Genomic DNA, 55,360 nt, shown 5'->3' on the forward strand with positions numbered 1-55,360 from the left:
CGGTCGCCTGGTTCCCGCCCTGCTCGAGGCCGATCATCAGGTCCGGGTGGTGGCCCGCACCCCGGCCAAGACGGCCGACGCTCCCTGGCACGACCGGGTGGAACTGGTCCGCGGTGACGTCACCGAGGAAGAGCAGGTCCGGGCCGCCGTGGCGGATCAGGAGGTCGTCTACTATCTGGTCCACTCGCTGACCCGCGGCGATTTCTCCGGCATCGACCGGGACGCGGCGCGGATCGTCGCGGCGGCGGCCGAGGCGGCCGGAGTCGCGCGGATCGTCTATCTCGGCGGGATCGTCCCGCCCGACGCCACGCTCTCGCGGCACCTCGCCTCGCGCGCCGAGGTCGGCGAGATCTTCCGGCGATCCGGTGTGCCCACCGTCGAACTGCGGGCGGCGGTGATCATCGGGTCGGGGTCGGCGAGCTTCGAGATGCTGCGCTATCTGTCCGAACGGCTGCCCGCGATGATCACTCCGCGCTGGGTGCACAACAGGATTCAGCCGATCGCCGTCCGCGATGTGCTGTACTACCTGGTGCGCGCGGCGCAACTGCCCGGCGAGGTGGACCGGGCGTTCGACATCGGCGGTCCCGACGTCCTGTCCTATCTGGCGATGATGCGCGAGTACGCCGTGGTCGCCGGGCTGAACCGGCGGGTCGTGCTCCCGGTCCCGGTCCTCACGCCGTGGTTGTCGGCGCAGTGGGTCAACCTGGTGACGCCGGTGCCGCGCGCGCTCGCGGTACCGCTGATCGAGTCGCTGGTCCACGAGGTGGTGTGCGGCGAACACGATATCGCCGCACACATTCCCGACCCCGACGGTGGCCTCACCGGGTACCGGCGGGCGGTGGAGCTGGCGCTGACCCGCGTCCGCAACGCGGAGGTGCCGACCCGCTGGTCCGATGCGAGCACCTACGGCGCGCCCTCGGACCCGCTGCCCACCGACCCCGACTGGTCCGGCGGTTCTCTCTACGAAGACGTCCGGGTGAGCCGGACCGAGGCCGACCCCGAAACCCTGTGGGCGGTCATCGAATCCATCGGCGGCGAGAACGGCTGGTACTCGTTTCCGCTGGCCTGGTCGCTGCGCGGCTGGATCGACCGGGTCAGCGGCGGAGTGGGTCTGCGGCGCGGTCGCAAGCACCCGCACCGCCTGCAGGCCGGCGAGGCCCTGGACTGGTGGCGGGTGGAATACCTCGAGCGTCCGCGCCTGCTCCGGCTGCGCGCCGAGATGCGGGTGCCGGGCCTGGCCTGGCTGGAGCTGGCCGTCGAGCCCGAGCCCGCCGGGGGCTCGCGCTACCGGCAGCGGGCGATCTTCCAGCCGCACGGACTCGCCGGGCATCTCTACTGGAAGTCGATCGCGCCGTTCCACAACGCGGTCTTCGGCGGGATGGTCCGCAATATCGTCCGGACGGCCGAACAGACCTGATACCGGGCCGCGTCAGCCGAGCGCGACGCATCCTTGCAGCGTCTGGAAGTCACCGGCGAAAGCGGGGCCGCCGGTGCAGGTCGGTGTGCTCACCCCGTCGATGGTGACGGCCGCGCCGGGACCGGCGATGCCGAGCGACAGACCGGGGCGCACGCCGGTGGCGTCGACCACCGATCCCGGGCCCAGTGCCAGCGCGGCGGGACCCGAAAGGCCCTGTGCCTGTGCGGAAGCCGTACCGCCGCCGACCGCGATCGCCAGCGCGAGGGCCTGCTGCCCGGCGGCGGAGGAGGCGGAACCCTCGACGCCGAACGCGGCGGCGGCGCTCCCGTCGACGCTCGTCGCGGAGCACTGCGCGGTACCCGACGAGTTCTCGGCCGCGGCGGCACCGGGTGCGCGGCACTCCACCGGCGCCGCCCCGGCGGCCGGAGCGAGCGCGATCATGCCCGCGATCGCCAGGGCCGCGCCGATTCCGGCACCTGCCGCTTGCCTGTAGTGACTGTTCATCATGCGCTCCTCGTGCGGGTTCGTCGGGTTCCAGGCGGCCTCATCTCACGGTCGCGGGATCGGAAAAGGTGTGTTCGATTTTAGGAGGGTGGCGAAGCAACGGCGACAAACGATGCATAATTGATGCAGTGTCGGGAGTCATCCCGACCCGCGGGCCGGGGTGAGCCGGTCGGCGTGGCCACCACGCCGCGCCCACCACGCACGAGCCAACGCCGACCCGGCGACCCGGGCGCGACGCGCGTTGCCCACGGTGGCGCGTGCCTCGAACACCGCGAAATCGCTGTCCTCGATGCGGTCGAGAATCTCCGAGTAGAGAACGGCGGCCGTGGCGACACACGGTCGCGACACCGGATCCAGCAGCGCTATGCCGGTCTCGGCGTAGCGGTACCAGTCGCGGGCGACGGCGTGCTGAGCGGCCAGCGCGGCGCGGACCTCCGTGTCGACGCGACGGTGCTCGCGGCACCACCGCAGCCGGTCGCGATCCACGCCGAAGGCGGCGAGTTCGTCGGCGGGCAGATACACCCGGCCGCGGTCGAGGTCTTCGGCGATATCGCGCAGGAAGTTGGTGAGCTGGAACGCCTTTCCCAGGGCCGCGGCATAGGGGGCGGCCTCGTCCAGGGGGCCGACCGTGCCGAGAACGGGCAGCACCTGCAGGCCGATGACATCGGCCGACCCGCGCACATAGCGATCCAGCGCGGCGCGGTCGGGATAGTCGGTCACCGTCAGATCCATGCGCATCGAGTCGAGGAACTCGTCGAACAGGACGGTGTCGATGCGGTACCGGGTGACGGTGTCGGCCAGCGCGGCCAGGATCGGGTCGGTTCCCGGGGGGTCGGACAGGCTGACGCGCAGGTCCCGTGTCACCGCAGCCAGCCGTGTCGCGGCGCTCTCGGCCACCTCGGCGGGCGGCGGTTCGTCGACGATGTCGTCGGCCCAGCGGGCGAAGCCGTAGAGGGCGTGGATCGCCGGTCGCTGGGCGGGGGCGAGCAGCCGGGTGGCGAGGAAGAACGTGCGTCCGTGTCGCGCGTTGAGATCCCGGCAGCGCTGGTAGGCCGCGCGCAGTTGCGCGTCGTGGATGCCCGCGGCGTCGAGTTCTCCGCGGATCATGGCCGGACCTCCTGGACGATGACCGATCGTCGCGCTCCGGCGGGGGCGCCGGTGACGCGGTCGGCGGCCAGGCGCCCCGAGAGCAGCGCGGTCGGCACCCCGACACCGGGGACGGTGCCGCAGCCGGCCAGCACCGCGTTGCTGGTGCCGCGCGGCAGGTTCGAGGGACGGAAGGGCCCGGTCTGGGCGAAGGTGTGCGCCAGCGAGAACGGGGTTCCGGCGAGCAGGCCCTGACGTGCCCAGTCGGCGGGGGTGTCCAGGTGCACGAGGTGAGAGTCCGCGACGAAGCTCGGCACCAGCCGGTCCTGCACTCGCGCGGTGAGCTCGGCGCTGTAGGCGGCGGCGTGACGGTCCCAGTCCGGGTCGCCGTGCTGGAGGTTGGGGACGGGCGCGAGGACGGTGAACAGGTCGCGGCCGGGTGGCGCCAGGGTGGGGTCGGTGGCGGTCGGGCGGGTGACCAGCAGCGAGGGGTCGGTCATCCTTTTCCCGGTATGGATGAGTTCGTCGAAGGTCTGTTTCCACGCGGCGCCGAAGACGAGATTGTGGTGCGCGGTCGGCGCGGTGGCGGGGAATCCGACGTGCATGACGACGGCGGACGGCGCGGGCCGCCATGTCATCGGACGGCGCGGGGCGCGATCGAGCAAGGCGTAGGCGGTCGGCAGCTCGGTCGCCACGACGACCGCGTCACAGGGGATTCGCCGTCCGCTCTCGGTGCGCACCGCGGTGATGGTGGAGCCGCGCCGTTCCAGTTCCTCGACTGTCTCGCCGTAGCAGAAGCTCACCCCGGCGTCGGCGGCCGAAGCGGCCAGAGCGTCGGGGAGCGCGCGCATTCCGCCGCGCGGGAAGTAGACCCCGCCGACCGTGTCCATGTAGGAGATCACCGCGTACAGTGCCAGCGCCCGCTGCGGTGCCACCCCCGCGTAGAGGGATTGGAAGGTGAACACCCTGCGGAGGCGTTCGTCGGTCAGGAACGATTCGACCGCCCGGTCCAGCCGCCGGAATCCACCCAGGGCGATCAGGCGGGCCAGCGCCGGGGTCAGCAGCGAGAGCGGGGAGTCGAAGTTCGCGGCGACGAATCGGTCGAACTCGACGCGGTACAGCTCGCTCAGCCAGGCCCGCAGGCGCCGATACCCCTCGACCTGCCCGGGACCGGCGAAGGCCGCGACCGATTCCTCCATCGCCGCGGCGTCGCTGTGGATGTCCAATCCGCTGCCGTCGGCGAAGTGCGCCCGATAGGCCGGGACGACCGGCAGCAGTTCCAGCCGCGCGTCGAGGCTGTCGCCGACCGCGCCGAGCGTCTCGGCGACGATGTCGGGCATGGTCAGGACCGAGGGCCCGGTGTCGAGCCGGTAGCCCGCGACATCGCGTCGTCCGGCACGGCCACCGGGGACGGTCTCCCGTTCGACGACGGTGACCGTGCGGCCACGTCCCGCCAGGTGCAGCGCGGCCGCCAGACCGGCCAGGCCCGCGCCGATCACGACCACGTCATCGGTCTTTCCCGCTATCGCTCGCATCTGTTCCTCACGCTCGGATCATCGGATGAGACGGCGGCTCAGTGCCGTCGGTGGGTGCACAACAGGGCCATCCGGCGCAGCGCGTCGGCGACCGAGGAGTCGAGATCGGCGCTGTCGAGCGACCGATGCGCTTGTTCGACGCGGGCCTGGATCATCTGCTCGGCGTGTTGCCGCGCGCCGCTGTCGGCGATGACCGTCTGCGCCAGCGCGACGCCGCGGTCGTCGATGGACTCGGCGGCCCACAGCGCGCGCAGCCGTGCGCGGTCCGTCGGCCCGGCGAGCTGATCGGCCAGGGCGATCACGGTGGTGGCCTTGCGTTCCCGGATGTCGTCGCCGAGGGGTTTGCCGGTGGTCGCCGGGTCGCCGAAGACGCCGAGCAGGTCGTCACGCAGCTGGAACGCTTCCCCGATGGCTTCGCCGTACTCACCGAGGAGGGTCATCACTGTGTCGTCGCAGCCCGCCATCGCGGCCCCCAGCTCGAGGGGGCGGCGCACCGTGTAGTTGCCCGATTTACGGCGCGCGATGTCGAGCACGGCGTCCACGGTGGGGACGAGGGCCGCGTCGTTGGTCAGATCGGCGAGCTGACCGACCGCCAGTTCGCTGCGCATCGCGTCGTAGCGGGGCCACGCGCGTTCCAGTGCGGCCGCGCCGACGCCGCTCTCGCGCAGCATGCGCTCGGCCCACACCAGAAACAGGTCGGCGAGCAGGATCGCCGCGGACTCGCCGAACCGATCCGAGGAACCCGACAACCCCCGGTCCCGGTGCCAGGCGGCGAGGCGCCGGTGCGTCGACGGCCGTCCCCGCCGCAGCGGTGACTCGTCCATCACGTCGTCCTGGAGCAGGGCGAAGGCGTGCAGGAGTTCGGCACTGGCGGCCGCGCGCAAGGCTGGCTCGGATTCGCCTGTGCCGCCACACAACCAGCCGAGGTAGACGAACACCGACCGCACACCCTTGCCGCCGGACGCGAACTCCAGCATCAGCTGCCCCGGCAACGAGAAGCCCCGCGGGTCGAGTTCGGCCCGGCAGCGGTCGCGGACGAATTCACCGACATGATCACGCACCGACATCTGCGTGCGCGTGAGCCATCGGGTGAATCGGGCGGACCGCTCGTCACCCAGGGGTGAGGTGTAGGGCTGCCGCGCTGTCGCGTGCTCTGCGTTCACGCATCGATTGTGACAGCTTTCGCGGCGATTTGCATCGTTTGTGCCTCGTTTGAGTTCAACGGCCGAGCAGATGACGCAGCGTCTGCTCCAGATCTGGAGTCCGGAAGACGTGATCGGCCGTGGACAGGCGGTGCGGGGACACCCGCTGATTCGCTTCGGCCAGCTCGCGCGCCCCCTGACGGCCCAGCAGCAGCGCGGGGCCGAAGGACGGGACCGGGAGCAGCGCGGGGCGGTGCAGCACGTGCGCGAGCGTCGCGGTGTACTCGGTATTGCGCACCGGATTCGGTGCGACCGCGTTGACCGGGCCCGCGAGCGAATCGTCCCAGAGCGCACGGTGATACACGTCGACGAGGTCGTCCAGGCCGATCCAGGACTGCCACTGGGTGCCGTCGCCGATCCGGCCGCCGAGCCCGGCCGCGAACAAGGGTCGCAGCAGGCGCAGGGTGCCGCCCGCGGGGGACTGGACGATGCCGGTGCGTACCTGCACGACGCGGGTGTCGGCGGCCGCCGCGGAGTCTTCCCAGGCGGTCACCAGCTCGGCCAGGAAACCGTCACCTGGGTCGGCGGTCTCGGTGAGGATCTCGTCGCCGCGGTCGTAGCCGTAGTAGCCGATGGCCGAGGCGGACACGAAGGTGGCGACACCGCTGGCCACCTCGGCGAGGGCGCGGGTGGGGCCGATGCGGCTGTCGGCGACGGCGCGGCGGTGGTCCTCGGTGAACCGGCCCGCGATCGACGCGCCCGCCAGGTGGACGACCGCGTCGACGCCGGTCAGCAGGTCGGGGGCGGGATCGTCGGGGTCCCAGCGACGTTCGTCCGGACCGGTCGGCGCATGCCGCACGAGCCGGACGACCCGGTGCCCGCCGGTGGACAGGAACGCGCACAGTGCCGTGCCCACCATCCCGGACGCGCCGCTGACCGCGATGGTGCGCGCGGTGAATCCGTGCTCGGCCGCGCGCCGATGGGCGGCCAGGTCGTCGGTGAGCTGGCGATGGCGGTAGTCGAACATCGGGCGCAGCATGCGGGTGGGGAGCGGGGTGTCGACGCGGTCGGCGACGCGGGTGTGCTCGGCGTCGACGGCGGTGAACTCGTGGGTGTGCCGCCAGGGGAGCAGGCGGCCGACCGGCGCCGAGGCGAGTCCGTCGGCGGCGACGGCGTCGGCGAAACGGTGCGGTGGGTCGTAGGCGGCCGGGTCGTGCCGCGCGACCCAGCGCAGACCGCCCGGCAGGCCGAGTACGGCGCTGCCCCGGGCCAGGTCGTCGGACTCGCTCAGCAGCCGGACGGGCTGCCACGGTGGCGCGAGCCGGGTGAAGGCCCCGGGGCGCGCGAACCAGGCGAACACCTCGTCGCGGGGTGCGGAGACAACGATCGAACAGTCGATGCCCATCCCTCGACTGTAGCTCTCCCGGTGATCGAATGAAACGATTGCGCATCGTTTACCTCGGCGATTCGATGCCCCCGAGGCGCCGTGAGCCGAAACATCCCACCATAGTGGACATTTCGGCGATCAGCCCAGGTCACGCGCCTGCTCCGGGGGTCCGGGTTGCAGTAGACGCCGTGGCTCGGTAGAAATTCGATCGTGTGGGCGTGCTGAACACTGCTGTCCGCTGTTCGGCGCGTTTCAGAGGGGGACACAGATGGTCGCAGTCGGCGACTCGTTTGCCGGTCACGTCATCGAACGAGTGCTCGGCCACGGCGGGATGGGCACGGTGTACCTGGCCAAGCATCCCCGGTTGCCGCGCTCGATCGCGCTCAAACTGCTGCACCGTGAACTCTCCGCCGACCCCGACGTGCGGCGCCGCTTCGAACGCGAAGCCGATATCGTTGCCGGACTGGAACATCCGAGCATCGTCGGGATTCTGGATCGCGGCACCGACGACGATCAGCTGTGGATCTCGATGCCGTTCATCCGCGGCACCGACGCGAGCAGGCTGCGCGCGGACGAGGTCTCCGCCCAGCGGGCCACCCGGATCATCACCGAGATCGGGGACGCGCTCGACTACGCGCACCGCAACGGCGTCCTGCACCGGGACGTGAAGCCCGCCAATATCCTGCTCACCGCGGCGGGCGACGGCCGCCCCGAACGCGCGGTGCTGACCGACTTCGGTATCGCCCGGGTCGTCGACTCCTCGCGGCTCACCCCGGCGGGCACCGTGTCGGCGACGCTGGCCTACGCGTCACCGGAGCAGCTGCTCGGCGACACCGTCGACGAACGCAGCGACCAGTACTCCCTGGCCTGCACGCTGTACTCGCTGCTGGCCGGTTCGCCGCCCTACCGCGCCACCCATCCCGGGCGGGTGATCACCGGGCACATCAGCCAGCCGATGCCGCGCATCACCGAGCAGCGCGCCGACCTGCCCAGGGAACTCGACGAGGTGCTCGCCCGGGCAGCCGCCAAGAACGCCGCCGACCGCTACCCGAACTGCAACGACTTCGCCACGGCGGCCCGCTTCTCGCTACGCCCGCTACCCCCGGTCACCCCGCAGGCCCCCGCCCCGCCCGGCCCCCGCACCTCACCTGCGCTCACGATGCCCGCCCGCGAGCGCGAAGCCGACACCGTGGTGACCACCACCACCCAGCCCCACGAACCGATCACCGCCCGCGAAATCGCCTACTGGGCACTGGCCGTGATCGCCACCGTCGGCATCCTGGGCGCGGCCTGGGCCCTGATCGGCGCGTATCTGTCGGCGTTCCTCTAGAACTGGCCACAGCTGCTTGCAACGCCTCGCGCGCACGGCCTGAAGACGGAGACCTCGTTCATTCTCCCCACGGGTCGAGAAACGACCGGTCGGTCTCGTCGGCGCCCTCGTCCGACCACTCCTGCCACTCGATGACGTCTGGTCGCTTCCCCCTGGTGTCGTAGAAGGACCCGACGGCCGCCTTCAGGACATCGAGCGGAACCATCGAATCCGACGGAAAATAACGGGGATTGCCGAAGTCGAGGTAGCAGACCGGCTGGCCACAGCATCGGTCGCCTTTGCTGTACCGGGCTTCAACCGGACCGGCGTAGTACAGGCTGCCTACGCCCTGCGTCCCGGAGACACCCACGAACAGCGCGGAGGTATTCGGTTCCCGCGGCAGCACATACATGTACTTCAGGCAGATATCTTCCGAGGTCGCCATCTCGTCGACGGCGTCGATCAGTTCGTCCGCGGAAGTGGGAAGAAGCGGCGTGTCGAGGTGCTCGGGTTTGAAGCAGACTTCGTACGGGACGCGCATCGATCGCGAACTCCCTGGGTCGAGTGCCTTCCCAGCCTGGATCCGCGTGAGGTGAGCTCAGACTGGTCGCTCGGCGCGAATCGTCGTAACGCAGAACGTTCGGTGGTTGCCGGGGGCGTCGACCGGGGCGGGGTGCGCCCCGGTCGCGGCGATCAGCCGTAGTGGCAGATGTAGTGCATGGTGTCGACGACCTCGATGTCGAAGGAGCTGTCACCGGGGATCGAGAACGACTCGCCCGCACGGTAGGTGACGGTCTCGGTCGACCCGGCCAGCGTCACCTTGGCCTCGCCCGCGACCAGTTCCATGACCTCGGGCGCGGCGGTGCCGAAGGTCAGGCTCGACGGCTGGATGACACCGACCGACTTCTTGGTCCCGTCGGCCAGCTCCAGGCTGTAGCTGACGCACTTCCCGTCGAAGTAGACATTGGCCTGCTTGGTGACGGAGACATTCTCGAACTTCGACATGGGTCCTTCCACGATGTTAGGGAAGGCTCAGTCTAGCCAGGCAGGTTTGTGCACGCGTACACGGTCGGCTTCGGCGGGGTCGCGCTGTGCCAGGGTCGCGAGAACGCGGTCGGCGAGCTCCGGCACGCTCTTCGTCGCGGCGTTGAAGACGATGGTCAAGTCCGCTTCGAAATACTGATGGACCAGCATGTTCCGCATACCCCGGATCAGCTTCCACGGAATCTCTGGCTGCGCGTCCCGGGTCTCGGGCGCCAGTGACGACGCCGCTTCGCCGATGATCGACAGTTGGCGGATCACCCCGTCTTGGCGCAGATCGTCTTCGCCGAAATCGGCGAGGGTCAGGTTCTGGAGGTAGGAGGCGATGCGGTAGTGAGCGAGCACGATATCGGCGAGGTACAGGTCTTCACGCCGCGACATGCAGGTCCTTCGCTTCCGCCAGAACAGCGTCGCGAATGAACCAATGCAGGTACTTCTTCGGAACGACATCGACTTTTCTGCCCAGCAGTTCCTCCAGCTCTTCCTGGAACCCGAAGAACTCCAGGCCGATGTCGGTGCCCGGCTTCAGCAGGTAGAGCAGGTCGACGTCGCTGTCCGGTCCATCCGAGCCGCGGGCGACCGATCCGAACACCGATAGCTCGATGACGTCGTACTTCTCGCACAGCGCCCGCAACCTCGGCATCAGGGTGTCGAAATCGATCGCCATCTCGCCTCCTCGAGGGTACGACTGCTTCCGAGTCTAGCGGGCGCCTCAGCTGCCGAAGCGGGCCAGGACGGAGCTGGCTTCCTGGGAGGCGGTGCCTTCCTGGGCCAGGTGGGTCATGGCTTCGGGGATTTCGCGGCCGTGGTGGGTCATGGCCTGGGCGTAGAGGCGGCCGGCGCGGTAGGAGGAGCGGACCAGGGGGCCTGCCATGACGCCGGCGAAGCCGAGGTTCTCGGCGAACTTGGAGTGTTCGACGAACTCCTCCGGCTTGACCCAGCGGTCGACGGGGTGGTGGCGGGGGGAGGGGCGCAGGTACTGGGTGATGGTGAGGATGTCGCAGCCCGCTTCGTGCAGGTCACGCATGGCCTCGGTGACTTCCTCGGGGGTCTCGCCCATGCCCAGGATGAGGTTGGACTTGGTGACCAGGCCGGCCTCGCGGGCGGCGGTGATGACGGCCAGCGAGCGCTCGTAGCGGAAGGCGGGGCGGATGCGCTTGAAGATGCGCGGCACCGTCTCCAGGTTGTGCGCCAGCACCTCGGGGCGCGCGGCGAAGACCTCGGCGAGCTGATCGGGGTCGGCGTTGAAGTCGGGGATGAGCAGTTCGACGCCGGTGCTCGGGTTGAGCCGCTTGATCGCGTTGACGGTCTCGGCGTAGAGCCAGGCGCCGCCGTCGTCGAGGTCGTCGCGGGCCACGCCGGTGATGGTGGAGTAGCGCAGGCCCATGGCCTGGACGCTCTCGGCCACGCGGCGGGGCTCGTCGCGGTCGAGGGCGGCGGGCTTGCCGGTGTCGATCTGGCAGAAGTCGCAGCGCCGCGTGCACTGTTCACCGCCGATGAGGAAGGTGGCCTCGCGGTCTTCCCAGCATTCGAAGATGTTGGGGCATCCGGCTTCCTCGCAGACCGTGTGCAGGCCTTCGCGTTTCACCAGGCCCTTGAGCTCGGTGTATTCGGGGCCCATGGTGGCGCGGGTGCGAATCCACTTGGGTTTGCGCTCGATCGGGGTCTCGGCGTTGCGCGCCTCGATGCGCAGCAGCTTGCGTCCGGCGGGGGCAGAGGCGTCTACGGGGCTCACTGGACCGACTCTACGCTCGGGGCCTGCGCGTTCGCCGGGCCGGTGGTGCGATCAATGTCATGTTCGCGGACGGGAATTTCCCCGTCCAGGGCGGCGATGATGGCGGCCGCGACGAGCGGCTCCACCTCGGCGACGGTGACCTCGCGGCCGAGTTCGCGGGTCAGGGTGGTGACACCGGCGTCGCGGATGCCGCACGGCACGATCGCGTCGAAGCCGTCGAGGGCGGAATTGCAGTTCAGCGAGATGCCGTGCAGGGCGACCCCGCGCTGCACGCGCACCCCGACCGCGGCGACCTTGCGTTCGGGGAGGAACCCGGTGGCCGGCAGCCACACGCCGGAGCGGCCCTCGACGCGTCCGCAGGTGACGCCGAGACCGGTGATCACCTGGATCAGCGCCTCTTCCAGCCTGCGCACGTACTGCACGACATCGACCGGCTCGGCCAGCCGCACGATCGGATAGCCCACCAGCTGCCCCGGCCCGTGCCAGGTGATCTTGCCGCCCCGGTCGACCTGCACCACCGGCGTGCCGTCGATCGGCAGGTCCGTCTCCTCGGTGCGGCGGCCGGCGGTGTAGACCGAGGGATGCTCGAGCAGCAGCAGCCGGTCGTTGCCGGTGCCCCCGGCCCGCTCCTCGGCGATCCGCCGTTGCAGTTCCCAGGCGGCGTGGTAGTCGATGAGCCCGAGGTTCTCGACCACGATCGGGGTCGAATCGAACCGTGCGGACGCGGTGCGGCGCGTGGTGTTCACGGTCCTGACGTTACGCCCAGACGGCGGCGCGAGCGCAGACGGCCGCAGCGAACGTGTCGGTAGGTGGTGGGATGCTGACCCGGACACGCAGAACTCGTGACGACCGACCGGAAGGTGCCCACCGTGACTCGATCCGCCGCCCATTTCGCGCTGCTCTGGCCGGGCGCGACCGTGCACGAGGTGGGCAAGCTGCCGGTTCCGCACGGGCGGGTCACCTTCCGGGACGGCGTGATCGTGCGCGGCGACACGGCGATCGTCGAGGTCGATGTGCCGCCGGGCGTGCACGATCTACTGCTGATAAACAACGACGAGCGGCAGTGCCACTTCGGTATCGCCCTGTCCGGTCGCGATCCGGACCGCGCGGAATACGTGACCCGTCCCGACGGCCGGTTGGCGCTGATCGGCATGGAGACGCTCACCGTCCTGATCGCCGACGCCCACTCCGCCGACGCGATGATCGCCGACCCCGCTTTCGACTCGCGCGCGCAGTGGGCCTGGCTCGGCGGGAGGTTCGATCGGCGGGAGAGGGCGAAGGTGCTCGAGGAGCCCGGCGGGGCGCTGACGGTCGGGATCGCCACCGGGGCCGATACCGAGCGCTACGCGGTGATCCTGGGCTACCGCGGCGACGACCTGGTCTGGGTCGGGGCCGAGCTGATCAATCCCTGGCATCCCGAGGACCTGGCCCGCGAGCCGGGACTGTCCGCCTGACGGGATCAGGGTTCCAGGGGGAAGACGCGCTGCATGAGGGTGAGGTCCATCCAGCGGCCGAACTTGTGGCCGACCTCGGGCAGTTCGCCGACGGTGTGGAAGCCGAAGCGTTCGTGCAGGGTGATCGAGCCGGTGTTGCCGGATTCGATGGCGGCGACCATGACGTGGACGCGGCCGGACTCGGCGGCGCGCTCGATCAGCGCGGTGAGCAGGGCGGTGGCGACGCCGCGGCGCTGGAAGCGGCTGTCGACGTAGACGGAGTTCTCGACGGTGAAGCGGTAGCCGGACTTGGGGCGCCAGCGGCCGTAGGAGGCGTAACCGGCGACCTCGCCGTCGATCTCGGCGATCAGGATCGGCATGTCCGCCGCGGCACGGTCGGCGAACCAGGTGAGGCGGTCGTCGAGGTCGACCTCGTCGGTGTCCCAGATCGCGGTCGACTCGGCGATATTGGTGTTGTGGATGACCAGCACGGCGGGCAGGTCGTCCTTGTCGGCCTCGCGAATCAGCATGCCGGACCTCACGATCGGCCGACGGCGGCGGCCAGGGCGGCACCGATGGTCGGGTGCTGGAAGGAATAGCCCGCCTGTTCCAGGGCGGCGGGGATCGCCCGGGGACCGCGCAGCAGCGCCTCGTCGGCGAGCTCGCCCACCAGGGCGCGCAGCGCGAAACCAGGGACGACGATCGGCGTCGGCCGGTGCAGGGCCCGGCCCAGGGCGCGGTTGAACTCCGCGTTGGTGACGGGCGCGGGGCCCGCGGCGTTGACCGGGCCGGAGATCTCGGGGTTGGTCAAGGCGAACACGATGGCGCCGACCTCGTCGTCGAGGGAGATCCACGGCGTGTACTGGCGGCCGCTGCCCAGGCGTCCGCCCAGGCCGAGCCAGTAGAGCGGATGCAACATACTCAGCATGCCGCCGTTGCGGGCCAGCACCACCGCGCTGCGGATCAGGACGGTCCGGGTGCCCGCGGCCCGGGCCGGTTCGGTGGCGGCTTCCCAGTCGCGGCACAGCGTGGCCAGGAAACCCGTTCCGGCGGGGGCGGTCTCGTCGACGATCGCGTCGCCGGTGCCGCCGCCGTAGTAGTGCGAGCCGCTGGCGTTGACCAGCGTCGGCACTCCGGCGGCGGCCACGGCGACCGCGAGGACATCGGTGGGGGTGATCCGGCTGTCACGCAGCAACTGCTTGTAGCCGCCGTTCCAGCGGCGCCCGCCCAGGCTCGCGCCGCACAGATTCACCACGGCGTCGGCCCCGCGCAACGCCCGCTCGTCGAGCTGGGCGCGCGCGGGATCCCAGGTGAACTCGTCCGGTGCCGCGGCCGCGCGGCGCACCAGCCGGGAGACCTGGTGCCCGTCGCGGCGCAAGGCCGCGACGAGCGCCGTCCCGATCAGTCCGGACGAACCGGCGATCACCACCTTCATCGAGTCGGATTCCCCGGTTACAGGCCGAGATCGGCCTCGAACGCCGAGTCTTCGAGCCGGTTCTTGATGGTGGTGAGGAAGCGGCCCGCGTCGGCACCGTCGATGAGCCGGTGATCGTAGGTCAGCGGCAGGTACACCATCGAGCGCACGCCGATGGACTCGCTACCGGCCTCGTCGGTCACCACCACCGGGCGCTTGACGATCGCGCCGGTGCCGAGCATGGCCGCCTGCGGCGGAACCAGGATCGGGGTGTCGAACAGCGCGCCCTCGGAGCCGATGTTGGTGATGGTGAAGGTGCCACCGGACAGCTCGTCCGGCTTCAGGCCACCGGTGCGGGCGCGGTTGGCGATGTCGGCGATCGCGCGGGCCAGCCCGGCCAGCGACAGGTCGCTGGCGTTGTGGATGACCGGCGAGAGCAGACCCTGCTCGGTGTCGACCGCGATACCCAGGTGCACCGACGCGTGGTAGGTGATCTCCTTGGTGTCCTCGTTGTAGGAGGCGTTCACGTTCGGGTGCACACCGAGGGCCTCGACCACGGCCTTGGCGAAGAACGGCAGGTACGTCAGGTTGACGCCCTCGCGCGACTTGAACGAGGCCTTGGCGAGCTGACGCAGATGCGCGATCTTGGTGACGTCGGCCTCGTGGACCTGGGTCAGCTGCGCGGTGCTCTGCAGCGATTCGCGCGTCTTGGTCGCGGTGATCTGCCGGATCCGGCTGGCCTTCTGCGTGGTGCCGACCAGGCCGGCCAGCTTCGGCGCCGCCGATTCCTTGGCCGCGGGCGCGGCCGGTGCGGCGGCCGGAGCCGACGCGGGGGCGGCGGGGGCCTTGTTCGCCTCGGCGGCGGCGAGCACGTCCTGCTTGCGGATGCGGCCGCCGACACCGGAGCCCGTGATGGTCGACAGGTCGACGTTGTTCTCGTCGGCCAGCTTGCGGACCAGCGGGGTCACGTACGGCGTGCTGCCGTTGGACGAGGCCGCGGGAGCCGGTGCGGGCTTGGCCGCGGGTTCCGGCTTCGGCGCGGGAGCCGCAGCGGGCTTGGGCGCCGCCGCGGCGGGCTCGGGCTTCGGGGCCGGGGCGGGTTCCGGTTCCGGCTCCGGCGCGGGGGCCGGTTCCGGGGCGGGTGCCGCGGCGGCGGGCGAACCGCTGCCGATCACACCCAGCTGACCGCCGACGGCGACGATGTCGTCTTCCTGCGCCGAGATCTCGAGCAGCGTGCCCGCGACGGGCGAGGGGATCTCGGTGTCGACCTTGTCGGTGGACACCTCGAGCAGCGGCTCGTCGACGGCGACGTCGTCACCGACGGCCTTGAGCCAGCGGGTCACGGTGCCCTCGGTGACGGATTCGCCCAGCTCGGGCATCTTCACCGGGGTGCCGGAGGCGGCGGCGGGCGCGGCGGCCGGGGCCTGCTCGGCCGCGGGGGCCGGTGCGGCCGGGGCAGCCTGCTCGGGCTCGGGCTCGGGTTCGGGGGCGGGCTCGGGAGCCTCGGCGGGGGTGGCAGCGGGAGCAGGAGCGGACGCGGCGGCCTCGCCGGCCTCGCTGATCACACCGAGCTCACCGCCGACCTCGACGATGTCGTCTTCCTGGGCGACGATCTTCGACAGCACACCGGCGGTGGGCGACGGGATCTCGGTATCGACTTTGTCGGTGGAGACTTCGAGCAGCGGTTCGTCGACCTCGACCGTGTCTCCTTCCTGCTTCAGCCACCTGGTCACCGTTCCCTCGGTGACGCTCTCACCAAGAGCCGGCATCTGGACGGAGAAGGCCATGTCCTCTGTCTCCTCTGACTGTTAGACGGGTAATACAACAGTGCTTCGACCCCGGCAGACACCCGTCGCGGGTCGCGGCGTTCGTCCACCCCGCCGTCACGGTGAGGCGTCCGGGAATCGTCGGTTTCTTGTTCCGGCAACCATCCTTGCACTCGCTCGCCGACGGCGAAGCGCTGGGCGGCGATACGGGCAGAGCTGGCACCATGGAATGTACGGCGGTGAGCAGAATTCCGCCGAGACGGCGGAGGTCGCTACCGATGGGTTTGCTGGATCGTTTCCGCGGCGGGCGCCGCACGAGCAGGAACGTCGCCCGTGGGTACGCCTCGGAACTCGACGCGCTCGAGCGGTGGGCGCGTGCTCGGCGCGGTGTCGAGGCGTTCGTCGAACCGAAAACCACTGTGACCGATGTCACAGCGGTGTTGGTCGCGGCGGACGGGGAATGGACCCGCCGCATCGTCGGCGAGCGCGGCGCGCGGCGGCTGGCCGGGGTGCTGCGGATCCCGGTCTACGACGTGAACCGCACCGGGTATCCGCAACGGATGCGCGACTACGACGCCCGCCGCCGCATCGAACAGCGGCGGGCCCGCGAAGAACGCGACGAGTGACTACTCCGCGCCGATCTGCTCGATCACGGTGATCAGCGTGCGCACCGGCACCCCGGTGCCGCCCTTGCCGATGTAGCCGAACGGGCCGCCGGTGTTGTAGGCCGGACCGGCCACATCCAGGTGTGCCCACTGCACACCCTCGGGCACGAACTCCTTGAGGAACAGCGCCGCCGAGAGCATGCCGCCCCAGCGGTGCGGCGCGACATTGGCCAGGTCGGCGACCTTGGAGTTGATGTCGGCGCGCAGTTCGGCGGGCATCGGCATGGCCCAGCCGTTCTCGCCGACGGCGCGCGAGGTCGCCGCGACGCGGTCGCGGAACTCCTCGGTGCCCAGCACGCCGGGGGTGCGGGTGCCCAGGGCGACCATCTGGGCGCCGGTGAGGGTGGCCACGTCGATCAGGTAGTCGGGCTCGTCCTCGGCGGCGCGCACGATCGCGTCGGCCAGGATGAGCCTGCCCTCGGCGTCGGTGTTGATGACCTCGACGGTGGTGCCGCCGTACTGGGTGAGCACATCGCCGGGGCGCTGCGCGGTGGCCGAGGGCATGTTCTCGGCCATCGGCACCGTCGCGGTGACGGTGACCGGCAGGCCCAGCCGCGCGGCCAGCAGCACGGTCGCGATGACCGCCGCGGCACCGGCCATGTCGGAGGTCATGTTCTCCATGTTGGCGGCGGGCTTGATCGAGATGCCGCCGGTGTCGAAGGTGATGCCCTTGCCCACCAGCGCGATCTTCTTCGGACCGCCCGCGTAGTGGATGCGCACCAGCCGCGGCGGGCGCGCGGAGCCCTGGCCGACGCCGATGATGCCGCCGTAACCGCCTGCGGCCAGCGCGGTCTCGTCGAGCACCTCGACCTCGAGCCCCGCGGCCTCGGCGAGCACGCGGGCCCGCTCGGCGAACTCGGCCGGATACAGCGCGCTCGGCGGCGTGTTGACGAAATCACGGGCGGTGGCGACGGCCTCGGCCACCAGCTGGGCGCGCAGCAGCTCCAGCACGCCGAATTCCGGTTCGGGCACGAGCAGTTCGACGCGCAGCACCGGCTGCTCGTCGGGCTTGGGCGCGCTCTTGGCCGACTTGAACGCGCTGAAGGTGTAGGCGCCCAGGTAGAAACCCTCGGCGGCGGCGCCGAGGTCGATCCCCGACAGCGTGCTGGCGACCAGTTCGGTGCCTGCCAGCGCACGGCCCGCCACGCCGGCGCTGCGGCGGACCTGCTCGGCGTCGATCTTCTCGGCCGCGCCGAGACCGACGGCGAGCACGCTGGTGACATTGCCCAGCGCCGCGGGCGCGGGCACCCGGGTGAGTTCCTCGGGCTTGCCCTTGGCCCCGACCGCGCCGAGCGCGTCGAGCAGCTCCGCGCGCACCTCGGCGGTGAGCACGTCGCCGAACAGGTCGGCCGGGACGACGGCGGGCCCGTTCTCCGAGGAGGTCAATCCGATCACCAGTACATCGGTATCCGGAGTGATGGTCTCGATACGTGCCAGTTCCGGTCCGAGTGAACGATCTGCAGCAGCGGTCATCGCCCCAGGTTATTCGGTGACCCGCCCCGGTCGCACACTTCGCCTCCGCGCGACGAAAAATACTGGGATTCACTGGACAATACTGGTAGCTGTGGATACGCTCCGTCGCGTGACGGACTCGGCCGAGGAGCTGGAGGCGCGCATCAGCGGATTGCGGGCCGAGGTGCGCCGGGCGGCCGCGTCCGGTGACCGGGTCGCGGCGCGACAGCTGCGGGCGCGGTTGCGTCAGGCCGAAACCGACTGGGACGCCGTGGTTCTCGGCTCGATGCCGGAGGAACCGGAGCAGGTCGAGGCGCCCGGGGTGCCGGTGCGCGAGCACGTGCACCGCGCGCTGACGCTGCTGTCGGTGCCGTCCGCGCCGAAACTGGTGCTGGCCACCCACGACGCGTTCTTCTCCGGGGAGCTGCTGCCCGCGCGGCTCACCAGCCTGCGCCGCGACGAGGAACGCTCCTTCCGCTCGGCGCCGTACGCGCGGCCGTACTATCTGTGCGCCGCGCTCACCACCGATCTGCTGGCGCCCGCGCGCGGGCTGATGGCGGTGAGCTCCTGGCCGCTGGAACGGCGGATGGTCGGACCACTGAGTCCCCGGGTGGCCCTGCTGGTCTCGGCGATCCGGCTGGCCGAACACCTCGCGGCGCAGCCTGCCGCGGAATCGGCGGGCAGGCGCGTACTGTGGCGGCTCGCCGTCTCGATCCCGGGCGTGCGTGGCGCGCCGGACGCGCTCGACCCGGCGACGGTGATCGCGGCGGCACGACGGGAGCTGGCGGTGCACGAGGACGAGGACGCGCGGCAGCGGCGAGCCGCCGCGCACCGGGCGGCCGATCAGCTCGCTGATCCGGCCGCGCAACTATTCGGTGTTCGGCTCGGGGTAGCCGATCGGCGACGGATCGAGGTGAAATGAGCACTCTCGCAGCACAGTTGGACCAGTTGCGCGGCGCGGCGCCCGCGACCAGGCACAATGCCCGCACCATCGCCGCCTTGACGGCCAATCCGGGATGCGCGCGCCGCGCCCTGCTCGACGCGGCCGCGGTGGACAAGACCGCGATCGCCCAGTCCCTGGGGTTCCCACCGCAATTCGGTCAGTCGCAGTTCGCGATCACCCGCGGCAACGCCTTCGAGTCGATGGTCAAGGCCAACGGCTGCGCCGAGCTGCTGGCCCTGCTGCGCGACAAGCTCGGCCTCACGGTGCCCGAGGTCGCCTACCACGACCTGAACTCGGTCGGCGAGAACACCGGCAACGCCGTGCGCTATCAGCGCACCAAGCAGTTGCTGAAGAGCACGATCGAGGCCGGTGACGGCACCCTGTTCGATCACCCGATGCTGCGTCTGGACATCGCCGGTGCCACCGCCTATCTCGAACCCGATGTGGTGGCCGTGCAGCTCGACGGCAAGTTCCACGTGGTCGAGATCAAGGCGTTCCCGGTGATCGACGGGCAGGCCGATCCGGCGCAGGTCGCCGCGGCCGCGCGGCAGTCGGCGGTGTACGTGATCGCGCTGCGCGAGCTGATGAGCGCGATCGGACAGTCACCGGAGCTGGTGTCGCACAATGTGATCCTGGTGTGCGCCAAGGACTTCAGCAACCGGCCGACGGCCGAGCTGGTCGACCTGCGCAAGCAGCTGGCCGTGGTGGGCCGCCAGCTCGCCCGGCTCACCGCGATTCCCGAGCTGCTCGAGCTGTTGCCGCCGGAGGCCACCTTCGCGCCCGGCGACGGCCTGGAGAAGACCGTCGCGGCGATTCCCGCGCGCTACGCGCCCGAGTGCATGTCCAGCTGCGAACTGGCCTTCGCCTGCCGCGACGAGGCGCGCGCCTGCGGTTCGCTGGACGCGCTCGGGCGCGGGGTGTGCGACGAGGTGGGCGGCATCGACAATCTGCACACCGTGCTCGGCCTGGCCGACGGCACCCTGGAACCGGGGCCCGAACACGCCGACATCACCGCCCTGCTGCGCACCGCGCACCGGTTGCGGCTGGAGATCGCCGGATGAGCGTGCTGTCGGCGCTGGCCAAGGCCGAGGCCGTGCGCTCGGGCCGCGCGCAACCGACCGCCGCGGTGCGCCACGTGCACCTGGCCGAGCGGCCGCTGGTCGCCGTTCCGCTGCGGCTGGCCGGGGAGGCCGCCGCGCCGCTGGCGATCATGATCGGCACCGCGCCCGGCGACCAGAACGTGCTCATCGTGCCGCAGCCCCGCGACCGGGTGCTGCGCCTGCGCTTCATCGAGCAGCTCGCCGACATGGTGCTGCCATACCTGGCCTCGTTCCTGAGCGATGTCGAGGAACTGACCAGCAAGGCGGGGGAGACCTACACCCGCGCCCTGGACGCCCCGCAGCTGTGGACACCCAATCCCGGCGGCCAGAACTTCCTGAAACTGCTGGGCCGGTCGGTGCGTTTCCACCGCACCGACGGCGACAACCCGGTCCCGCCCGCCGTGCCGCTGCTGGGCCGCTGGCTCACCTGGTTCGGTGACCGCGCCGAGCACCCCGGCTCGGCGGTACTGCCCGCGCTGACCTCGGTGCTCGCCGCGCACTGGGCCTCGGGCCAATCCGCGCTCGAGGACGGCAATCTCGCCGCGCTGCTGGGCTGGATCGACCCGCCGCGCGGGCTCACCGGCGCCGAAGCCGCCGCCCTGGCCGAGGACCCCCTGCGCTCGCCGCCCGCCGGTCCGGCCACCGATCCCGGCTTCGACAACGAGGAACTGGCCCCGCTGATCGCCGCCTACAACGCCGCGGCCGAAGACACGGCCCGCTCGGTGGCGGCCGAACGGCTGGAACGGTCGCTGCGCGGTCAGCTCGAACCCACCTGGCGGCTCATGTGGCGCGGGATCGAACTGTTGCGCGCCCTGCCCGAGGGCGCCAGCGTGGACACGCGCTGGACCGACGACCGCGGCGCCTTCTCCTATTTCGCCGCCGAACTGGCCGAGGGCACACCGCAGTCGCGGCGCGACCCGGCGGTGCGGGCGGTACGCAAACTGCTGCAACGCGAACGCGCGCTGGAGGCTCTGCAAGCCCAGTGCGCCTTCGACGACCCGCTGCTCATGCTCGAACACCGCGTCTCCGGCGCCGCCTTCCGCGGCACCGTGGTGCACAGCGAACCCGAACGGCTCGACCGCTCCGGTGCCCGCCCGAAACTGCGCCCGCACATCCACATCCGCACATCCGATCCGTTCGCGGCGGTGCTCGGCGAGGAGCTGACCTGTGTGGAACGGCCGAAGCAGTCGGGGGTGGTCGTCGAGATCGACGGTGACACCCTGGTTCTCGAACTCTCCGGCGGCATGGGCCGCAAGCTCGTCCCCGAGCCGGGCAGTGTGCCCGACACCGAGGACGAACTCGGCTTCGCGCGTTTCACGCCGACGCCGTTCACCGGCCAGCTGAATCTGCCCGCGCGCGAGGACACCCCGTGGACCCACGGCGGCCCGCCGCCGGAATACGCGCCCGACGCCACCGACGACGGGGAGGACCCGCTGTGACCAGCCCGGACCAGGCCGTGGCCGACATCCTCACCGATCTGCGCGACCCGAGCCACCGCGCGCTGGTGGTCGACTCCCCGCCCGGGGCGGGCAAGTCCACGCTGGTGGTGCGCGCGGCCCGGCAGCTCGCCGAGGACGACGAGCAGCGGATGATCGTGGCGCAGACCAACGAACAGGTCGACGACCTCATCGACCGGCTCGCCGCCGCCGACCCGGCCCTGCGCATCGGCCGGTTGTCGAGCGCGGCCTACGTCGTGAGCGATCGGGTGGACCAGCACGGCAATGTCCGCGTCGCCACCAAACCCGGCGATCTGGCCGACCGTGTCATCGTGATCGGCACCGCGGCCAAGTGGGCCACCGTCACCGAGGGCAGCTGGTCGCACGCCATCATCGACGAGGCGTATCAGATGCGGTCGGACATGCTGCTGCGCATCGCGAATCGCTTCGATCGCGGGCTGTTCGTGGGCGATCCCGGCCAGCTCGACCCGTTCGCCACCGTCGAGACCGCGCGCTGGGCGGGCCTGACCTGGGACCCGACCATGAGCGCGGTGAGCGTGATGCTGGCCAACAACGACAACATCCCCACCCACCGGCTGCCGGTCTCCTGGCGCCTGCCCGCCACCGCCGCGCCGGTGGTGTCGAAGGCGTTCTACCCCTTCACCGAATTCGAGTCCGGCACCGGATTGGGCGATCGCCGCATGGAGTTCGGCACGCGCGGGCTCGGCGGCCCGATCGACGCGGTGCTCGAGGAGGCGGCGGCCACCGGCTGGGGCTGGTACGAACTCCCGGCCCGGCACACGCTGCGCACCGACCGCGAGGCGGTGCAGGCCATCGCCGATATCGCCGCCCGGCTGATCGAACGCGGCGCCACCGCGCATTCCGAGGCGGGCAGCAGGCCGGTCACCGTCGAGCGGGTGGCGGTGGGCACCGCGCATCGCGACCAGGCCGACGCCGTGCGCGCGGCCCTGCGTGGGACCGCGGCCGAGCCGGTCACCGTCGACACCGCCAACCGGCTGCAAGGCCGCGAGTACGACGTCACCCTCGTGCTGCACCCACTGTCCGGACGGCGCGACGCGAGCGCCTTCCATCTGGAGGCCGGGCGGTTGTGCGTGCTGGCCTCCCGGCACCGGCACGCGTGCATCGTGGTGGGGCGCGCGGGAATTCCCGAACTGCTCGACGCGCACCCCTCGGCCGAGCCGGTGCACCTGGGGGTGCCGGTGAAGTTCCCGGACGGGTGGGAGGCCAATCAGGCCGTGCTGAGTCATCTGGCGCAGCACCGGGTGCGCGCGGCCGTGCACTGAGCGGCGGTCAGTAGCGCGGCTGGTCGAGCCAGCGCTCGGTGCCCTTGGAGCGGGCGGCCAGGATGGTGCAGGCGGGCAGGATCGCGACGCAGAGCCCGGCGATGATCCAGCTGGAGTCCCCGTCGACCAGGCTCATGCCCGCCATGACGAACGCGAACAACAGGACGAGGGTCGCACCGAGCAGTGCGAAGGTCCGGCCCGCTCCGCGGCGCATGAACAGCGCGACCGCACCCACGAAGGACATGATCGCGGGTGGCACCAGCAGGACCACCGCGCCGATCGTGAACCACAGATCCTCGGTGTAGGTCATCGCGTTGTGGCCGCGGTAGCCGGTGTCGCTCGGTTGCATGGTCATCAGATGCCCCACCATCGCGAGGCCGACGTAGCCGCTGGCCACGGCGATCACGAGGGAGAGTACGGCGGCCGTCTTGGCATCGCCGCCGGGCACTTTCGGGACCGGTGCGTAGCCGGGTCGGGCGGGGTACCCGGGTGGTGCGGCGTACCCAGCGACCGGCCGCGGCGCATGACCACCGCCAGGAGCGTGCTGTGCGTAGCCCGGCGCCGGCACCTGGCCGCCGGGCGGCGTGTGGCCGGGCTGCTGGGCGTAGCCCGGCGGCATCATGTGTCCGCCGGACGGGGTGAGGCCCGGTTGCTGGGCGTAGCCGTGCGGCATCGCATGTCCGTCGGCGGAGGTGTGTCCGGCCGGTGCCGCGTAGCCCGCGGCCGGTGTGTGGCCCGGTGTCGATGCGGGGAACGTGTTGTGCAGCAGCGCTTCCCGTGCTGCGGTGACGAACTCGCGGCAGTCGGCGAAGCGGTCTTCACGGCGTTTGGCCATCGCCCGCGCGAGCACCACGTCCAGTGCCGCGGGCAGGCCGGGGCGCACTCCGCTCAGCGGCGGCACCGGCTGGGAGAGGTGACCGGCGATCACCTGGGCCGGATTGGTGGCCGGGAACGGGGGCTGCCCGGCCAGCAGCATGTACAGGGTGCAGGCCAGCGAGTACTGGTCACCGCGCGCGTCGACCACCTCGCCGGAGAGCTGTTCGGGGGAGGCGTAGGCCAGGGTGGCGGTGAAGGTGCCGGTGGCGGTGAGCTTGGTGTCGGCCTCGACCAGGCGGGCGATCCCGAAATCGGTGAGCAGGGCCCGTGATTCGGCGCCCTCGGCGGCGGTGATGAGAATGTTGGCCGGTTTCACGTCGCGGTGCAGGACCCCGTGCCGGTGCGCGTAGTCCAGCGCCTCGGCGGTCTCGGACACGTAGCGCAGCACCTGCTCGGGCGGGGTTCGCGGGTCGAGCCGGGTCGCGTCGGCGCCCTCGACGAAGCGCATGGAGATCCACAGGTGCCCGTCGTGGGTGCCGCGGTCGTAGACGCCGACGATGCCCGGATGGTCCAGGCCCGCGACGATATCGGCCTCCTGCTCGAAGCGGCGGCGCAGTTCCGCGTCGTCGGAGACCGCCCGGTTCAGCAGTTTCAGCGCGACGGTGCGCGGCAGTCGCGGATGCCGGGCCCGGTAGACCGTGCCCATCCCGCCCTGCCCGAGCGTGCCCTCGATGCGATAGCCGGCGAAGGTGTCCTCCACTGCGGTCACCGGGCTCCCCTCCCTGTTTCCGTGCACGTGACTCCGGCAGCCTAGCCGGTCACCCCGTCAGCGCAGCCGTGCCGCCAGCCGGTGGGCGTTCATGTAGCCGATCGCCTCGATGGTGACCATCGGGTTCACACCCGGTGCGGTGGGGAAGCTGGAGCCGTCGGCCACCACGATGTTGGGCACCTCCCAGGTGGCGCCGTCGGGGTCGGTGGCCGACAGGGCCGCGCTGCCGCCCATCCGCGCCGACCCCATGATGTGCAGGGCGCCCATCGCGCAGCGGCCCGGCCCGTATCCGGCCCGTTCGCACGCGGCGCCGAACTCCGCGAGCGAACCGCGCGCCCCGGGTTCGAACGAGACGCCCGCCTGGTGGCCCGAGGAGATCCGGCGCGCGCCCGCGGCTTCCAGGATCGAGGCCGCGCCGACGATGCCGGTGTGCAGGTGGGCGGCGTCGTAGCGCGAGAGGCGGTATCTCACCACCGGTTCGCCGTCGCGGCCGACGGTGACGCTGCCGGAATCGCGATCACGGGTGATCACCCCGATGGAATCGGTGCGGGCGAAGTCCAGCAGGGCCGCGCGATGCCGCTCGGCGCCGCGCCAGTTCATGAAGCCGGTGGCCAGGCCGGGATGCATCGGACCGGTCTCGTAGATGACGCCGTATCCGTGGCCGTCGAGGTCGGCGTGCTGCCTGCTGATCCGCCCCTGCAGCGCCCCCTCCCACGGCCGGATCTCCTCCTCGAACACACCGAACACCGCCGCCGCCGGATGCAGTCGAAGATGCCGTCCGATGTTCTCGTTGCGCAGCCCGGAGCGGCGCAGCAGCGCCGGGGTCTGGATCGCGCCCGCGGCGACGACCACCGCGCGGGCCCGCACGGTGAGCTCGACACCCGCGCCGGTGCGCGCGGTCACCGCGTCGGCCTTGCCCGCGGTGACGCTGATCGCGCGGACCTCGGCGTCGACCACCAGCCGGGCGCCGTGTGCCGCCGCGTCGGCCAGCCAGGTCTTGACCGTCGACTGCTTGGCACCCACCCGGCAGCCGTAACCACAACGGCCGCACTCGATCCCGGCATCGCAGGCGTCGCCGACATTGCGCGGCAGGGTGCCGACATCCCAGCCCAGCGCCCGGGCGCCGCGTTCGAGCACCCCGTCGCGCGCCGAGAGCGGCGACTTGCGCTCGGTGACACCGAGACGCCGCCGCACCGCGGTGAGCGCGTCACCGAACTCGTCGGTGGCGAACTGCGGGACGCCCGCGTCGGCCCATTCCGCGCGCACCCGCTCCGGCGTCGGCAGCGAGGTGGTCCAGTTGACGACGGTGCCCCCGCCCAGGCAGCTGCCAGCCACCAGCGTGAGCTGCCCCTCCGCCGTCGAGGGTGGGCCGGGCGCGTAGAGACTGGTCAGGGCGGCGAGCTCGCCGTCACCGAAGTCGCGGTCGTCGTAGTAGCCGCCGCGTTCCAGGACCACCACGTCCAGACCCGCCTCGGCCAGCACCGCCGCCGCGGCACCACCTCCGGCGCCGGACCCGACCACGACGACATCGCAGTCCAGGGTGGTCGGCGCGGTGAACCGCCGCGGGCTGAGCGCGGGAGCGGCGGCGTTCGGCAGCCGGCCCGGCGGCGGCGGATAGCCGATCTGCTTCCAGAGCGGATTCTCGCCGGTCGGACCCGGGGTGATGTTGTAGGCCAGCAGCGCGGCCTGCTCGAGCGCCCGGAAGATCGCGCGCGCCGGGGCCAGCCGGGAATCGCCGAGGCGCAGCAGGGCGGCCTCGCGCCGCTCCTGCGACAGCGAGGAGAACCGGCGCGGCCCGCTGCCGGTGAGCAGGCCGGTGAGCGGGGAGTCCCACAGGCTCAGCAGCAGGGCGAGCTGCTTGCGGTCGGCTTCGCGGGGGTTGCGGCGCAGGATCTCGACGATGGTGTCGACGACGCCGAGCTCGGTCGCGGCGGGGAGCCCGAGGCCGTCACCGGGGAGGAACGTGTCGCAGATCGTGCCCAGTGCGGCCCGTTGTCCGGCTGTCAGCTCCATGCGGAAACCACCCTTCCACTTCTGGGTGATTTGTATCACGGCGGTTCGGGTCCCGCTGGGAGTCAACGGTTTCGGGGCCGGAGCACGCCCGGCCCCGAAACCGCGCGCTCAATCCACGGTCGCTGGGATGAAATCCTCGGTGCCCGCGGTGAACTGCAGGGTCTTGCGGGTCGACACGGTGAGGTCGATCTCGGCCGAGGAGATCGACCGGACCGCCACCTCGCTGGCATAGGCGGTGACCTGGTAGCGGCCGGGTTGCAGGGCACGGAAGCTGACCTGCCCGTCGGACCCGGTGGTCAGCCGCCGGTGGATGGTGTCGCCGCAGGAGTCGAAGCCGGTGAGCACCACCTTGCCGCCGGGGACCGGACGCCGCGAGTCCGAGGTGATCAGCACCGCGTCGATCTGGCCGACGGCGGTCGGGCTGGGTGCGCGGGCCTGGAGGTCGTCCTGGCGGGGCTGGCCGGGTAGCGCGCAGGCCGATTTCTGCGCGGCCGAGTCGTCGTGGCCGGGATGCGCGTGCGCGACCCCCGTCCCGATCGATACTGCCGCCAGTAGGCCGATCGCCGAACTCCGGATGATGCCGAACCGTGGCATGGCGCCGTTTTCCTCCTTTTCCTCGGTGACACCGGGTACGCGTGGACACGCGCGAGGTAACGCTCGGGCGGCAACCTTACTGCCGGGAATTTTCCGGGGGTCATCGGGAGTTCTCCAGGAGACGGTTGTGGCCGAAGTCCGCCGACCGCGCCGCTCTCACCGAGGAGGAGACGTGACCGAAACCCGTATGGCGATTCTGGCCGGTGGTTGTTTCTGGGGAATGCAGGAGCTGATCCGCAGGCAACCGGGCGTGCTCACGACCCGGGTCGGCTATACCGGTGGACGCAATGATCACCCCACCTACCGCAACCATCCCGGGCACGCGGAAGCGGTCGAGATCGTCTACGACCCGGCCGTCACCGATTACCGGGCGCTGCTCGAGTTCCTCTTCCAGATCCACGACCCCACCACCCGGGACCGGCAGGGCAACGACATCGGTTCGAGTTATCGATCGGCCATCTTCTATCTCGACGAGGACCAGCGCCGGATCGCCCTGGACACCATCGCCGATGTCGACGCGTCGGGGCTGTGGCCGGGCAAGGTCGTCACCGAGGTGACCCCGGCCAGCACCTTCTGGGACGCCGAGCCCGAACACCAGGACTACCTGCGGCGCTACCCCGACGGATACACCTGCCACTTCCCGCGCCCGGGCTGGAAACTGCCCAAGCGGGAAAACGCCGGGAACTGACTCGCCGCGCCCACTCATATCCATATGCCATGATCGGCGGTGTCTGCTCATAAATAGGCGGCCGCGGCCGTCCAGTCGATGAGGGGTGCGATTCGAATGACGTATGGCCAGCAGCAACCCGGCTATCCACCGGCCGGGCCGAAACTCGGCGTCGGCGACGCGATCGGATACGGGTGGAACAAATTCAAGGACAACGCGGTGGTGTGGGTGGCCATCGTGCTGGTCGCCGTCTTGATCCAGGTGGCGCTGAATTTCGTGTTCGGCGTCGGCAACACCGATACCGACAGTGACGGCGCCGTCGTCATCGGGTTCGGGATCTGGCAGCTGATCGGCACCGTCGTGACCACGATCGTCGGCTACCTGATCTCGGCGGCGCTGGTGCGCGGAGCCCTGCACGAAACCGACGGGCGTAAACCGGCATTCGGTGATTTCTTCCAGTTCAGCAAAGTCGGTGTGATCATTCTGGCCGGTCTGCTGGTCGGTCTGGCGACCGGTATCGGTCTGCTGCTGTGCATTCTGCCGGGTATCGTCGTCGCGTTCTTCACCTGGTGGACCATGCAATTCGTGATCGACCGGGATCAGGACGCGGTCACCGCGATCAAATCCAGTTTCTCGGCGATCTCGGGCAACGCGGGCCCGCTGCTGTTGCTGGCGCTGGCCCTGTTCGGCATCAATGTGCTGGGCGCGATCCCGTGTGGTCTGGGCCTGCTGGTGACGATCCCGCTGACGATCATCGCCTCGACCTACGCCTACCGCGTGGTCACCGGTGGGCCGGTGGCGGGCGCGGCGGCCACGCCGGAGCCGGGGTATCCGCAGCAGTACGGCGGTCCCGAGGGCGGATTCGGTGGTCAGCCGGGGTACCCCGGCGCCGCGGGCGGTCCCGGATACGGTGCGCCGGGTTACGGCGGCCCGGCCGAGGGCGGCCAGGGATATGGCGGCCCCGGGTACGGTGCTCCGGGCGGTGGCCAAGGCTACGGCGGGCCCGGCGGTGGCGGCCAGGGTTACGGCGGGCCGGAGTCGGGTCCGGATCTGGGCAAGCCGGGTGACCCGGGGCAGGGTGGTCCCGAGAACCGCTGACGGACAACGGAGAAGGGGCGTGCGATTGCTCGCACGCCCCTTCTTCATGCCCTACTCGCAGCCGTATCCGTCGCCGTCGCGGTCCAGGCCGTACTCGTCGGGGCCGATGACCCGGACCGGGCCGGTGTAGACGGGGCCGTTGCCGCTGCCGCCCTCGCAGTCGACATCGCTGACGATCGGCAGGCAGGGGGTGTACGAGCTGTGGCAGTTCGAGGGCTGCGCGGTGGCCACGGCCGGGGCCGCGATCGCGAAGGCGAAGGCCGCGGCGGCGGCAGCGGCGAGGGTGACAGCGAGTTTCATGGTGCTCCGTTCAGTTGTACAGCGGGGCACAGTGTTTCACGGGTGGTCGATTTGCCGGAAATCTGCGGATCGGTACCTGTCGGTAAACTGGGTGGTTCGTTGTCACGGGGGAGGAATCATGCGGGAGAGATGGCGTCGGTGGTCGTGGCGGATGCGCGTGGCGGTGGTGCTCGGCATCGTGGTCGCGGTCGTGTTCGCGCCGGTCGTGGGCGTATTGGGCGCGCTGCTCGCGCACAATATCGGTGAGCAGTCCGAGCAGGCGCGCACCCGGGGGCGCGACGCGGTCTGGCTCGGGCACGCATGGGTGGACGGCCGCAAATCCGAGGCCGATGTCGCCGCGCTGGCGAAGTTGCTGGCGGGCACCGGCATCCGGGATCTGTATGTCCACACCGGGCCGCTGGAGCACGACGGGAGCCTGCGCGACGAGCTGGCGCCGCGGGCCCGGTGGTTCGTCGAGGCCGTGCACGCCACACTGCCCGGCATCCGGGTGCAGTCCTGGCTCGGTGATGTCGTGCAGCCCGAATTCGACGGGCTCGATGTGGAATCGGCGGCCTCGCGCGAGCGCGTCGTCGCCTCGGCCCGCCGTGTGCTGGAGTACGGCTTCGACGGTGTGCACTACGACCTCGAACCGGTGCGTTCCGGCTCACCGGGTTTCCTCGCCCTGCTCGACGCGACCCGCGCGGTGACCGCCGCCGCCCGGGTACCGCTGTCGGTCTCGGCGCCGGTGATCGACCCGCTGCCGGGCCTGCATTCGGTCGGCTTGGCCGTGGCCGACCACGGAAAATGGTGGAGCCAGGCCTATTTCGCCGATGTCGCCCGTCGTGTCGACCAGGTGGCGGTGATGTCCTACGACACGGCCATGCCCACCCGAGCGCTCTACAGCGGGTATGTCGCCCAGCAGACCGCGCTGGCCGCCGAGGTGACACCCGCCGAGGTCGATCTGCTGATGGGTGCGCCTGCGTTCTGGGCCGACGACCCCGGTCATCACGGTTCGGCCGAGACGGTGGCCGCGGCGGTGCGGGGTATCCGGCTGGGTCTGACCCGCGCGGAGGTCGGCCGCGGTGCGTTCGGTGTCGCGCTGTACGTGGATTTCGCCGCCACGGAACAGGATTGGGCGGACTATCGGCACGACTGGTGCAGGTTGGCGAGCTGACGGGTCCGCTGGGTTCAGGCGGCGGTGCGGGTGAGCCAGGGGTGGGCCGGGTGCGCGGTGGTGAGCCAGGATGTCAGGCGGGCGCGGTGGGGGTCGGGGAGCAGGGGGAGGATGCGGTCGAAGTCGGCGTCGTCCTTGGGGCGCGCGGCTTTCGCCTTGAAGAGCAGGACGGCCTCGGGGATCACGTACGGGATGCCGGTCGGGGTGGTGTGCACGAGGTCGGTGTAGGGCAGGGTGATGGCGGGATGGCGGCGGCAGATCCACGTGCCGCCGTCGTGGGGTTCGCGGAAGACATCGAGGTGGTAGGTGCCGGTGTAGGGGTCGCGCAACCAGGTCTGGTGCAGGTCCGGGTGGTCGGCGGCCCTGGCGTAGGGCCAGACGCGGCCGTCGCCGACGACATCCCACTCGTACTCGGGAAAGGCCGCGGCGACCTGCGGGAACTCCGCGCGGGGAACCGTGATCTCGATATCGGCGTGCGCCCGCGAGATCGACCCGGCGAACAGATCCAGCGCCCAGCCACCCGCCACCGCCCACGGCGCGGTACAGCCGCTCAGCCGCGCCGCCACCACGCTGGGCGTCCACGCGTCCCACCGCTGGTCGGCCTCGGCCGCGCTGATCGAACGTCCACCATCGGGAGCCCTCATCCGTCCATGATGTGCCCGGAGCCCGGGCCGGTCGGTGTGGTTGTGATCAATGGTGACGCAGGTGAGACGGGTTCGTGAGGTGTACCGGGCGGCTCAGGGGTTGGGGGCCGTCGGCGCCGGGAGCGCGTCGCCGGTGGGCAGTCCGAGGGCGGTGGTGGTGTCCAGGCCGTGCAGCTGGGCGCTCGTGAGATCGGTGCCGGTGAGGACCGTGCCCGTGAGGTCGGCGCCGGTGAGATCGGCACCGGACAACCGCGCGGTGTCGAGCCGGGTGCGGCGCAGGATGGCCCCGCGCAGATCGGCCTCGCGCAGATCGGCCCCAGTCAGGGTGGCCTCGGACAGGTCGGCCTCGCGCAGGTCGGCACCGCGCAGGTCGGCGGCGGACAGATCCGTCCGCGCCAGACGGGCACCGCGCAGCCGCACACCGCGCAGGTCCGCGCCGGGCAGCCGGGCACCGGTGAGATCGAGTTCGATCGGGGCACCCCGGCCGAGGAGCTGACTGCGCAGCACCGTCACCGCGTCGACGAGATCACCGGGGCCACTCGCGAATTCGCCACCGGCCGTGCGACGCTGGAGCAGCCGCGCCAGCAGCCGCAGCCCACGTTCCCGCTCCCGCGGCGCGTCCTCCATGAGCCGCTGCAAGGCGAAGACCCCGCCCGAACGGGTCACCGGATCCTCGGCGGCCAGATGCCCCACCACCGCACTGAACCGGTCGACATCCTGTTTCGCCCGATCCAGCAGGAACTTGCGTGCCGTATAGCCCAACCCGGCCAGCGCCACGAGCGTCCCGAGCAGCGTGGCGAACTGATTGCGCTGCGCCGCCGCCGCGTCCAGCCGCTCCTTGGCCGCCAGCTCGTGCAACCCCTCCGGCGCGAGCACCAGCGGCAGCCGGTAGACCGCCAGGATCAGCAGAACCACCGCCGCGGCGATACCGAGGGCGGTGAGGATCGGGCGTACTCTCATCGAACTGTCCAGACTCCTCGACACGGTGCCGGGTCGTTGTCCGCACTGTACTATGCGGAGTCGTCGATGGGGGTTGGGTGATGCAATCGGATTCCGCACTACCGGAACGGGTTCGGCCGTTCGTCAACCATGTCGTGCTGATGGACGAGCTCACGGAATACATCTTGACGAGCGGTCCCGGAAACCGTGTGGTCGTGTTGACGGGGGAGCCCGGTATCGGGAAGACCGCGGTGGGTATCGAACTCGCGCACGCGTTGCGGGCCTACTACCCCGACGGCGTGCTGTTCCTCGAACTCGGCGGCATCGATCAGGCCGATCATCCCGAGGACGTGATCGGGCTGGCCCTGCGGAGATTGCGTCATCCCGCTGCGGACATTCCGGCCGGACACGGCGATCGGCGTGCCCTGTACTGCACCCTGACCGAACGCGGAGCGAGGGTGATCTTCCTCGACGGTGCCGCCACGGAAGCTCAGGTCAGGGCCTTGTTGCCGGCGGCCGGGTCGTCGTTGGTCATCGTCACCGAAGCCCGGCCCGCGATGCCTCTCGATGCCCCCGGAACGCGGGCGTTCGTGGTCGATCAGCTGGACGATGCCGCGTCGCGGCAGCTGCTCGAAGAGCTGATCGGCAGCGGCAGGCGGCAGGCGGAGACGGCCGGGTTCGATGCGCTCATCGGGCAGTGCGGGAATGTGCCGCATGCCATCCGGATCGTCGCGAACATGGTCTCCCGGAGTGCGAACGGTCGAGCCCCGCTGCCGGTGGCCGAAACCCTGGAACGGCTCCGCGACCCGGTGCGGCGGCGGACCACGCTGCCGCTCGAGCGCGTGTACGGTGCCGCGTACGGCCTGCTGTCCGCGCAGTCCCAGCGATGCTATCGGGCCCTCGGTCTCCGTGCGCACGGCGGTCGGGTCAGCGCGGACGCCATGGCGGCGGTACTCGGTCTGTCGCCGGGTGTGGCGGCTGAACTGCTGATCGATCTGGCCGACATGTGGCTCATCTCGCGGGTGGACGCGCGCGGCTATCGGGTACGGGAACTGGTACGAAGGCACGCCGAGGAGGTGGACGACCGCACCATGTCCGAGCGCGACGCCGACGAACGGCGGCTGGTCGAATTCTACGGTGCGCGTATCGCGGCCGCTGATGCACTGATTGCGCCCGGACGTCCGTGGCGCCGGCTGCTGCTCGGCGAATTGGCGCCGGATACGACTCTGTTCGCGGGCGCCGAGGAGGCCCGCGCGTGGTTGTGGGAGGAACGCACCGCGATCCTCGCCGCCGCGGAATGGCTCGACAGCGTAGGCGACGCCCACCACCCGCAGCGGTGGGCGGTGATGCTGTGGGCGTTCCACGAGCAGGAGAAGATTCTCGGCGATCTGGAGCTCCTGCACGAGTGGGGCCTGGCGGCCGCCACACGAGCAGCGCAGCCCGACATTCTCGCCCTGCTGCATCTGCAGTACGGCTTCGGGAAGATGTGGGCAGGCGAACTCGATTCGGCGGCAGCGGAATTCGAAGCGGCGATCGCGGCAGCGGTACGGGCCGACGTGAAAGCCAGTGCGATCGAAGGACTCGGGCTGGTTCGGCTCGACCAGGGCAGAACCTATGAGGCGCTGGAACTCCTGCGGGAGAACGTGCGGGTCGCCCGGGAACTCGGTGACGACCGCCGGATTCTGATCGCCGACTTCCATCTCGCCAAGGTCGAGTCGTCCCAGACAGCCCTGGCGCTGCTCGATACCGTGGAGGCCGGGTTTCGCGCGCTGCCGTCGGACGAGGCGGACAATCTCGCCAAGATCAAGTACTGGCGCGGCCGCAAGCTCACACTCCTCGGTGATCATCAGCGGGCCGCGGCCGAGCTGGCGCGGGCGTATGCGGCGATGCGAGCGCGGCAGCGATCATTCGATCTCGGGAAGATCGCCGAAGCCTCGGGCGAGGTCGCCCATGCGCTCGGCGACTCCGCCGGTGCGCGTGACTTCCTGCTGGCGGCGGTCGGCCATTTCGAGCAGGCCGGACTCACGGCCGACGCGGCGAACGCCCAGGCGAAGATCGAGCGGTGGGGACTGTGATCACTCCTGCGCCGACACGCGGTGCGCGAGTCCGCCACAGTCGATAGCCCATTCGCCGGCGAGGTCGAGCAGGGCGGTGCCACGGACGAGATGGTGCTGGGCGGCGGAGGCGAACAGGCGGCACGCCTCATCGGACCCGTGGACGGTCAGCACGGCAGTCTCCGTGCCGAGCAGCCATTCGCCGGGTCGATGCGGTGCGGTGGCGAGACGGCAGCCGGGCAGGGCCCGCAGCGTATCGGTGATCCAGGCGCCGGTGTCCGCGCCCGGCGGGCCGATCATGATGTCGGCCAATCGCAACCAGCGGTGCACCGGTTCGCGCACCCCGACCGCCAAGTGTGCGCCACGCGGCAGACCGCGGCCCGAACGGAGCCGCTCGGCCGGATAGCGCGTCACGGTCGCGGTGCCGATCCGCGGCGAATTCACCAGTACCAGATGGGAATCGACCCTGGGGATCGGCGTGCGAGGCAGTGGTGCGGTGGGAATCTCGGGCGAACCGGTCGGCTCGGGGAGATCCATCGCCGTGTACATCGCGGTCCGCAGGATCGCCGCGCCGGCCATCGGGTACGACGTGGTCAGGTCGGTGACGCCGGCGTAGCGCGCGGCGTAATTGCCGGAGATAGCGTCGGCGACCTGGGCCGCGATATCGCCGTCCGGATCGAGACGTGGTGCGGCGGAGAGGAATGCGCTGATCGGTGACGCCGGGTCGACGGTGTGCTCGGCCGCCACCGCCAGCAGCGGCGCGATACCGAGTGCGGAAGCATAGAACGCGACAGAACCGTGGTCGCCGACGACGAGATCCGCGGCGACTATCGCCGATTTCCAGCCGTCGATATCGTCGATGATATGGGCGCCCGCCCTGGTGGCTGCCGCGAGATATTCACGGAATTGCCATTCGGAATGCTCGGCGAGAATATTCGGATGAGGCGCGACAGCAATGCTGAATTCATCCGAAGGGAGGGCCTCGGCGAGGCGGAGCGGCAAATCCGGATGCTGTCCCAGGAGGCCGGGTTCTCCCCACGTCGACGAGACGACGATCAGTTTCCGGGTGGCAGGAAGGCCGTACGCGCGGCGGTAGCTCGCACGCAGCGGGAGACCCGCGGAGAGCTGGTCGAAACAGATGTCGCCGGCGACGAGAACCCGGGAGAGCGCGGAGGGCAGTGCGGCGGCCAGGCGATCACGCTGTTCGGTGTGGGACAGGACGATCGCGGTCGGTATGACGGTGCCGTCGTGCGTCAGCCACTCGGCCGACAATCCGAACACTGCACTGTTTGTTTGTTTGTTTGTTTGTTTGTTTGTTTGTTTGTTTGTTTGTTTGTTTGTTCAAAAACTTATTGTATCCCATTCCATGGGGTACCACGAAAAGGGGAGCGTCGATTTCTTGCAGTTCACCGCCGTAGCTGGCGGACAAGGCGAGATCGAACGAGTAGCGAGTGGCTTCGTCCCAGCTTATTTCGGTGACGCCCCGGCTTTCCAGGAATTCGGACGTGCCGCGGTCAAAAGCCGAGGAGCCGGTGCGGGCGAAGACGATCCGGATACGGGGATCGGAGGCGAGGACCGGGAGCGTGTCGAACAGGCGTGTCGACGCGGTGGCGTTGTGTACCACCGCCAGCACAGCCCGCTCGTGCCGGAATGTCGCCCATCGGTCGACGCGTTCCTCGGCGAACCTGGGTCTGGCACGGGGTGACACGCTACTGCCCACCCCGCCGACGGCGGTCGGTGAGCCAGGCGAGGGGGCGGCGGTGGTGGGGGCGGGCGCGGTTCTCCCAGCGGGGGTTGTCCTCGTTGCGGCGGTAGACGGGGACGCGGCCGGCGATGGTGAAGCGCAGGGTGGAGGAGGTGCCGACGACTTCGCCGTCGGCGGCGACGGCCTGCGGGGAATGGGTGGCGACGGTGAGTTCGTGCATCTGGCGTTCGCCGTAGACGCGGCTGTGGCCGATGGCGGCCAGCATCAGGGAGATGACCGCGCGGGTCCGGGAGAAGCGCACGTCGGCGCGCAGCCAGCGCACGTCGAGCAGCCCTTCGTCCAGGCGCGAGCGGAAGGCGGGGACGGCGCCGTGCGGGTGGTAGGGGCCGTTGCCGATGAACAGGAACCACAGGTCGTGCCAGCGGTCGTCGATGCGGATCCGGATCGGTTCGGACCGGTGCAGGGTGGTGATCAGGGCCGCGGCGAAGGCAGGCCACTTGCCCCAGCGGTCCTCCCACTTCTCGCGCAGGCGCACCAGTTCGGGGTAGGCGCCGATGCTGGCGGTGTTGATCAGGTGGTGGGTGCGGGTGCCCTCGGGGGTCTCGAATTCGACGGCGGCGATGTCGACTTCGACCGCCTCGCCGGTGCCGGTGGCGTCGACCACCTCGCGCAGGTCGTAGACGCCCAGGTCGCGGGCGAAGTGGTTGAGGGTGCCCGCGGGGACGACCACCAGAGGCAGCTTGTTGCGCACGGCGACGGCCGCGGCGGCGGCGATGGTGCCGTCACCGCCCGCCGCGCCGACGGCGACGATCGACGGGTCGACGGCCTCCTGGAGCTGCTCGGCGGCGTCGCGGCCCGGCTCGGTCTGCAGGAGGGTGGCGCGCGGCAGGGCGGCGGCGATGTCGGCGGTGGGGTCGTAGGCGGAATCGCCCGAGCGGGGGTTGATCAGCAGCAGCAGGCCCGCGCCGTCGGCCAGTACCGGTGCGTCGTGGACGACGTGCGCGTCGGCCTCGTCGGATTCGCGGATCGGCCACCAGCGACGGGTGGTCAGCGCGACGCCGGTGCCGACGGCGGCCCCCACCAGCACATCGGAGGGCCAGTGCGCGCCGGTGTGGATGCGCGAGTAGGCGACGGCGGCGGCCACCGGCGCGACGGCCAGCGCGGTGCGCGGGCTCTCCAGCGCGACGGCCGTGGCGAAGGCGGCGGCATTGGCGCTGTGCCCGGACGGGAACGACGAGGACGCGGGCGCTTCGATCAGGCGCCGGCCCAGCGGCATGAGTTCGGCGGGCGGGCGCCGGCGCGGGATCAGTGTCTTGAGCACCAGATTCACCAGGAAACTCGACCCGGCCAGCGCGATCACCCCGCGCAGCGCGGCGCGCCGCGGCGGGCCGGGTTCGAGCGCGAGCACCGCGGCGGTGGCCAGCCACAGCCCGCCGGTGTTGGCCGACCTGGTCAGCCGCAGCATCCCCGTGTCGACGCGCGACGCCGGAATCCGCGACACCGCCCGGCTCGTCGCGGCGTCGATCCGGGCGACATTCTGGAACCTGCGGCCGGGCAACTCACTCACGGCACCGACCCTACCGCGTCTCCCATCGGTGGCGGCGCGGCCTGTCGCATCGTGACGACACCGAATCACGCTGGGACAGGCAGTATCTGCCCGCCGAGCACGCCCGCGCGGGGCGAAGCGGCCGGGCGGGCGTGCGTACCTCGGACCCGATCCGCGCCGTGTCGGCGATAAGCTCGGGCGATGACCGACTCCCACCTGTTGCAGGGCCCGATCCACGATGTCCACGTCGAACTCGGCGCCACCTTCGCGCCGTTCGGGGGGTGGGCGATGCCGGTCTCCTACGCGGGGACCGTGGGCGAGCACACCGCGACCAGGACCACGGTCGGGCTGTTCGACGTGAGCCACCTGGGCAAGGCGACCGTGCGCGGGGCGGGCGCGGCGGAGTTCGTGAACTCGGCGCTGACCAACGACCTGGGCCGCATCCGGCCGGGCAAGGCCCAGTACACGCTGTGCTGCACCCCCGAGGGCGGGGTGATCGACGACCTGATCGCCTACTACGTCGCCGACGACGAGATCTTCCTGGTGCCCAACGCGGCCAACACCGCCGCGGTCGTCGCGGAACTGCGGAAGGTGGCCCCGGAGGGGATCACCGTCACCGACGAGCACCGCGACTACGCGGTCTTCGCCGTGCAGGGACCCGAGTCGACCGAGGTGCTCGCCGCGCTCGGCCTGCCCACCGACATGGAGTACATGGCCTACGCCGACGCCGAATGGCAGGGCCGCCCGGTGCGGGTGTGCCGCACCGGCTACACCGGCGAGCACGGCTACGAGCTGCTGCCGACGTGGGACGACGCCGAAGCGGTGTTCCGCGCGCTGGCCGCGCAGGTCGAGGCGGCCGGTGGCCAGCCCGCCGGGCTCGGCGCCCGCGACACCCTGCGCACCGAGATGGGCTATCCGCTGCACGGCCACGAGCTCTCCGTCGACATCACCCCCAACCAGGCCCGCACCGGCTGGGCCGTCGGCTGGAAGAAGCCGGCGTTCTGGGGCAAGGCCGCGCTCGAACAGGAGAAGGCCGACGGACCGCGCCGCCTGCTGATGGGCCTCGAGGCCATCGACCGCGGCGTGCTGCGGCAGGGCCAGACCGTGCTGCGCGACGGCGCGCCGGTCGGGGAGACCACCTCGGGCACCTTCTCGCCCACGCTCAAGGTCGGCATCGCGCTGGCGCTGCTCGACACCGAGGCGAAGCTGGAACCGGGCGACGAGGTCGAGGTCGACGTGCGTGGGCGCAAGCTGCGCGCGAAGGTGGTCAAGCCGCCGTTCGTCGACACCAACACCAAGTGACCGCACCCGCCGGATATAGGATCGCATCATGACAGTCGCTGCACAGTTCACTCGTATTCCGCACCCCGCGCCCCTGGCGGCGCAGCAGCGGGAAGAGGTACTGGCGGCCCCCGGATTCGGGCGCTTCTTCACCGATCACATGGTCTCCATCGACTACGCCGACGGCGCGTGGGGCAACGCGCGCGTCGAACCGTACGGCCCGTTGTCGATGGACCCGGCCACCATGGTCTTCCACTACGGCCAGGCCATCTTCGAGGGTCTCAAGGCCTACCGGCAGGCCGACGGCAGCATCGCCACCTTCCGCATCGACGCCAACGCGGCGCGGTTCCGCCGCTCGGCGGCGCGCATGGCGATGGCCGAACTGCCCGAGGAACTGTTCATCGAATCGGTGCGTCAGCTGCTCGACGTGGACGCCGACTGGGTGCCCGCGGCCGGTGGCGAGGAATCGCTGTACCTGCGTCCGTTCATGTTCTCCACCGAGGCGGGGCTGGGTGTGAAGCCCGCCGCCGCCTACAAGTACCTGCTGCTGGCCTCGCCGGCGGGCGCGTACTTCCCGCGCGGGGTGAAGCCGGTGCGGGTGTGGCTGTCCACCGAGTACGTGCGCGCGGCACCCGGCGGCACCGGCGAGGCGAAGGTGGCGGGCAACTACGCGGCCTCGCTGCTCGCGCAGGCCCAGGCCACCGAGAAGGGCTGCGACCAGGTGGTCTGGCTCGACGCGTGTGAGCGCAGCTACGTCGAGGAGATGGGCACCAACAACCTGTTCTTCGTCTACGGCACCGGCTCCGAGGCCCGCCTGGTGACCCCGGAACTGTCCGGTTCGCTGCTGCCCGGCATCACCCGCGACTCGCTGCTGACGCTGGCCGCCGACTCCGGCTACCCGGTCGAGGAGCGCAAGGTCTCGGTGGAGGAATGGCGCAAGGGCGCCGAGTCCGGCGAGATCAGCGAGGTCTTCGCCTGCGGTACGGCCGCGGTGATCACCCCGGTCGGCTGGGTGCGCTCGACCGAGGGCGAGTTCAGCATCGGCGGCGGTGAGCCGGGCGAGGTGACGATGGCGCTGCGCGACACCCTCACCGGCATCCAGCGCGGCACTTTCGCCGACAACCACGGCTGGATGCGCACGGTGTAGGAATTCCACCCGAGTGGGTTCCCTTTCACAGGGAACCCACTCGTGGCGTTTCAGCCCGGCATCAGGGCCTGCCATTGTTGGAGGGTTTGTGGGCGCAGGACGTAGTTGCTGTCCTTGATGGAACCCAGTGCGGCGCTGGGGGCTTCGGAGTACCAGTGGCCGGGGTAGACGGTGGGGTTGCCGTCGAGGGCGGCCAGGCGGCGCAGGCTGCGGAACATCTCGTCGGAGTCGCCGCCGGGGAAGTCGGTGCGGCCGCAGCCGTCGACGAACAGGGTGTCGCCGGAGATGAGGCGGTTGTCGAACAGGAAGCACTGGCTGCCGGGGGTGTGGCCGGGGGTGTGCAGTAACTCGATGTCGAAGGCGCCGACGGTGACCTTGTCCCCGTTGTCGTGACCGGTCAGCTCGCTGGGGGCGATGCCGGTGGTCTGGGCGACCCAGTCCAGCTCCTGCTTGTTCACGTGCACCGCGACGCTGGTCTTCTCGAGCAGTTCGGCCACCCCGCCGAGGGTGAAGCCGAGCATGGTGCCGCCGACGTGGTCGGGGTGGTGGTGGGTGGCCAGCACGCCGCTGACCCGCATGCCGTCGGCCTCGGCGACCTCGACCAGGTCCGAGGCCTTGTACGCCGGATCGACCAGCAGGGTCTCACCCGTCTCCCGATCGCCGATCAGATACGCGAAATTGCGCATCTGGGTGGCGATCGGATCGCCGACGGCGTAATCCCGGCCGGACAACAGCTGGCGGAAGTAGAGGCGCTCGGAAGACATGGCGTCCACTGTATTGCCACCGGTGTGCTGGGGAGGCAACCGAGTACCGATGAGCGGACGGTCTGTGCGACGGCACAAGTGCCGGATGCCGGCCTTGTGACCACTCGGAGTTTGCCGGGACCCGGCGGCGCGTCTAGACCGTCAGCGAAAAGCCAACGGCGGCAAGCGAAACCGTGATCTCCACGACCGCGCCGAGGATGTCGCCGGACAACCCTTCGAAGCGGCGCGCGCAGTGCCGCACGATCAGCCAGGTCGCCGCGAGGGCGATCGCGGTGACGAGCGGGCCGAGCCAGAGGGTCGCGGGCACCGCCACGCAGGCCCCGGCGAGCGCGGCGACCGAGCAGCCCCCCACCACCACGGGCCGCTGGGTGCCCGCCACCAGCGCCCCGAAACCGGCCTCGGGTGCGGCGGGAATGCCGGTGCGGCAGGCCACGACCACGGCCACCCGGCCCACCGCGACGGCGAGCGCGATCGCCCACCATCGCTGCTGCCCGGCCAGCGCCGCGAACGCCACCGCCTGGATACCGATCGCGAAGATCAGCGCCGCCACCCCGAACGGCCCGGCGCCCCCGGACTTCATGATCTGCCGGGCCCGTTCCGGCGGACCGTAGCTGCCGAGTCCGTCGACGGTGTCGGCCAGGCCGTCCAGGTGCATGCCCCGGGTGAGCAGGGCCAGCAGGCCGACGGTGAGCAGGCCCGCGAGCAGGGGGTCGAGTCCGGCCCGGCCGAGCACCCACATCGCGCCCGTCGCGATCGCGCCGAGAATCAGGCCGACGACCGGGGCGAGGGTGATCGCGTGCCCCGCGCCGCGGCGATCGACGGTCGCGGGCCCGGCGATCGGCGCGACCGTGAGCCAGGAGACGGCCAACCGCACGGCGTTCACGGTGACACCGGCGGGCGCTGCCACCACGACGTCCGCCCGCGCGTGCGTCCCGGGCGGCTCGTGATCGATGCGCGAGGTGCGCTCACTTGGTCAGGTCGAGCGCGGCCGGTTCGTCCTCGGCGGTGCTCACGCCCGCGTCGGCGAAGGTCGACATCTCGGCGAGCGCGGCGACCGCGGCGCGCACGATCGGCAGGGCGGTCAGGGCGCCGGAACCCTCGCCCAGGCGCATGGACAGGTCGATGAGCGGGTCCAGGCGCAGGTGCTTCAGGGCCAGGTCGTGGGCCGGTTCGGTGGAGCGGTGCGCGGCCAGCCACCAGTCCTTGGCGCCCGCGGCGAGATCCTCGGCGACCAGGGCGGCGGCGGTCACCACCACGCCGTCGAGCAGGACGGGGGTGCGCCGGACGGCGGCCTGGGCGAGGAATCCGGCCATGGCGGCGAAATCGGCGCCCGCGGCGACGCGCAGCAGGTCGACCGGGTCCTTGGCGATCGGGCGGGCCCGGCGCATGCCGTCGCGGATGGCGGCGACCTTGCGGATCCAGCCCGCGTCGTCCACGCCGGTGCCGCGGCCGACGGCGGCCACCGGTTCGGTGCCGGTGAGGGTGGCCACGAGCACGGTGGCGGGGGTGGTGTTGCCGATGCCCATGTCCCCGGCGACGAGCAGGTCGGCGCCCGCGTCGATCTCCTCGTCGGCGATGGCGCGACCGGCGGCCAGCGCGGCGGCGACCTCGTCCTCGGTCAGCGCGTCCTCGCGGTCGATGGCACCGCTGCCGCGGCGGACCTTGTGCGCCGACACCGTGGGATCGGTGTCGCCGTCCACGGCGATGTCGACCACCCGCACGGTCGCGCCCGCCACGGCGGCCAGCGCGTTCACCGCCGCGCCACCGGCCAGGAAATTGGCCACCATCTGCGCGGTGACCTCACTCGGGTAGGCGGACACGCCGTGCTTCGCGACGCCGTGGTCACCGGCGAAGACCACCACGCGGGCCCGCTCGAACTGCCGGGGCGGGCACACGCCCTGGCAGGCGGCGACCCAGTTGCCGATCTCCTCGAGCCGTCCCAGCGATCCGGCCGGCTTGGTCAGCTGCCGCTGGCGCTGCTCGGCCGCCGCGCGCACCCGCGCGTCCGGGGCCGCGACCGGGTCGAATCCGTGAGTCACTAGCAAGCCTTTCGACAGTGGTGCCGGGTGTCGGACTCATCTTGCCCGGATCGGGTGCCGCCGCGCCGACCGGCCCGGATCATTTCAGCCGGACCGGCAGCCCGGCCACGATGAGGAACGCCTCGTCGCACACCGCCGCGAGCCGCTGATTGAGGGTGCCGATCTCGTCACGGAACAACCGGCCCGAGCGGGTCGCCGGGATGACACCCAGGCCCACCTCGGGCGAGACGATCACCAGCCGTCCCCGGTACTCGGCCACCGCGTCGACCAGCGTGTCGCAGTCGGGGGACACGGTGCCGCGCGGTGACTCCCATGCCGCCCTGGCGTCGAGCCGCGCGGTGAGCCAGGTGCCGATGTCGTCGAGCAGGACGGCCGGTCCCGGCTCGGCGAGAACCGTTGCGGGCTCGGTGTTCTCGACGGTCGACCAGTGCGCCGGTCGCCGTCGCCGATGACCCGCGACCCGCTCGGCGAAGTCGTCGTCGGCCGGATCGAGCACCGCCGTGGCCAGATACCGCACCGCGGGCTCGTCGCTCAGCAGATTCTCGGCGAAGGCCGATTTCCCGGACCGGGCGCCGCCGAGGACAAGGGTGCGGACAGACATCCGAGCACCGTAGCAACCGACGGCCGCCCGACCCGCGTCCGGCAGCGGCGAAACCGACGCCGCCGACGCGCCGATCCTGGACCGCGGGTCAGCGGAACACGGCGGCGTGGCGTCGCGCCCAGGTGGCGAAAGGGCTGGGCGCGCGACCCAGCAGGTCCTCGACATCGGGGCTGATGCGCGACTCCTCCTCGGTCGGGTCACCGAGAATGGCCAGGGTCGTCTCGACCGCGTCCGGCGGCATGAACGCGAGCATCTGTGCCCGCGCCTGATCCGGGGTCTGCTCGACGAAACGCACCGGCTCGCCGAGGAGCTCGCCCAGCGTGCGCGCCCGTTCCCTCGGGGTTTCCGGGGTGGGCCCGGTCAAGACGTAGATCCGGCCCGCGTGCCCGTCCTCGCGCAGCGCGACCGCGGCCACCGCCGCGATGTCCGCCGGATCGACGAAGGGCACGCCGGTGTCACCGAAGGGCGCGCTGACGGTCCGCTCGGCCCGGACCTGCTCGGCCCAGGCCATGGCATTCGACTGGAAACCGCTGGGCCGCAGGAAAGTCCAGGTCAACCCGCTTCGCCGCACCGCGTCCTCGATCGTTTTCCCGAATTCCCCGTGTGACGCGCTGTCGGGTCGGGTGCTCACTCCCTGGGACGACAGCAAGACGACATGGCGTACCCCCGCGGTTTCCGCCGCCGCGAGAATCGCGGGGACGTCGGCGGCGAAGGAACCGGGGGAGAAGAGCAGGAACAGCTTCTCCGCCCCGTGGAACGCCTCCGCCACGCTGTCGAGGTCCGTCAGATCCGCGGCCACGTGCCGCACGCCGTCCGGGAGTTCGTCCGGAATCCGGCGCGACACCGCCGTCACCTTCTCGCCCGCCTCGGCGAGGATCCGCACCAGCGGTTGTCCGACATTCCCGGTCGCTCCGGTCACCACGATCACGTTCGCTCCTTAGTTAGTTAACTGACTAACTCAGAAGATAGCCGCTTCCACCTCGGCTGTCCATGCGTGTCCTACCCGGCGGAGAGCGCGTCCAGGATCAGCGGGCGGGCGGTGGCGAGGGCCTGCTGCCAGTAGGGCCAGGTGTGGGTGCCGTTGAGGATGTCGACGCGGGCGGAGACACCCAGCTCGGTGACGCGGTCGCGGAAGATGCCCGCGGCGACCGCGGCCATGGACTCGAGCGCCATCGCGTTGACCGTGTTGCCGAAACCGTTGGCCAGGTCGGGGGAGCCGGGCATGCCGTTGCCGGTGGTGACGTAGATCGGCAGGCCCCGCAGCAGTTCGGCCTGCACGGTGGCGTCGTTGCGCGCCCACGCGGGATCGCCGGGCGGGCCCCACATGTCGTCGACGGCGAAATTGCCCTCGTCGATCATGGCCGCGCGCATGGCCTGGTTCCACATCGGATAGGTCGGATTGACGAATCCGGAGAACGAACCGGCGAAACGGAACTGGTCGCGGTGATGGGCCGCCAGCACGAGGGCCGCGTTACCGCCCATCGAGGCGCCCACGATCGCGTTGTTCGTGCGCGAAACTCCGTACCCCGCGAGGAAATCGGGGAGTTCGCGGGTGAGGAACGTTTCCCATTTGTAGGTGACGGCCTGGTTGTTGGTGCCGCTCGGGCGGTACCAGTCGGTGTAGAAACTGGAATGGCCGCCGACGGGGAACACCAATGTCACGTCGTCACCGGCGAATCGGCGCAGCGCGTCGGTGTCGGTGGTCCACTGGTTGTGATCGGCGGGCGCGCGCAGGCCGTCGAGCAGGTAGAGCGCCGAACTGCCGCCCCTGGCCGCCCACTGCACCTGCACCGTGATCGGGCCCATCGAGGACGGGACGGTCAGCTGCTCCAGACCGCCCGCGGGCGTGCGCGATCCGGGCGGGGCGGCCACCGCGGCGGCCACGCCGAGCACCGAGGTGACGATCGCGGCCGCGGCCACGCTCAGGACTTTGATCGACCAACGAGAATTACCCGGCCCAGCGCAGAACACCCGATCAGCTGATCAGTGCCCGATGATCCCGTCAAGCGAAATCGCTCGTGATACAACCGTGATAGGTGCCCGATTGTGTTGACTCACAGGGCTTTCGCGACAACATGACGATCGCGTGACACTCACCGCCGCGCACCGAAACGGCGCCGGTATTCGGTGGGCGCGATGCCGACCTGCCGCTGGAAATGGTGGCGCAGCAGCGCGCCGGAGCCGAAGCCGCAGCGCTCGGCCACCCGGTCCAGTGGCAGATCGGTGGCCTCGAGCAGTCCCTTGGCGAACAGCACGCGCTGCGTGGTGAGCCACTTGACGGGGGTGGTGCCGGTCTCGGCGGCGAAGCGACGGGCGAAGGTGCGGGTGGACATGCCCGCGCGGGCGGCCAGATCGTCGACGGTGTGCAGTTCGGCCAGGTTCTCGGTGAGCCAGCTCAGCGTGCCCGCCAGGCCCGCGGTGGTGCAGGTGGGCACCGGCTGCTCGATGAACTGGCGCTGGCCGCCGTCGCGCTGGGGCGGGACCACCATGCGGCGGGCGATGCCGTTGGCGGCCGCCGAGCCGATCTCGCGGCGGACCAGGTGCAGGCAGGCGTCGATGCCGGCGGCGGTGCCCGCGCTGGTGATCAGGTTCCCCTCGTCGACGAACAGCACGTCGGGGTCCACCGTCGCCTCCGGGAACTGGGCGGCCAGCCGGTCGACATAGCGCCAGTGGGTGGTGCACTTGCGGCCGTCGAGCAGGCCCGCCGCACCGGCCAGGAAGGCACCCGAACACACGGTGAGCACGGTGGCGCCCGCGGCCGAGGCGTCGCGGACGGCCCCGACGACGCGCGGGTCGTAGGCGTGCTCGACATCGATCGGGAAGGCGGGGACGGCGACCAGGTCGGCGTGGGCGAGTTCGTCCAGGCCGTAGTCCGGGGTCACCGTGACGCCGGGGGTGGTGGAACGCAGGGGCTTGCCGGGCTCGACGCCGCACACGCGGAAATCGAAGCCGGGCAGGCCGTCACCGGCGCGGTCGAGCCCGAAAACCTCACAGACCACGCCGAATTCGAACATGGCGAGCCGGTCGTTGAGGACCACGGCGACCTTCGACAGCATGTGTCCATGCTATCTGGCCGAATCTTTGCGCACAATGACAGGACAGCCACTTTCGGCGGAAAACCGACGAGCGCAAACTTTCTGCCATGGTTACTTTTCTGATCGTCCTCGCCGTCATCATCGGATTCGCCGTGCTGATCGGGCGCGGCACCGCCGGATCGACCGGCATCGTCGACCGCGACACCCAGCGGATCACCGCCGAACTCACCGCCATCGCCGGCTACGCGAGCAATATCCCGCGCGGGCACAGCTGAGACGACGAATGCCGCCCCACCGGTGCGGTGGAACGGCATTCGAGCAGTTCGGAGAGGGTCAGACGGCGTCGCCGGGGCCCACCTGCGGCTTGGGGGCGCGCATCTTGCGGATCTGCGAGGCGCGCACGAAGGCGTACCAGCCCAGCTTGAAACCGGTGTCGGTGGTGTCGGGGAACCGCTCGATCACCCGGTTGTTCACGATCTTGCCGAGCACGAAACCCTCGATGATCATGAACACCATCATCACCAGCATCGCCAGGGTGACGATGGTCTGCAGGCCGGGAGCGACGAACATCGACATGATCAGCACCAGCGCCATCGGCATGAACAGGCCGACCAGATTGCGCCGGGCATCGACGATATTGCGCACATAGGCGCGCACCGGGCCCTGATCGCGCGGCAGCAGGTACTTGTCCTCACCGGCCAGCATGCGGGCGCGACGCTCCTGCACGGCGGCGCGGCGATCCGCGGCGGCGGCCTTGCGGTCTTCCTTGTTGCCCTTGGCGGCCTTGCGGCGGGCGCGCGCTTCCTTGGCGGTCATCGGGGCGGGCGCCACCGGGCCGCGTCGCTTGCCCTCCGCGTCACGCCGTTTCGGCGTCGGACGGCCCTTACCGGGAGTGGTCGACGAGGAAGCGGCGGCGGCCTGATCTGCGTCCGGCACCGAGGGGTCGACGGACTCGTCGATGGTGCTGGACTCGTCACGACGGAACAATTTCACGTTCACCAGGCTATTCGATGGGGCCCGTGCGGGGGTAATGCGGTCCTGCACGCGGTGCGCCCGGTCTCATCGGGCCCCGCCGCGTGACCCGGATCACCCGGCGAGCAGGGGTAGTGTGGGGCGAAGCACCCAGGGCGTGTCCACCGATCGACGTGCGGGTGGCAAAATAGGAATAACAGCGAGCGCTGCGACGTTGATGCGTGTCGTGCGCTGTGCACCTGAGGTCCGTTGACGGGCTGAGTCGAATTAGGAGTGTCCATGACTGTGCAGAACGAGACCGCCACCGAGACCCACGGTGCGACGCTGACCGACGCTGCCGCCGCCAAGGCGAAGGCGCTGCTCGACCAGGAAGGTCGCGACGACCTCGCCCTGCGCATCGCCGTCCAGCCGGGTGGCTGTGCCGGCCTGCGCTACCAGCTCTTCTTCGACGACCGAGTCCTCGACGGGGACATCGTGGTCGAGTTCTCCGGCGTCAAGCTCGCGGTCGACCGCATGAGCGCCCCCTACATCCAGGGCGCGTCGATCGACTTCGTCGACACCATCGAGAAGCAGGGCTTCACCATCGACAACCCCAACGCCACGGGTTCCTGCGCCTGCGGCGATAGCTTCAACTAGCGGCTGGCGCCGCGGGTTTTCGGCAGTTTTGATCGGCGGCTGGCGCCGCGGGTTTTCGGCCTCGTAACCCCACAACCGAGGGGCGATACTCCGGCTTCGCCGTGACGTATCGCCCCTCGGTTGTGGGGCGGCCGAAAACGTGGTGGTCGGGCTGGGAGTCCGTAGGTGGGTGCGTGAGGCGGGGGAGGTCCACTCGTGAAGGCGGGTGGACCGTCGTGGTTGCGCGGAGGTGAACCGCGGGGGGTGTGGCGCTTGCTACCGTTGAAGTCCGGGATCGGTGATTCCGGACTTTTCTGTTTTTCCGCCTAGCGTCGAAGGGGCCCTGCCTCGTGTCTGTTGCTGTGTCCGCGTCCATCGCCACCGACCACCTCATGCGATTCCCCGGCAAGTTCGCCGATGTGCTGCTTGCCGATCAACTCGATCATGTGTCCCTGAGCTTCCTCGTCGACGATCTGCAGATCCGTCGTGGCGGGGTGGCGGGCAACATCGCCTACGCGATGGGCCTGCTGGGGCAGCGGCCGCTGCTCGTCGGCGCGGTGGGGGCCGACTTCGCCGAATACCGGAAGTGGTTGGAGGACAACGGCGTCGACTGCTCGGCGGTGCACATCTCCGGCACCGCGCACACCGCGCGGTTCGTCTGCACCACCGACGAGGCGATGGCGCAGATCGCGTCGTTCTACCCCGGGGCGATGAGCGAGGCGCGCGATATCGACATCGCCGCGATCGCCGCAGCGCACGAGGTGGACCTGGTGCTGGTCGGCGCCAACGATCCCGAGGCGATGGTGGCGCACACCCGCCAGGCCAAGGCGCAGGGCATCGCCTACGCGGCCGATCCCTCCCAGCAGCTGGCCCGCCTGGACGGCGAGCAGGCCGCCGAACTGGTCGACGGGGCCGCCTACCTGTTCACCAACAAGTACGAGTGGGGCCTGCTGCTGCAGAAGACCGGCCTGAGCGAGGCCGAGATCGCCGCCAAGGTGGGCATCCGGGTGACCACACTGGGCGCCGAGGGCGTGCTGGTGGTCGACGCCGACGGCACCGAGGTGCGCGTCGGCGTGGTGCCCGAGGTGGCCAAGGTCGACCCGACCGGCGTCGGCGACGGCTTCCGCGCGGGCTTCCTCACCGCCCACCGCGCCGGCCTGAGCCTGGAACGCGCCGCCCAGCTCGGCTCCCTGATCGCCGTACTGGTCCTGGAGACCACCGGCACCCAGGAATGGACCCTGAACAAGGACGAAGCCGTCGAACGCCTCACCAAGGCCTACGGCACCGACGCCGCCGACGAACTCTCCGCCCTGCTCTGACGGCGGGAAAGCGAACGCCCCCTGGATCTTTCGATCGAGGGGGCGTTCGTCGTCTGTGGGTCTACAGGGAGACCGGGTAGGTGGGTTCCTGGATTTCGGGCTTGATGCGGTTCTCGACGAAGATGCCGTGCCAGATCATGAAGACCAGCAGGGTCCAGAGGCGGCGGCTGTGGTCGGACACGCCTGCCTTGTGGTCGCGCAGCATCTGGTGGACGGCGGCCTTGTCGATGAGGTGGTCGGTCTGGGAGTCGGCGATCTGGGACTCGGCCCAGTCGTAGAGTTCGGTGCCGCGCAGCCAGTGGCGCAGGGGGACCGGGAAGCCGAGCTTGGCGCGGTTGAGGACGTGGTCGGGGACGATGCCGTCCAGGGCCTGGCGCAGGGCGTACTTCGAGGTCTCCTTGGTGATCTTCTGGTCGTAGGGCAGGCCCTGGGCCACGCGCATGACCTCGTTGTCCAGGAACGGCACACGCAGTTCCAGGGAGTTGGCCATGGTCATCTTGTCGGCCTTGACCAGGATGTCGCCGCGCAGCCAGGTGAACAGGTCCAGGTGCTGCATGCGCGCGACCGGGTCCCAGCCGGCGGACTGGGCGTAGATCGGGGCGGTGACGTCCTGGTGGGTCCACTCGGGGCGGAACTCGCGCAGCACCGCGCGCAGCTGGGCGTCGTTGAAGCTGCGGGCGTTGCCGTAGTAGCGGTCCTCGAGGGTGAGCGAGCCGCGCTGCAGCAGCGACTTACCGCGCTTGCCGTCGGGAATGCGGTCGCCGAGCTTGCCGACGAGCTTGCGCAGCCCGGCGGGCAGGTACTCGAAGGGCGCGAGCGACAACGGTTCCCGGTAGATGGTGTAGCCGCCGAACAACTCGTCGGCGCCCTCGCCGGAGAGCACCACCTTGACGTGCTTGCGGGCCTCCTTGGCCACGAAGTACAGCGGCACCAGTGCCGGGTCGGCGACCGGGTCGTCGAGGTACCAGACGATCTCGGGGATGGCGGCGGCGAACTCGGCGGGCGAGACCACCTTGACGATGTGGCGCGCGCCGATCAGCTCGGCGGACTCGGCGGCCACGTCGACCTCGGAGTAGCCCTCGCGCTCGAAACCGGTGGTGAAGGTGATGAGCTTCGGGTTGTGCCGCATGGCCAGGGCGGCGATGGCGGTGGAGTCGATACCGCCGGACAGGAACGAGCCGACGGTGACATCGGCGCGCATGTGCTTGGCGACGGAGTCCTCGAGCGCGGCGGCGATCTCGGCGTAGCGGGCCTGCGCGGCGCCCTCGGCGAACGGGCGCACCCGGAAGTCGGGCCGGAAGTAGCGGGTGGCCTGGGGCGCCTGGCCGACCCGCACAGTGGCGTAGGTGCCGGATTCGAGGCGGCGGATGTTCGCGTGCAGCGACTCGGGCTCGGGCACGTACTGCAGCACCGTGTAGTGCTCGAGGGCGCGCGGGTCGAGGTCGTCGGAGACACCCAGCGGGCTCAGCAGCTCCAGCACGCTCTTCTTCTCGCTGGCGAAGGCGGTGCCGCCGGGGCCGGTGGCGTAGAACAGCGGCTTGATGCCGAACGGGTCGCGCGCCAGGAACAGTTCCTGCTTCTCGGTGTCCCAGATCGCGAAGGCGAACATGCCGCGCAGTTTGCGCACGGCCTCGGGGCCCCAGAAGTGGAAGGCGGCCACGATGGACTCGCCGTCGCCGTCGGTGGCGAAGATCTTGCCCTCGGGGAATTCGGCGCCGTGCTCGGCGGCCAGCTGCTCGCGCAGTTCCAGGTAGTTGTAGATCTCGCCGTTGAAGGTCATGGCGTAGCGCTGCGGGTTGTCCGCGGGGCCCCAGCGCAGCGGCTGGTGCGAGTGCTCGATATCGATGATCGACAGGCGGTTGAAGCCGAAGATCATGTGCTCGTCGTGCCAGGTGCCCTTCTCGTCGGGCCCACGGTGCCGCTGGCAGTGCAGGGCGTCGTACACCTGATCGACCACCTCGGTCGTCGCCGTCTCAGCTGTCAGGAATCCGAGCAGTCCGCACACGGTGTCGGCAAGCCTTTCTCTGGATGTGCGAGCGCAACGGCGCCCGAACGTCTGGCAGGGTCGGAGCCGGGACCGCCCGGCGCGTTGCATTGCGTGTACGCAATACCGTTGCGTGAATGCAATCCCGTCGCGTCAACAGTACTGGCGGGTGCGGCCGAGGGCATCACTCGTCCGCCGAAGATTACGACCGTCCAGGCGATGACGTCGTTCGCGGGCGTGTAAGCGCAGGTCGGCACTCGCCGCCGGGTATCGACGGAGTGTCGAAAGTGACCCCGCGGCAAGACAGTGCCCGCTTTGGTCTACGCTGCGTAGTACTCAGGTCCTTCTCAGGTGTGCAGGCATCACAGCGGCAATACTCGAGGGCGGCCTGAAACTGCTTTGAATACGCGTCGGCGCGGGCGAATCGCGGCCTGCGACGACGCGATGTGTCGGAATGTGTGGCGACCAGGAAGGCGTGAGCGTGGCGCACAAGGCGAGCGAAGAGATCGGGGCTCGACCCGTTCGGGGTCGGCAGGGCCGTCTCCTTCGACGGGCCGGGCTGGCGGTGTCCTTGGGGATCACTGCCGTCCTCGTCTCGGGCTGCTCGATCGACAATGTTTGGCTGCGGTTCGGCTGGCCCTCGGGCATCACGCCGCAGGCCACCCGGATGCGGGAGCTGTGGACCTGGTCGGTCCTGGCCGCGCTCGCCATGGGCGTGCTGGTCTGGGGTCTGACCTTCTGGACCATCATCGTGCACCGCAAGCGCAAGGACTCCCCGGAGTTCCCGCGCCAGACGGGCTACAACGTGTCGCTGGAGCTGACCTACACCGCGATCCCGTTCGTGATCATCGCGGTGCTGTTCTACTTCACCGTCGTCGTGCAGAACTACGTGCACGAGAAGACGGACAACCCGGATGTGACCGTCGACGTCACCGCGTTCCAGTGGAACTGGAAGTTCGGCTACCGCAACGTGAACAACGTCGGCGGGATGACCTGGAACGGCATCGACACCGAGCGCGAACTCCTCAACGAGGAGCAGCTCGAGCAGTACAAGGAGCGCAAGAACGACGAGGGTCACCCGCAGCCGGGCCCGGTGCACGGCAAGCCGGAGAACGACATCCTCTCGTACCTGCACTACGACAAGGTCGAGACCTACGGTTCCAGCACCGAGATCCCGGTCCTGGTGCTGCCCACCGGTAAGCGCATCGAGTTCCAGCTCGCCGCCGCCGACGTGATCCACGCCTTCTGGGTGCCGGAGTTCATGTTCAAGCGCGACGTGATGCCGAACCCGAAGGAGAACCACTCCGACAACGTCTTCCAGATCTCGGAGATCGAGGAGGAAGGTGCCTTCGTCGGCCGGTGCGCCGAGATGTGCGGTACCTACCACTCGATGATGAACTTCGAGGTCAGGGCCGTCTCGCCGGAGAAGTTCGCCCAGTACCTGAAGGCGCGCCAGGACGGCAAGACCAACGGTGAGGCGCTCGAGTCGATCGGCGAGTCGCCGGTGGCCACCTCCACGTACCCCTTCAACACCAAGCGCGATCTCAAGAGCGCTTCGGTGAACGAGAGCAAGTGAGGATTCTGATATGAGGATCGAAGCGCGGATCTTCGAACTGCTCACGGCGTTCTTCATCCTGGTGGGCATCGTCTACGGCTTCTTCACCGCGCAGTCGCGCACCGGCATCGAATGGGCCGGTACCACCGCGATCGTGCTGACCGCCGGTCTGTCGCTGATCATCGGCACCTACTTCCGGTTCGTCGCGCGCCGCATCGACCTGCGGCCCGAGGACTACGAGGAGGCCGAGATCGTCGACGGCGCCGGTGACCTGGGCTTCTTCTCGCCCGGTAGCTTCTGGCCCATCACCCTGGCGGCGGCCGGTTCGGTCACCGCGCTGGGCCTGGCGTTCTTCCAGTTCTGGCTGATCGGCCTCGGCGTGGTGCTCGTGCTCGCCGCGGCGGCCGGCCTGGTCTTCGAGTACTACCTGGGTGCAGAAAAGCACTGACACACCTACGAGAAGGGCCCCACCGGAATTCCGGTGGGGCCCTTCTTTCGTCGGGTTCCTAGACGCTGTAGCGCAGGGCTTGTTCCGAGCGGCAGATGTCGTCGATGCGGGCGACGATCTCGCGCAGTTGCTCCGAGGGCAGGGCCGAGGGGCGCAGGCGGCAGGTGAAGGTGATCAGGCCGTAGTCGGCGGGGGACAGGCCGCGGGCGGCGGCTTCGGCGCGCAGGTAGGCCGAGCGGACGCCGTAGGTCATCGCGGAGATGACGGTGAAGCAGCCGGTGCGCTCGCGGTGGCCGGCGAACAGGTCGTGCAGGCCGTAGAAGACCGAACCGTAGTTGGCCAGCGGGGCGAACACGCCGACGCGGTAGGCGGGGCCGCGCTCGGAGGAGTTGATGACCGTGTCGGCGAGGTATTCGGCGTCGCGCATGGTGAGCACCTTCGGCGCGAACATCAGCGCGCCGGCGGCCGCGTTGCGCACCGGCATGCCCGCGCGCCCGCCTGCGGCCGAGGCGATGGCGCCCAGCGACTTGCGGGTGCGGGTACCGACCTCGCGCCGGGCCCGCAGGCCGCGGGTGGGCGCGGTGGGGTAGAGGCTCGACCACTGGCCGAAACGGACCGCGCCGAGGTTCACCTGGCCCGCGCCGACCGGCCGGGCCACCTTGATCGCGGCGGTGTCGACCCAGCGGCCCACCTGCAGGGCCGCGCTGCCGGGATTGGTGATCTCGGTGGTGGCGTGCTCGACGAAGGAGTCGAAGTCCAGGAAGCGGTCGGCGTCGGTGGTCAGCCAGGTGTGGTCCTTGTCGACCTCGACCACGTCCAGGGTGAGCGCGGTGATGATGCCCGCGCGCCCGCCCGCGCCGAGGATGCGCTGGAACCGCTCGGTGTGATGACCGCGCCCGCAGGTGCCGATCCGGCCGTCGGGGTCGACGTACTCGAGGTCGACGATCTGGTCGATGAACATGCCGTAGCGGTGCGAGGCGGTGCTGACACCGCCGACCGAGGCGAAACCGCCCGCGGTGATGTCGCGGTGATCGCCAACCACCGGCAGGCCGAGACCGTGCGCGCCGAGCCTGCGGTCGATCTCGGAGAGCTTCGCGCCCGCCTGGACCCGCACGGTGCGCCTGCCGAGGTTGATGTCGAGCACCGAGTTCATCCTGCGCAGCGAGAGCACCCCGCGCTGGTCGGCCAGCCCGTAGGACTCTTCGGTCTGTTCGCCGCCACGCACCGTCAACCGTTCCGAACGATCACGCGAATCGCGTACAGTGCGAACGACATCCGCGGTGTCGGTGGGGAGATACTCTTCGGAGATGACGGTGTGCGGCGTGCCCATGACCGCATAGCTAACCACAGCCGGGCGATTCTTGCGCAGGGTACTTCGCAGCTATTTCGCCGCGGGCGTGAGTTCCTTGCTGAACAGGACTTTTCCGGTCGAGTCACACAGATTCACCGTCAGCGCGCGGGAGCGGCCGTCGATGCGGACCTCGCCGAAATGCTGGTACCCGGGATCGAGCGGGGAGGTGTTGGGCGTGGGCGGCGCGTGCACGAAGGCGGCTTCGGGCCCGAAGGTGGGATCGAGCTCGTTGGGGCCGAAGGCGCCGGCGTTGAGCGGACCCGAGACGAACTCCCAGAACTCGTCGAAATCGGTGAAGGCCGCCCGCGCCGGGGAGTAGTGGTGCGCGGCGGTGTAGTGCACGTCGGCGGTGAGCCAGACGACATCGGTGACCTTGTTCGCCTTGATCGCCGAGAGCACCTGCGCCACTTCGGTTTCCCGGCCCGAGGGCGCACCCGGTGTGCCGTTGGCCGGGCCCTCCCAGGCGGTTTCGCCGTCGGGGACGGCCAGGCCCAGCGGCAGATCGGCGGCGACGATCTTCCAGGTGGCCGTCGAATCGCGCAGGCCCTCGATGAGCCAGCGGGTCTGGGCGGGGCCGAAGATCTGGCCCGCGGGGCCGGTGTTGGGTCCGTTGAGGTCCTTGTAGGCGCGCATGTCCAGGACGAACACCTCCAGCAGCGGGCCGTAGGAGATCTTGCGGTAGAGGCGCCCGTCGACGGCCTCGGCGGGCGCGAGCGGCATCCACTCGTGGAAGGCCTGCCAGGAGCGGGCCGCGAGGATGTCCATATTGCGCTCGGTGTAGTTCTTGCTCGCGGCGACGGTACCGCCCGGTGACCAGTTGTTGGTGGTCTCGTGGTCGTCCCACTGCACCACCTGGGCGACGGCGGCGTTGAAGCGGCGGTAGTTGTCGTCGGTGAGGTTGTAGGCGTAGTTGCCGCGGAACTGGTCGAGGGTCTCGGCGGGGGCGTTCTTCGCCTCGGCGGTGACATTGCGCCAGACGCGGCCGTCGGGCAGCGTCACGGATTCGGCCAGGGCGTTGTCGGCGTAGATGCCGTCGCCGGAGTGCAGGAACAGGTGCGGGTCGCGCTCGGCCATGGTGGAGAAGACCTTCATGCCGCCGAGGTCGGGGTTGATGCCGAAGCCCTGGCCCGCCACGTCACCGGACCACAGCAGGGTGATGTCGGAGGCGGTCGTGGGGGCGGTGCGGAAGACGCCGGTGAGGGTCTCGGAGGCGGCGCCGTTCTCGCCCTCGAGGCGGACGCGGTAGTGCACGAGCTGACCGGACGGCAGGCCCTCGAGCCGG

Annotated in this window: 54 protein-coding genes (2 of these 54 only partly in view); 19 read left to right on the top strand and 35 right to left on the bottom strand. The window is 70.4% G+C overall.

Annotation, left to right across the window (positions count from 1 at the left end; genetic code table 11):
* Positions 1-1,417, top strand: partial view of an SDR family oxidoreductase gene (locus ACFC06_RS26880; protein WP_375937485.1) — the 3' portion only. Its footprint begins 38 nt before the window's first position; the window shows 1,417 of its 1,455 coding nt (coding positions 39-1,455); the start codon falls outside the window, past its left edge; the stop codon is at positions 1,415-1,417.
* Positions 1,418-1,429: 12 nt separating this feature from the next.
* On the opposite strand, the gene ACFC06_RS26885 is transcribed toward ACFC06_RS26880, so the two are convergent.
* The 5 genes from ACFC06_RS26885 to ACFC06_RS26905 all read right to left on the bottom strand — a co-directional run bounded on the left by ACFC06_RS26885 (position 1,430) and on the right by ACFC06_RS26905 (position 7,089).
* On the bottom strand, positions 1,430-1,921 hold the full coding sequence (locus ACFC06_RS26885) for a DUF6764 family protein (RefSeq protein WP_375937488.1): 492 nt from the start codon (positions 1,919-1,921) through the stop codon (positions 1,430-1,432).
* Positions 1,922-2,059: 138 nt separating this feature from the next.
* Positions 2,060-3,028, bottom strand: coding sequence for a phytoene/squalene synthase family protein (locus ACFC06_RS26890; RefSeq protein WP_375937491.1), 969 nt, complete (start codon positions 3,026-3,028; stop codon positions 2,060-2,062).
* Positions 3,025-4,542, bottom strand: coding sequence for a phytoene desaturase family protein (gene crtI / locus ACFC06_RS26895; RefSeq protein ID WP_375937494.1), 1,518 nt, complete (start codon positions 4,540-4,542; stop codon positions 3,025-3,027). The genes ACFC06_RS26890 and crtI overlap by 4 nt, the downstream gene beginning before the upstream one ends.
* A gap of 38 nt (positions 4,543-4,580) precedes the next feature.
* Entirely contained in the window at positions 4,581-5,705 is a 1,125-nt protein-coding gene (locus ACFC06_RS26900) for a polyprenyl synthetase family protein (RefSeq protein ID WP_375937497.1), read from the bottom strand.
* 55 nt (positions 5,706-5,760) lie between these two features.
* Entirely contained in the window at positions 5,761-7,089 is a 1,329-nt protein-coding gene (locus ACFC06_RS26905; protein WP_375937500.1) for a TIGR01777 family oxidoreductase, read from the bottom strand.
* 250 nt (positions 7,090-7,339) lie between these two features.
* On the opposite strand from ACFC06_RS26905, the gene ACFC06_RS26910 reads away from it, so the two are divergent.
* Positions 7,340-8,401: a serine/threonine-protein kinase gene (locus ACFC06_RS26910; RefSeq protein ID WP_375937503.1), complete on the top strand. Its 1,062-nt coding sequence runs from the start codon at positions 7,340-7,342 to the stop codon at positions 8,399-8,401.
* A gap of 58 nt (positions 8,402-8,459) precedes the next feature.
* On the opposite strand, the gene ACFC06_RS26915 is transcribed toward ACFC06_RS26910, so the two are convergent.
* From ACFC06_RS26915 to lipB, 6 genes are all read right to left on the bottom strand, one after another.
* Positions 8,460-8,921, bottom strand: coding sequence for an Imm1 family immunity protein (locus tag ACFC06_RS26915; protein ID WP_375937506.1), 462 nt, complete (start codon positions 8,919-8,921; stop codon positions 8,460-8,462).
* 152 nt (positions 8,922-9,073) lie between these two features.
* Complete coding sequence (locus tag ACFC06_RS26920; RefSeq protein ID WP_375937509.1) at positions 9,074-9,385, bottom strand: pyrimidine/purine nucleoside phosphorylase; 312 nt, start codon at positions 9,383-9,385, stop codon at positions 9,074-9,076.
* Between the two features lie 27 nt (positions 9,386-9,412).
* The gene (locus tag ACFC06_RS26925) at positions 9,413-9,802 is read right to left on the bottom strand and encodes a DUF86 domain-containing protein (RefSeq protein ID WP_375937512.1); all 390 of its coding nucleotides are present in this window, start codon (positions 9,800-9,802) and stop codon (positions 9,413-9,415) included.
* On the bottom strand, positions 9,789-10,088 hold the full coding sequence (locus ACFC06_RS26930; protein ID WP_375937515.1) for a nucleotidyltransferase family protein: 300 nt from the start codon (positions 10,086-10,088) through the stop codon (positions 9,789-9,791). Before ACFC06_RS26930 ends, ACFC06_RS26925 begins: the two co-directional genes overlap by 14 nt.
* 45 nt (positions 10,089-10,133) lie before the next feature.
* Positions 10,134-11,156, bottom strand: coding sequence for a lipoyl synthase (gene lipA, locus ACFC06_RS26935; protein WP_375937518.1), 1,023 nt, complete (start codon positions 11,154-11,156; stop codon positions 10,134-10,136).
* Complete coding sequence (gene lipB, locus ACFC06_RS26940) at positions 11,153-11,902, bottom strand: lipoyl(octanoyl) transferase LipB (RefSeq protein ID WP_375937521.1); 750 nt, start codon at positions 11,900-11,902, stop codon at positions 11,153-11,155. Before lipB ends, lipA begins: the two co-directional genes overlap by 4 nt.
* A 123-nt stretch (positions 11,903-12,025) precedes the next feature.
* Between lipB and ACFC06_RS26945 the strand changes: the two genes are divergently transcribed.
* Positions 12,026-12,610 carry a hypothetical protein gene (locus tag ACFC06_RS26945; RefSeq protein ID WP_375937523.1) on the top strand — a complete coding sequence of 195 codons (585 nt, stop codon included), beginning with the start codon at positions 12,026-12,028 and terminating at the stop codon, positions 12,608-12,610.
* Positions 12,611-12,615: 5 nt separating this feature from the next.
* Here ACFC06_RS26945 and ACFC06_RS26950 read toward each other — a convergent pair whose 3' ends face one another.
* Genes ACFC06_RS26950 through sucB form a run of 3 tightly spaced genes read right to left on the bottom strand, consistent with a single transcriptional unit; the run spans position 12,616 to position 15,790 of the window.
* On the bottom strand, positions 12,616-13,119 hold the full coding sequence (locus ACFC06_RS26950) for a GNAT family N-acetyltransferase (protein WP_375937526.1): 504 nt from the start codon (positions 13,117-13,119) through the stop codon (positions 12,616-12,618).
* A gap of 8 nt (positions 13,120-13,127) precedes the next feature.
* On the bottom strand, positions 13,128-14,024 hold the full coding sequence (locus tag ACFC06_RS26955) for a TIGR01777 family oxidoreductase (RefSeq protein WP_375937529.1): 897 nt from the start codon (positions 14,022-14,024) through the stop codon (positions 13,128-13,130).
* Positions 14,025-14,041: 17 nt separating this feature from the next.
* On the bottom strand, positions 14,042-15,790 hold the full coding sequence (sucB, locus tag ACFC06_RS26960) for a 2-oxoglutarate dehydrogenase, E2 component, dihydrolipoamide succinyltransferase (protein ID WP_375937532.1): 1,749 nt from the start codon (positions 15,788-15,790) through the stop codon (positions 14,042-14,044).
* Positions 15,791-16,047: 257 nt separating this feature from the next.
* On the opposite strand from sucB, the gene ACFC06_RS26965 reads away from it, so the two are divergent.
* Positions 16,048-16,395: an oxidoreductase gene (locus ACFC06_RS26965; protein ID WP_375937535.1), complete on the top strand. Its 348-nt coding sequence runs from the start codon at positions 16,048-16,050 to the stop codon at positions 16,393-16,395.
* Here ACFC06_RS26965 and ACFC06_RS26970 read toward each other — a convergent pair whose 3' ends face one another.
* Entirely contained in the window at positions 16,396-17,907 is a 1,512-nt protein-coding gene (locus ACFC06_RS26970; protein ID WP_375937538.1) for a leucyl aminopeptidase, read from the bottom strand.
* A gap of 109 nt (positions 17,908-18,016) precedes the next feature.
* Between ACFC06_RS26970 and ACFC06_RS26975 the strand changes: the two genes are divergently transcribed.
* From ACFC06_RS26975 to ACFC06_RS26990, 4 genes are read left to right on the top strand one after another with little or no spacing between them, the layout of a single operon-like run.
* Complete coding sequence (locus tag ACFC06_RS26975) at positions 18,017-18,808, top strand: hypothetical protein (RefSeq protein WP_375937541.1); 792 nt, start codon at positions 18,017-18,019, stop codon at positions 18,806-18,808.
* Entirely contained in the window at positions 18,805-19,890 is a 1,086-nt protein-coding gene (locus ACFC06_RS26980) for a hypothetical protein (RefSeq protein WP_375937544.1), read from the top strand. The genes ACFC06_RS26975 and ACFC06_RS26980 overlap by 4 nt, the downstream gene beginning before the upstream one ends.
* Entirely contained in the window at positions 19,887-21,368 is a 1,482-nt protein-coding gene (locus ACFC06_RS26985) for a hypothetical protein (protein ID WP_375937547.1), read from the top strand. Before ACFC06_RS26980 ends, ACFC06_RS26985 begins: the two co-directional genes overlap by 4 nt.
* Positions 21,365-22,669, top strand: coding sequence for an AAA domain-containing protein (locus ACFC06_RS26990; protein WP_375937550.1), 1,305 nt, complete (start codon positions 21,365-21,367; stop codon positions 22,667-22,669). The genes ACFC06_RS26985 and ACFC06_RS26990 overlap by 4 nt, the downstream gene beginning before the upstream one ends.
* Positions 22,670-22,676: 7 nt before the next feature.
* Here the strand turns inward: ACFC06_RS26990 and ACFC06_RS26995 are convergent, their stop codons facing one another.
* From ACFC06_RS26995 to ACFC06_RS27005, 3 genes are all read right to left on the bottom strand, one after another.
* Positions 22,677-24,254 (bottom strand): protein kinase, encoded by a 1,578-nt coding sequence (locus ACFC06_RS26995; RefSeq protein WP_375937553.1) that lies wholly within the window; start codon positions 24,252-24,254, stop codon positions 22,677-22,679.
* A gap of 57 nt (positions 24,255-24,311) precedes the next feature.
* On the bottom strand, positions 24,312-26,267 hold the full coding sequence (locus tag ACFC06_RS27000) for a GMC family oxidoreductase N-terminal domain-containing protein (protein ID WP_375937556.1): 1,956 nt from the start codon (positions 26,265-26,267) through the stop codon (positions 24,312-24,314).
* 108 nt (positions 26,268-26,375) lie between these two features.
* Positions 26,376-26,861, bottom strand: a complete 486-nt coding sequence (locus tag ACFC06_RS27005) for a carboxypeptidase-like regulatory domain-containing protein (protein WP_375937559.1) — start codon at positions 26,859-26,861, stop codon at positions 26,376-26,378.
* A gap of 187 nt (positions 26,862-27,048) precedes the next feature.
* Between ACFC06_RS27005 and msrA the strand changes: the two genes are divergently transcribed.
* Positions 27,049-27,549, top strand: a complete 501-nt coding sequence (gene msrA, locus ACFC06_RS27010; protein ID WP_375937930.1) for a peptide-methionine (S)-S-oxide reductase MsrA — start codon at positions 27,049-27,051, stop codon at positions 27,547-27,549.
* Between the two features lie 96 nt (positions 27,550-27,645).
* Entirely contained in the window at positions 27,646-28,626 is a 981-nt protein-coding gene (locus ACFC06_RS27015) for a hypothetical protein (protein WP_375937562.1), read from the top strand.
* A 51-nt stretch (positions 28,627-28,677) separates the two neighbouring features.
* On the opposite strand, the gene ACFC06_RS27020 is transcribed toward ACFC06_RS27015, so the two are convergent.
* Positions 28,678-28,926, bottom strand: a complete 249-nt coding sequence (locus ACFC06_RS27020; protein ID WP_375937564.1) for a hypothetical protein — start codon at positions 28,924-28,926, stop codon at positions 28,678-28,680.
* 118 nt (positions 28,927-29,044) lie between these two features.
* Here ACFC06_RS27020 and ACFC06_RS27025 point away from each other — a divergent pair, with 118 nt between their 5' ends.
* Positions 29,045-30,079 (top strand): hypothetical protein, encoded by a 1,035-nt coding sequence (locus ACFC06_RS27025; protein ID WP_375937566.1) that lies wholly within the window; start codon positions 29,045-29,047, stop codon positions 30,077-30,079.
* A 14-nt stretch (positions 30,080-30,093) separates the two neighbouring features.
* Here ACFC06_RS27025 and ACFC06_RS27030 read toward each other — a convergent pair whose 3' ends face one another.
* A complete protein-coding gene (locus ACFC06_RS27030; protein WP_375937569.1) occupies positions 30,094-30,723 on the bottom strand; it encodes a nucleotidyltransferase domain-containing protein in 630 nt (209 codons plus the stop codon).
* 93 nt (positions 30,724-30,816) lie between these two features.
* The gene (locus ACFC06_RS27035; RefSeq protein ID WP_375937572.1) at positions 30,817-31,683 is read right to left on the bottom strand and encodes a pentapeptide repeat-containing protein; all 867 of its coding nucleotides are present in this window, start codon (positions 31,681-31,683) and stop codon (positions 30,817-30,819) included.
* 140 nt (positions 31,684-31,823) lie between these two features.
* On the opposite strand from ACFC06_RS27035, the gene ACFC06_RS27040 reads away from it, so the two are divergent.
* Complete coding sequence (locus tag ACFC06_RS27040; RefSeq protein ID WP_375937574.1) at positions 31,824-33,737, top strand: hypothetical protein; 1,914 nt, start codon at positions 31,824-31,826, stop codon at positions 33,735-33,737.
* Here the strand turns inward: ACFC06_RS27040 and ACFC06_RS27045 are convergent, their stop codons facing one another.
* From ACFC06_RS27045 to ACFC06_RS27055, 3 genes are all read right to left on the bottom strand, one after another.
* The gene (locus tag ACFC06_RS27045; RefSeq protein ID WP_375937577.1) at positions 33,738-34,997 is read right to left on the bottom strand and encodes a hypothetical protein; all 1,260 of its coding nucleotides are present in this window, start codon (positions 34,995-34,997) and stop codon (positions 33,738-33,740) included.
* Positions 34,912-35,349, bottom strand: coding sequence for a hypothetical protein (locus tag ACFC06_RS27050; RefSeq protein ID WP_375937580.1), 438 nt, complete (start codon positions 35,347-35,349; stop codon positions 34,912-34,914). Before ACFC06_RS27050 ends, ACFC06_RS27045 begins: the two co-directional genes overlap by 86 nt.
* 76 nt (positions 35,350-35,425) lie before the next feature.
* A complete protein-coding gene (locus ACFC06_RS27055) occupies positions 35,426-36,988 on the bottom strand; it encodes a bifunctional phosphatase PAP2/diacylglycerol kinase family protein (RefSeq protein WP_375937583.1) in 1,563 nt (520 codons plus the stop codon).
* Positions 36,989-37,168: 180 nt separating this feature from the next.
* On the opposite strand from ACFC06_RS27055, the gene gcvT reads away from it, so the two are divergent.
* Both gcvT and ACFC06_RS27065 read left to right on the top strand, forming a co-directional pair.
* Positions 37,169-38,269: a glycine cleavage system aminomethyltransferase GcvT gene (gene gcvT, locus ACFC06_RS27060; RefSeq protein WP_375937586.1), complete on the top strand. Its 1,101-nt coding sequence runs from the start codon at positions 37,169-37,171 to the stop codon at positions 38,267-38,269.
* 28 nt (positions 38,270-38,297) lie between these two features.
* Positions 38,298-39,395: a branched-chain amino acid aminotransferase gene (locus ACFC06_RS27065; RefSeq protein ID WP_375937589.1), complete on the top strand. Its 1,098-nt coding sequence runs from the start codon at positions 38,298-38,300 to the stop codon at positions 39,393-39,395.
* A 50-nt stretch (positions 39,396-39,445) separates the two neighbouring features.
* On the opposite strand, the gene ACFC06_RS27070 is transcribed toward ACFC06_RS27065, so the two are convergent.
* The 7 genes from ACFC06_RS27070 to ACFC06_RS27100 all read right to left on the bottom strand — a co-directional run bounded on the left by ACFC06_RS27070 (position 39,446) and on the right by ACFC06_RS27100 (position 45,855).
* A complete protein-coding gene (locus ACFC06_RS27070) occupies positions 39,446-40,159 on the bottom strand; it encodes an MBL fold metallo-hydrolase (RefSeq protein ID WP_375937592.1) in 714 nt (237 codons plus the stop codon).
* Between the two features lie 133 nt (positions 40,160-40,292).
* Positions 40,293-41,042, bottom strand: a complete 750-nt coding sequence (locus ACFC06_RS27075; protein WP_375937933.1) for an adenosylcobinamide-GDP ribazoletransferase — start codon at positions 41,040-41,042, stop codon at positions 40,293-40,295.
* Positions 41,043-41,124: 82 nt separating this feature from the next.
* A complete protein-coding gene (gene cobT, locus ACFC06_RS27080) occupies positions 41,125-42,198 on the bottom strand; it encodes a nicotinate-nucleotide--dimethylbenzimidazole phosphoribosyltransferase (RefSeq protein ID WP_375937595.1) in 1,074 nt (357 codons plus the stop codon).
* 79 nt (positions 42,199-42,277) lie between these two features.
* Positions 42,278-42,799: a bifunctional adenosylcobinamide kinase/adenosylcobinamide-phosphate guanylyltransferase gene (locus tag ACFC06_RS27085; RefSeq protein ID WP_375937598.1), complete on the bottom strand. Its 522-nt coding sequence runs from the start codon at positions 42,797-42,799 to the stop codon at positions 42,278-42,280.
* Between the two features lie 88 nt (positions 42,800-42,887).
* Entirely contained in the window at positions 42,888-43,727 is an 840-nt protein-coding gene (locus ACFC06_RS27090) for an NAD(P)H-binding protein (RefSeq protein ID WP_375937601.1), read from the bottom strand.
* Between the two features lie 71 nt (positions 43,728-43,798).
* Positions 43,799-44,719, bottom strand: coding sequence for an alpha/beta hydrolase (locus ACFC06_RS27095; RefSeq protein WP_375937603.1), 921 nt, complete (start codon positions 44,717-44,719; stop codon positions 43,799-43,801).
* A 173-nt stretch (positions 44,720-44,892) separates the two neighbouring features.
* Positions 44,893-45,855, bottom strand: coding sequence for a helix-turn-helix domain-containing protein (locus tag ACFC06_RS27100; RefSeq protein WP_375937606.1), 963 nt, complete (start codon positions 45,853-45,855; stop codon positions 44,893-44,895).
* An 86-nt stretch (positions 45,856-45,941) separates the two neighbouring features.
* Between ACFC06_RS27100 and ACFC06_RS27105 the strand changes: the two genes are divergently transcribed.
* Positions 45,942-46,109: a hypothetical protein gene (locus ACFC06_RS27105; RefSeq protein WP_375937609.1), complete on the top strand. Its 168-nt coding sequence runs from the start codon at positions 45,942-45,944 to the stop codon at positions 46,107-46,109.
* A 58-nt stretch (positions 46,110-46,167) separates the two neighbouring features.
* Here ACFC06_RS27105 and ACFC06_RS27110 read toward each other — a convergent pair whose 3' ends face one another.
* The gene (locus tag ACFC06_RS27110; protein ID WP_375937936.1) at positions 46,168-46,770 is read right to left on the bottom strand and encodes a DUF3043 domain-containing protein; all 603 of its coding nucleotides are present in this window, start codon (positions 46,768-46,770) and stop codon (positions 46,168-46,170) included.
* Positions 46,771-47,085: 315 nt separating this feature from the next.
* Here ACFC06_RS27110 and erpA point away from each other — a divergent pair, with 315 nt between their 5' ends.
* The gene (gene erpA, locus ACFC06_RS27115) at positions 47,086-47,442 is read left to right on the top strand and encodes an iron-sulfur cluster insertion protein ErpA (RefSeq protein WP_067496006.1); all 357 of its coding nucleotides are present in this window, start codon (positions 47,086-47,088) and stop codon (positions 47,440-47,442) included.
* Between the two features lie 371 nt (positions 47,443-47,813).
* A complete protein-coding gene (locus ACFC06_RS27120) occupies positions 47,814-48,740 on the top strand; it encodes a carbohydrate kinase family protein (protein ID WP_375937939.1) in 927 nt (308 codons plus the stop codon).
* Positions 48,741-48,801: 61 nt separating this feature from the next.
* Here the strand turns inward: ACFC06_RS27120 and asnB are convergent, their stop codons facing one another.
* A complete protein-coding gene (gene asnB / locus ACFC06_RS27125; RefSeq protein ID WP_375937612.1) occupies positions 48,802-50,745 on the bottom strand; it encodes an asparagine synthase (glutamine-hydrolyzing) in 1,944 nt (647 codons plus the stop codon).
* Between the two features lie 433 nt (positions 50,746-51,178).
* Here asnB and ACFC06_RS27130 point away from each other — a divergent pair, with 433 nt between their 5' ends.
* Both ACFC06_RS27130 and ACFC06_RS27135 read left to right on the top strand, forming a co-directional pair.
* Entirely contained in the window at positions 51,179-52,300 is a 1,122-nt protein-coding gene (locus tag ACFC06_RS27130; RefSeq protein ID WP_375937615.1) for a cytochrome c oxidase subunit II, read from the top strand.
* 10 nt (positions 52,301-52,310) lie between these two features.
* Positions 52,311-52,727 carry a cytochrome c oxidase subunit 4 gene (locus tag ACFC06_RS27135; protein WP_278265502.1) on the top strand — a complete coding sequence of 139 codons (417 nt, stop codon included), beginning with the start codon at positions 52,311-52,313 and terminating at the stop codon, positions 52,725-52,727.
* A 58-nt stretch (positions 52,728-52,785) separates the two neighbouring features.
* On the opposite strand, the gene ACFC06_RS27140 is transcribed toward ACFC06_RS27135, so the two are convergent.
* Complete coding sequence (locus ACFC06_RS27140; RefSeq protein ID WP_375937618.1) at positions 52,786-54,057, bottom strand: FAD-dependent oxidoreductase; 1,272 nt, start codon at positions 54,055-54,057, stop codon at positions 52,786-52,788.
* A 51-nt stretch (positions 54,058-54,108) separates the two neighbouring features.
* Positions 54,109-55,360, bottom strand: the 3' portion of a protein-coding gene (locus tag ACFC06_RS27145; RefSeq protein ID WP_375937621.1) for an alkaline phosphatase D family protein. The gene runs 305 nt beyond the window's last position; only the last 1,252 of its 1,557 coding nucleotides appear in the window; its start codon lies beyond the right edge, outside the window — the gene reads right to left on this strand; its stop codon occupies positions 54,109-54,111.

The sequence above is a fragment of the Nocardia sp. NPDC056064 genome, from assembly GCF_042266925.1.
Classification (GTDB): Bacteria; Actinomycetota; Actinomycetes; order Mycobacteriales; family Mycobacteriaceae; genus Nocardia.

What these genes read in the sequence shown, in the direction of transcription:
- ACFC06_RS26885 (WP_375937488.1), bottom strand. Translation starts at nt 1,921, where the DNA reads ATGAACAGTCACTACAGGCAAGCGGCAGGTGCCGGAATCGGCGCGGCC.
- ACFC06_RS26890 (WP_375937491.1), bottom strand. Translation starts at nt 3,028, where the DNA reads ATGATCCGCGGAGAACTCGACGCCGCGGGCATCCACGACGCGCAACTG.
- crtI (WP_375937494.1), bottom strand. Translation starts at nt 4,542, where the DNA reads ATGCGAGCGATAGCGGGAAAGACCGATGACGTGGTCGTGATCGGCGCG.
- ACFC06_RS26905 (WP_375937500.1), bottom strand. Translation starts at nt 7,089, where the DNA reads ATGGGCATCGACTGTTCGATCGTTGTCTCCGCACCCCGCGACGAGGTG.
- ACFC06_RS26910 (WP_375937503.1), top strand. Translation starts at nt 7,340, where the DNA reads ATGGTCGCAGTCGGCGACTCGTTTGCCGGTCACGTCATCGAACGAGTG.
- ACFC06_RS26915 (WP_375937506.1), bottom strand. Translation starts at nt 8,921, where the DNA reads ATGCGCGTCCCGTACGAAGTCTGCTTCAAACCCGAGCACCTCGACACG.
- ACFC06_RS26920 (WP_375937509.1), bottom strand. Translation starts at nt 9,385, where the DNA reads ATGTCGAAGTTCGAGAATGTCTCCGTCACCAAGCAGGCCAATGTCTAC.
- ACFC06_RS26925 (WP_375937512.1), bottom strand. Translation starts at nt 9,802, where the DNA reads ATGTCGCGGCGTGAAGACCTGTACCTCGCCGATATCGTGCTCGCTCAC.
- ACFC06_RS26930 (WP_375937515.1), bottom strand. Translation starts at nt 10,088, where the DNA reads ATGGCGATCGATTTCGACACCCTGATGCCGAGGTTGCGGGCGCTGTGC.
- ACFC06_RS26950 (WP_375937526.1), bottom strand. Translation starts at nt 13,119, where the DNA reads ATGCTGATTCGCGAGGCCGACAAGGACGACCTGCCCGCCGTGCTGGTC.
- ACFC06_RS26955 (WP_375937529.1), bottom strand. Translation starts at nt 14,024, where the DNA reads ATGAAGGTGGTGATCGCCGGTTCGTCCGGACTGATCGGGACGGCGCTC.
- sucB (WP_375937532.1), bottom strand. Translation starts at nt 15,790, where the DNA reads ATGGCCTTCTCCGTCCAGATGCCGGCTCTTGGTGAGAGCGTCACCGAG.
- ACFC06_RS26965 (WP_375937535.1), top strand. Translation starts at nt 16,048, where the DNA reads ATGGGTTTGCTGGATCGTTTCCGCGGCGGGCGCCGCACGAGCAGGAAC.
- ACFC06_RS26970 (WP_375937538.1), bottom strand. Translation starts at nt 17,907, where the DNA reads ATGACCGCTGCTGCAGATCGTTCACTCGGACCGGAACTGGCACGTATC.
- ACFC06_RS26980 (WP_375937544.1), top strand. Translation starts at nt 18,805, where the DNA reads ATGAGCACTCTCGCAGCACAGTTGGACCAGTTGCGCGGCGCGGCGCCC.
- ACFC06_RS26985 (WP_375937547.1), top strand. Translation starts at nt 19,887, where the DNA reads ATGAGCGTGCTGTCGGCGCTGGCCAAGGCCGAGGCCGTGCGCTCGGGC.
- ACFC06_RS27000 (WP_375937556.1), bottom strand. Translation starts at nt 26,267, where the DNA reads ATGGAGCTGACAGCCGGACAACGGGCCGCACTGGGCACGATCTGCGAC.
- ACFC06_RS27005 (WP_375937559.1), bottom strand. Translation starts at nt 26,861, where the DNA reads ATGCCACGGTTCGGCATCATCCGGAGTTCGGCGATCGGCCTACTGGCG.
- msrA (WP_375937930.1), top strand. Translation starts at nt 27,049, where the DNA reads ATGGCGATTCTGGCCGGTGGTTGTTTCTGGGGAATGCAGGAGCTGATC.
- ACFC06_RS27015 (WP_375937562.1), top strand. Translation starts at nt 27,646, where the DNA reads ATGACGTATGGCCAGCAGCAACCCGGCTATCCACCGGCCGGGCCGAAA.
- ACFC06_RS27020 (WP_375937564.1), bottom strand. Translation starts at nt 28,926, where the DNA reads ATGAAACTCGCTGTCACCCTCGCCGCTGCCGCCGCCGCGGCCTTCGCC.
- ACFC06_RS27025 (WP_375937566.1), top strand. Translation starts at nt 29,045, where the DNA reads ATGCGGGAGAGATGGCGTCGGTGGTCGTGGCGGATGCGCGTGGCGGTG.
- ACFC06_RS27030 (WP_375937569.1), bottom strand. Translation starts at nt 30,723, where the DNA reads ATGAGGGCTCCCGATGGTGGACGTTCGATCAGCGCGGCCGAGGCCGAC.
- ACFC06_RS27035 (WP_375937572.1), bottom strand. Translation starts at nt 31,683, where the DNA reads ATGAGAGTACGCCCGATCCTCACCGCCCTCGGTATCGCCGCGGCGGTG.
- ACFC06_RS27040 (WP_375937574.1), top strand. Translation starts at nt 31,824, where the DNA reads ATGGACGAGCTCACGGAATACATCTTGACGAGCGGTCCCGGAAACCGT.
- gcvT (WP_375937586.1), top strand. Translation starts at nt 37,169, where the DNA reads ATGACCGACTCCCACCTGTTGCAGGGCCCGATCCACGATGTCCACGTC.
- ACFC06_RS27065 (WP_375937589.1), top strand. Translation starts at nt 38,298, where the DNA reads ATGACAGTCGCTGCACAGTTCACTCGTATTCCGCACCCCGCGCCCCTG.
- ACFC06_RS27070 (WP_375937592.1), bottom strand. Translation starts at nt 40,159, where the DNA reads ATGTCTTCCGAGCGCCTCTACTTCCGCCAGCTGTTGTCCGGCCGGGAT.
- ACFC06_RS27085 (WP_375937598.1), bottom strand. Translation starts at nt 42,799, where the DNA reads ATGTCTGTCCGCACCCTTGTCCTCGGCGGCGCCCGGTCCGGGAAATCG.
- ACFC06_RS27100 (WP_375937606.1), bottom strand. Translation starts at nt 45,855, where the DNA reads ATGCTGTCGAAGGTCGCCGTGGTCCTCAACGACCGGCTCGCCATGTTC.
- ACFC06_RS27105 (WP_375937609.1), top strand. Translation starts at nt 45,942, where the DNA reads ATGGTTACTTTTCTGATCGTCCTCGCCGTCATCATCGGATTCGCCGTG.
- erpA (WP_067496006.1), top strand. Translation starts at nt 47,086, where the DNA reads ATGACTGTGCAGAACGAGACCGCCACCGAGACCCACGGTGCGACGCTG.
- ACFC06_RS27120 (WP_375937939.1), top strand. Translation starts at nt 47,814, where the DNA reads ATGCGATTCCCCGGCAAGTTCGCCGATGTGCTGCTTGCCGATCAACTC.
- ACFC06_RS27130 (WP_375937615.1), top strand. Translation starts at nt 51,179, where the DNA reads ATGTGTGGCGACCAGGAAGGCGTGAGCGTGGCGCACAAGGCGAGCGAA.
- ACFC06_RS27135 (WP_278265502.1), top strand. Translation starts at nt 52,311, where the DNA reads ATGAGGATCGAAGCGCGGATCTTCGAACTGCTCACGGCGTTCTTCATC.
- ACFC06_RS27140 (WP_375937618.1), bottom strand. Translation starts at nt 54,057, where the DNA reads ATGGGCACGCCGCACACCGTCATCTCCGAAGAGTATCTCCCCACCGAC.